General features: G+C 29.7%; 58 protein-coding genes, 1 tRNA gene and 1 riboswitch (1 of these 60 running past the window's edge). Of the genes, 4 read left to right on the top strand and 55 right to left on the bottom strand.

All coding sequences use genetic code 11. The annotated features are described in order from the left end of the window. Positions 1-31 precede the first annotated feature (31 nt). From KKC53_01565 to KKC53_01695, 27 genes are all read right to left on the bottom strand, one after another. Positions 32-110 (bottom strand) — tRNA-Pro (locus KKC53_01565). Positions 111-284: 174 nt separating this feature from the next. After that, positions 285-1,646, bottom strand: coding sequence for a ribosome biogenesis GTPase Der (gene der, locus KKC53_01570; GenBank protein MBU2597858.1), 1,362 nt, complete (start codon positions 1,644-1,646; stop codon positions 285-287). A 120-nt stretch (positions 1,647-1,766) separates the two neighbouring features. Then, positions 1,767-2,609: a 4-hydroxy-3-methylbut-2-enyl diphosphate reductase gene (ispH, locus tag KKC53_01575; GenBank protein ID MBU2597859.1), complete on the bottom strand. Its 843-nt coding sequence runs from the start codon at positions 2,607-2,609 to the stop codon at positions 1,767-1,769. A gap of 3 nt (positions 2,610-2,612) precedes the next feature. Beyond that, positions 2,613-3,236, bottom strand: coding sequence for a 1-acyl-sn-glycerol-3-phosphate acyltransferase (locus KKC53_01580; GenBank protein MBU2597860.1), 624 nt, complete (start codon positions 3,234-3,236; stop codon positions 2,613-2,615). A gap of 196 nt (positions 3,237-3,432) precedes the next feature. After that, positions 3,433-4,728 carry a (d)CMP kinase gene (gene cmk / locus KKC53_01585; protein MBU2597861.1) on the bottom strand — a complete coding sequence of 432 codons (1,296 nt, stop codon included), beginning with the start codon at positions 4,726-4,728 and terminating at the stop codon, positions 3,433-3,435. Between the two features lie 7 nt (positions 4,729-4,735). Beyond that, positions 4,736-5,470, bottom strand: coding sequence for a segregation/condensation protein A (locus KKC53_01590; GenBank protein ID MBU2597862.1), 735 nt, complete (start codon positions 5,468-5,470; stop codon positions 4,736-4,738). A gap of 61 nt (positions 5,471-5,531) precedes the next feature. Further along, the gene (trpS, locus tag KKC53_01595) at positions 5,532-6,518 is read right to left on the bottom strand and encodes a tryptophan--tRNA ligase (protein MBU2597863.1); all 987 of its coding nucleotides are present in this window, start codon (positions 6,516-6,518) and stop codon (positions 5,532-5,534) included. A 215-nt stretch (positions 6,519-6,733) separates the two neighbouring features. After that, complete coding sequence (locus tag KKC53_01600; protein MBU2597864.1) at positions 6,734-7,423, bottom strand: site-2 protease family protein; 690 nt, start codon at positions 7,421-7,423, stop codon at positions 6,734-6,736. 98 nt (positions 7,424-7,521) lie between these two features. Beyond that, a complete protein-coding gene (locus KKC53_01605) occupies positions 7,522-10,131 on the bottom strand; it encodes a CBS domain-containing protein (protein ID MBU2597865.1) in 2,610 nt (869 codons plus the stop codon). A 19-nt stretch (positions 10,132-10,150) separates the two neighbouring features. Continuing rightward, a complete protein-coding gene (locus KKC53_01610) occupies positions 10,151-11,455 on the bottom strand; it encodes a pyrimidine-nucleoside phosphorylase (protein ID MBU2597866.1) in 1,305 nt (434 codons plus the stop codon). A gap of 277 nt (positions 11,456-11,732) precedes the next feature. Beyond that, positions 11,733-12,593, bottom strand: coding sequence for a DMT family transporter (locus KKC53_01615; GenBank protein ID MBU2597867.1), 861 nt, complete (start codon positions 12,591-12,593; stop codon positions 11,733-11,735). Between the two features lie 109 nt (positions 12,594-12,702). Further along, positions 12,703-13,881 (bottom strand): phosphopentomutase, encoded by a 1,179-nt coding sequence (locus KKC53_01620; protein ID MBU2597868.1) that lies wholly within the window; start codon positions 13,879-13,881, stop codon positions 12,703-12,705. Positions 13,882-13,942: 61 nt separating this feature from the next. Then, a complete protein-coding gene (gene xerD / locus KKC53_01625; protein ID MBU2597869.1) occupies positions 13,943-14,860 on the bottom strand; it encodes a site-specific tyrosine recombinase XerD in 918 nt (305 codons plus the stop codon). 30 nt (positions 14,861-14,890) lie between these two features. Beyond that, positions 14,891-15,523: an NUDIX hydrolase gene (locus KKC53_01630; GenBank protein ID MBU2597870.1), complete on the bottom strand. Its 633-nt coding sequence runs from the start codon at positions 15,521-15,523 to the stop codon at positions 14,891-14,893. Positions 15,524-15,533: 10 nt separating this feature from the next. Further along, on the bottom strand, positions 15,534-17,141 hold the full coding sequence (locus tag KKC53_01635) for a CTP synthase (GenBank protein ID MBU2597871.1): 1,608 nt from the start codon (positions 17,139-17,141) through the stop codon (positions 15,534-15,536). A gap of 53 nt (positions 17,142-17,194) precedes the next feature. Further along, on the bottom strand, positions 17,195-18,040 hold the full coding sequence (locus tag KKC53_01640; protein ID MBU2597872.1) for an NAD(+)/NADH kinase: 846 nt from the start codon (positions 18,038-18,040) through the stop codon (positions 17,195-17,197). A gap of 182 nt (positions 18,041-18,222) precedes the next feature. Beyond that, entirely contained in the window at positions 18,223-19,059 is an 837-nt protein-coding gene (locus tag KKC53_01645; GenBank protein ID MBU2597873.1) for a TlyA family RNA methyltransferase, read from the bottom strand. A 28-nt stretch (positions 19,060-19,087) separates the two neighbouring features. After that, a complete protein-coding gene (locus tag KKC53_01650) occupies positions 19,088-19,963 on the bottom strand; it encodes a polyprenyl synthetase family protein (protein ID MBU2597874.1) in 876 nt (291 codons plus the stop codon). A gap of 14 nt (positions 19,964-19,977) precedes the next feature. Further along, positions 19,978-20,394: a transcription antitermination factor NusB gene (gene nusB, locus KKC53_01655; GenBank protein ID MBU2597875.1), complete on the bottom strand. Its 417-nt coding sequence runs from the start codon at positions 20,392-20,394 to the stop codon at positions 19,978-19,980. A gap of 85 nt (positions 20,395-20,479) precedes the next feature. After that, on the bottom strand, positions 20,480-20,839 hold the full coding sequence (locus KKC53_01660; GenBank protein MBU2597876.1) for an Asp23/Gls24 family envelope stress response protein: 360 nt from the start codon (positions 20,837-20,839) through the stop codon (positions 20,480-20,482). Between the two features lie 17 nt (positions 20,840-20,856). Further along, positions 20,857-21,417 (bottom strand): elongation factor P, encoded by a 561-nt coding sequence (gene efp / locus KKC53_01665; protein MBU2597877.1) that lies wholly within the window; start codon positions 21,415-21,417, stop codon positions 20,857-20,859. 21 nt (positions 21,418-21,438) lie between these two features. Further along, positions 21,439-22,518 carry an aminopeptidase P family protein gene (locus tag KKC53_01670; protein ID MBU2597878.1) on the bottom strand — a complete coding sequence of 360 codons (1,080 nt, stop codon included), beginning with the start codon at positions 22,516-22,518 and terminating at the stop codon, positions 21,439-21,441. Between the two features lie 75 nt (positions 22,519-22,593). Beyond that, positions 22,594-23,742, bottom strand: a complete 1,149-nt coding sequence (locus KKC53_01675) for a class II fructose-bisphosphate aldolase (protein ID MBU2597879.1) — start codon at positions 23,740-23,742, stop codon at positions 22,594-22,596. Positions 23,743-23,866: 124 nt separating this feature from the next. Then, positions 23,867-24,607 carry an A24 family peptidase gene (locus tag KKC53_01680; protein MBU2597880.1) on the bottom strand — a complete coding sequence of 247 codons (741 nt, stop codon included), beginning with the start codon at positions 24,605-24,607 and terminating at the stop codon, positions 23,867-23,869. 77 nt (positions 24,608-24,684) lie between these two features. Further along, positions 24,685-25,062 (bottom strand): type II secretion system protein GspG, encoded by a 378-nt coding sequence (locus KKC53_01685; protein MBU2597881.1) that lies wholly within the window; start codon positions 25,060-25,062, stop codon positions 24,685-24,687. A 165-nt stretch (positions 25,063-25,227) separates the two neighbouring features. Further along, entirely contained in the window at positions 25,228-26,439 is a 1,212-nt protein-coding gene (dprA, locus tag KKC53_01690; GenBank protein ID MBU2597882.1) for a DNA-processing protein DprA, read from the bottom strand. A gap of 62 nt (positions 26,440-26,501) precedes the next feature. Continuing rightward, a complete protein-coding gene (locus KKC53_01695) occupies positions 26,502-28,031 on the bottom strand; it encodes a YifB family Mg chelatase-like AAA ATPase (protein ID MBU2597883.1) in 1,530 nt (509 codons plus the stop codon). Between the two features lie 263 nt (positions 28,032-28,294). Between KKC53_01695 and KKC53_01700 the strand changes: the two genes are divergently transcribed. After that, complete coding sequence (locus KKC53_01700; GenBank protein MBU2597884.1) at positions 28,295-28,630, top strand: hypothetical protein; 336 nt, start codon at positions 28,295-28,297, stop codon at positions 28,628-28,630. A 131-nt stretch (positions 28,631-28,761) separates the two neighbouring features. On the opposite strand, the gene KKC53_01705 is transcribed toward KKC53_01700, so the two are convergent. Beyond that, positions 28,762-29,937, bottom strand: a complete 1,176-nt coding sequence (locus KKC53_01705) for a hypothetical protein (protein ID MBU2597885.1) — start codon at positions 29,935-29,937, stop codon at positions 28,762-28,764. Positions 29,938-30,179: 242 nt separating this feature from the next. Here KKC53_01705 and KKC53_01710 point away from each other — a divergent pair, with 242 nt between their 5' ends. Together KKC53_01710 and KKC53_01715 are read left to right on the top strand one after the other, a co-directional pair. Continuing rightward, positions 30,180-31,370, top strand: coding sequence for a glycosyltransferase (locus KKC53_01710; protein ID MBU2597886.1), 1,191 nt, complete (start codon positions 30,180-30,182; stop codon positions 31,368-31,370). 32 nt (positions 31,371-31,402) lie between these two features. Then, positions 31,403-31,678 (top strand): MoaD/ThiS family protein, encoded by a 276-nt coding sequence (locus KKC53_01715; GenBank protein MBU2597887.1) that lies wholly within the window; start codon positions 31,403-31,405, stop codon positions 31,676-31,678. A 151-nt stretch (positions 31,679-31,829) separates the two neighbouring features. Here the strand turns inward: KKC53_01715 and KKC53_01720 are convergent, their stop codons facing one another. The 21 genes from KKC53_01720 to KKC53_01820 form a co-directional block, all read right to left on the bottom strand. Beyond that, positions 31,830-33,641, bottom strand: a complete 1,812-nt coding sequence (locus KKC53_01720) for an aldehyde ferredoxin oxidoreductase family protein (GenBank protein ID MBU2597888.1) — start codon at positions 33,639-33,641, stop codon at positions 31,830-31,832. Between the two features lie 472 nt (positions 33,642-34,113). After that, a complete protein-coding gene (locus KKC53_01725; protein MBU2597889.1) occupies positions 34,114-34,464 on the bottom strand; it encodes a YraN family protein in 351 nt (116 codons plus the stop codon). A gap of 201 nt (positions 34,465-34,665) precedes the next feature. After that, complete coding sequence (gene lepB / locus KKC53_01730) at positions 34,666-35,193, bottom strand: signal peptidase I (protein MBU2597890.1); 528 nt, start codon at positions 35,191-35,193, stop codon at positions 34,666-34,668. Positions 35,194-35,289: 96 nt separating this feature from the next. Further along, positions 35,290-35,664 carry a 50S ribosomal protein L19 gene (rplS, locus tag KKC53_01735; GenBank protein ID MBU2597891.1) on the bottom strand — a complete coding sequence of 125 codons (375 nt, stop codon included), beginning with the start codon at positions 35,662-35,664 and terminating at the stop codon, positions 35,290-35,292. Positions 35,665-35,815: 151 nt separating this feature from the next. Continuing rightward, positions 35,816-36,502: a tRNA (guanosine(37)-N1)-methyltransferase TrmD gene (gene trmD, locus KKC53_01740; protein ID MBU2597892.1), complete on the bottom strand. Its 687-nt coding sequence runs from the start codon at positions 36,500-36,502 to the stop codon at positions 35,816-35,818. A 47-nt stretch (positions 36,503-36,549) separates the two neighbouring features. After that, positions 36,550-37,080, bottom strand: a complete 531-nt coding sequence (rimM, locus tag KKC53_01745; protein MBU2597893.1) for a ribosome maturation factor RimM — start codon at positions 37,078-37,080, stop codon at positions 36,550-36,552. Positions 37,081-37,130: 50 nt separating this feature from the next. Continuing rightward, the gene (locus KKC53_01750) at positions 37,131-37,361 is read right to left on the bottom strand and encodes a KH domain-containing protein (GenBank protein MBU2597894.1); all 231 of its coding nucleotides are present in this window, start codon (positions 37,359-37,361) and stop codon (positions 37,131-37,133) included. A gap of 24 nt (positions 37,362-37,385) precedes the next feature. Continuing rightward, positions 37,386-37,634 carry a 30S ribosomal protein S16 gene (gene rpsP / locus KKC53_01755; protein ID MBU2597895.1) on the bottom strand — a complete coding sequence of 83 codons (249 nt, stop codon included), beginning with the start codon at positions 37,632-37,634 and terminating at the stop codon, positions 37,386-37,388. A gap of 150 nt (positions 37,635-37,784) precedes the next feature. Further along, complete coding sequence (locus KKC53_01760) at positions 37,785-40,442, bottom strand: AAA family ATPase (GenBank protein ID MBU2597896.1); 2,658 nt, start codon at positions 40,440-40,442, stop codon at positions 37,785-37,787. Between the two features lie 24 nt (positions 40,443-40,466). Next, a complete protein-coding gene (gene rnc / locus KKC53_01765) occupies positions 40,467-41,165 on the bottom strand; it encodes a ribonuclease III (protein ID MBU2597897.1) in 699 nt (232 codons plus the stop codon). 187 nt (positions 41,166-41,352) lie between these two features. After that, positions 41,353-41,592: an acyl carrier protein gene (gene acpP / locus KKC53_01770; protein MBU2597898.1), complete on the bottom strand. Its 240-nt coding sequence runs from the start codon at positions 41,590-41,592 to the stop codon at positions 41,353-41,355. Positions 41,593-41,666: 74 nt separating this feature from the next. Continuing rightward, complete coding sequence (plsX, locus tag KKC53_01775; protein MBU2597899.1) at positions 41,667-42,695, bottom strand: phosphate acyltransferase PlsX; 1,029 nt, start codon at positions 42,693-42,695, stop codon at positions 41,667-41,669. A 204-nt stretch (positions 42,696-42,899) separates the two neighbouring features. Beyond that, on the bottom strand, positions 42,900-43,958 hold the full coding sequence (locus tag KKC53_01780; protein ID MBU2597900.1) for a phosphotransacetylase family protein: 1,059 nt from the start codon (positions 43,956-43,958) through the stop codon (positions 42,900-42,902). Positions 43,959-43,962: 4 nt separating this feature from the next. After that, positions 43,963-46,059, bottom strand: coding sequence for an acetate--CoA ligase family protein (locus KKC53_01785; protein ID MBU2597901.1), 2,097 nt, complete (start codon positions 46,057-46,059; stop codon positions 43,963-43,965). A 17-nt stretch (positions 46,060-46,076) separates the two neighbouring features. Next, a complete protein-coding gene (gene rpmF / locus KKC53_01790; protein ID MBU2597902.1) occupies positions 46,077-46,268 on the bottom strand; it encodes a 50S ribosomal protein L32 in 192 nt (63 codons plus the stop codon). 167 nt (positions 46,269-46,435) lie between these two features. Then, positions 46,436-46,897, bottom strand: coding sequence for an ATPase (locus tag KKC53_01795; protein ID MBU2597903.1), 462 nt, complete (start codon positions 46,895-46,897; stop codon positions 46,436-46,438). A gap of 126 nt (positions 46,898-47,023) precedes the next feature. Continuing rightward, positions 47,024-47,524, bottom strand: coding sequence for a pantetheine-phosphate adenylyltransferase (coaD, locus tag KKC53_01800; protein ID MBU2597904.1), 501 nt, complete (start codon positions 47,522-47,524; stop codon positions 47,024-47,026). 52 nt (positions 47,525-47,576) lie between these two features. Continuing rightward, positions 47,577-48,134: a 16S rRNA (guanine(966)-N(2))-methyltransferase RsmD gene (gene rsmD / locus KKC53_01805; protein ID MBU2597905.1), complete on the bottom strand. Its 558-nt coding sequence runs from the start codon at positions 48,132-48,134 to the stop codon at positions 47,577-47,579. A 25-nt stretch (positions 48,135-48,159) separates the two neighbouring features. Beyond that, complete coding sequence (recG, locus tag KKC53_01810; protein MBU2597906.1) at positions 48,160-50,352, bottom strand: ATP-dependent DNA helicase RecG; 2,193 nt, start codon at positions 50,350-50,352, stop codon at positions 48,160-48,162. A gap of 67 nt (positions 50,353-50,419) precedes the next feature. After that, positions 50,420-52,012, bottom strand: coding sequence for a DAK2 domain-containing protein (locus KKC53_01815; protein ID MBU2597907.1), 1,593 nt, complete (start codon positions 52,010-52,012; stop codon positions 50,420-50,422). Between the two features lie 44 nt (positions 52,013-52,056). Next, positions 52,057-52,407 (bottom strand): Asp23/Gls24 family envelope stress response protein, encoded by a 351-nt coding sequence (locus tag KKC53_01820; GenBank protein ID MBU2597908.1) that lies wholly within the window; start codon positions 52,405-52,407, stop codon positions 52,057-52,059. Positions 52,408-52,837: 430 nt separating this feature from the next. On the opposite strand from KKC53_01820, the gene rpmB reads away from it, so the two are divergent. After that, complete coding sequence (rpmB, locus tag KKC53_01825) at positions 52,838-53,032, top strand: 50S ribosomal protein L28 (GenBank protein ID MBU2597909.1); 195 nt, start codon at positions 52,838-52,840, stop codon at positions 53,030-53,032. Between the two features lie 55 nt (positions 53,033-53,087). On the opposite strand, the gene yfcE is transcribed toward rpmB, so the two are convergent. The 6 genes from yfcE to rpe all read right to left on the bottom strand — a co-directional run. Further along, positions 53,088-53,639: a phosphodiesterase gene (gene yfcE / locus KKC53_01830; protein MBU2597910.1), complete on the bottom strand. Its 552-nt coding sequence runs from the start codon at positions 53,637-53,639 to the stop codon at positions 53,088-53,090. 14 nt (positions 53,640-53,653) lie between these two features. Then, complete coding sequence (gene ribE / locus KKC53_01835) at positions 53,654-54,121, bottom strand: 6,7-dimethyl-8-ribityllumazine synthase (GenBank protein MBU2597911.1); 468 nt, start codon at positions 54,119-54,121, stop codon at positions 53,654-53,656. Between the two features lie 72 nt (positions 54,122-54,193). Next, positions 54,194-55,402, bottom strand: a complete 1,209-nt coding sequence (locus tag KKC53_01840; GenBank protein ID MBU2597912.1) for a bifunctional 3,4-dihydroxy-2-butanone-4-phosphate synthase/GTP cyclohydrolase II — start codon at positions 55,400-55,402, stop codon at positions 54,194-54,196. After that, positions 55,399-56,052, bottom strand: a complete 654-nt coding sequence (locus KKC53_01845; GenBank protein ID MBU2597913.1) for a riboflavin synthase — start codon at positions 56,050-56,052, stop codon at positions 55,399-55,401. Before KKC53_01845 ends, KKC53_01840 begins: the two co-directional genes overlap by 4 nt. 47 nt (positions 56,053-56,099) lie before the next feature. Further along, complete coding sequence (ribD, locus tag KKC53_01850) at positions 56,100-57,194, bottom strand: bifunctional diaminohydroxyphosphoribosylaminopyrimidine deaminase/5-amino-6-(5-phosphoribosylamino)uracil reductase RibD (protein ID MBU2597914.1); 1,095 nt, start codon at positions 57,192-57,194, stop codon at positions 56,100-56,102. 130 nt (positions 57,195-57,324) lie between these two features. Next, positions 57,325-57,438, bottom strand: a riboswitch (FMN riboswitch). A 179-nt stretch (positions 57,439-57,617) separates the two neighbouring features. Beyond that, positions 57,618-57,671 carry the end of a ribulose-phosphate 3-epimerase gene (gene rpe / locus KKC53_01855; protein MBU2597915.1) on the bottom strand. The gene runs 624 nt beyond the window's last position, so 54 of the gene's 678 nt are visible here — the last part of the coding sequence; its start codon lies beyond the right edge, outside the window — the gene reads right to left on this strand; its stop codon occupies positions 57,618-57,620.

Genomic DNA, 57,671 nt, shown 5'->3' on the forward strand with positions numbered 1-57,671 from the left:
GTTGGCTTTCCAAGTAACTATCATATATATTTGGTCGGGACGGGCGGATTCGAACCGCCGACCTCCAGTACCCCATACTGGCGCGCTAAACCAAACTGCGCCACGTCCCGACCTTTTAGTTTAACTTCATATATATAGTAATATTATATATAGTAATATATTATAACATTTAAGATCTGTGGCATAGTTTCGAAGACATTTTAAATTCCCCCTCTCCCTTTCCCTCTCCCACCAGGGGAGAGGGAAAATAGTCAAGAAACTATACCCAAATCTTACAGTGTTTTTTAAGTTTTTGTTCTAAATAATATCCTTATAGGTGTCCCTTCAAAACCAAACTCTTCTCTTATTTTTTTCTGCAAAAATCTTTTTAACCTTTCATGATCAAATCTTCTTACATTTAAGAAAATAATAAATTTTGGTGGTGAAACATCTATCTGAGTTATATATTTTATTTGTGGAACTTTTCCTTCTTTAGAAGGGGCTTCACTTTCCCTATTAATTTTTAAAGCGAATAAATTTAAGTTTGAAGTACTTATTTTTTTATTTCTTTCCTCAAATATTTTACTTATTGTCTTAAGTAAATTTGTAATTCCCCAACCTTCTTTAGCAGAAATCTGGAGAATTGGAATAGAGGGTAAAAATGGCAGTTTTTTATCAAGTTCGAAATAGATTTGATTTGATCTGTTCTCATCAACTATATCCCATTTATTTAATGCAATTATAAGTGAACAATTTCTTTTCCAAGCCTCTGTAGCAATCTTCACGTCCTGCTTTGAAAGTGACTCAGTTGGATCAATAACGAGGACCGATAAATTACTTTGTTCTAAGACTCTATATGTTCTTACAATAGAATATTGCTCTACTTTTTCAGCTTTTTTCCATTTTCTTCTTAATCCCGCTGTGTCTATAAATTTATAAGTATTGTCTTTCCATTTAAAATATGTATCAACTGCATCTCTTGTTGTCCCAGGCTCATGATGAACAATTGCTCTCTTCTCCCCTATTATTGAATTAAAAAGTGATGATTTTCCAACATTTGGTTTTCCTATAATAGCAATACTATTTTCTATCTCCTCAATTTCAGCCACTTTTATCTCTTTATGAATTACTTCTTTTTCCTTCTCCATTTCCATCTTTTTGAGAATCTTTTCTCTTAACATATCTAACAGTTCACCAATTCCTATACCATGTAATGCTGATATTGGATAAGGTTCTCCCATCGATAGTGCATAAAATGGCAGATGAGAAATGTTATCCTCTGGATCATCAACCTTATTTACAACCAAAATTACATCCTTATTAGACTTTCTTAGAAAAGATGAAAGTAGTTTGTCTAAGGTAGTAATACCAACATCTGTATCTACTACAAACAGAATAATTGTTGATTCATCAACTGCAATTTTAGCTTGTTTAAAAACCTGTTTTGCTATTAAGTCTTTAGATTTAAGATCTAAACCCCCAGTGTCAACAATATCAAAATTAATACCCCCCCATTCAGCTGAGATGTATTTTCTGTCCCTTGTGCTACCAGGTATTTTGTCAACCACAAGTCGCACACCAGGACATATTCTATTTATGAGTGTAGATTTACCTACATTAGGTGCACCAATGATAGCTATTATTGGAATTTTTCTTTCTTTTTGCATTTTTCTAATTTCTTTGATGAATTAATAATACTAACTAAATCTGATTGATATTTTTAGATTTGTGGCATGGTTTCGAAGACATTTCAGTCAAGAAACTATGCCCAAATCTTTTGATAATTTTTAATGAGAAGTTATTTTCTTTATTTTTTTAATAGCTTCATCAATTAGCCATTTAGGAGTAGATGCTCCACCAGAGATACCCACTTTTTTAACTCCTTTTAGCCACTTTTTTATTATTTCCTCAGAAGTTTCTATATGATAAGTATTTTCATTTATACTTTTACCTATCTCTGCTAATCTCTTGGTATTGGCACTGTTTTTTCCACCAACTACTAACATTAGGTCAACTTTATTAGCAATATTTCTTGCTGACTTTTGCCTTTCTATTGTTTCATCGCAAATTGTATTAAATATCTTTATTTCTTTATATTTTTCTAATAAATATGAGACAACCGAAATGAAGTTTTCCATACTTTGTGTTGTTTGAGTAATTACTCCCACTCTTTTTACATCTGGTAGTTTCTTATAATCACTCTTATTTTCAATTACCATAAATGGACCATTTGCATTTGCTAAAATTCCCAATATCTCAGGATGTTCTTTTTCACCAATGACCACAAGAAAATAACCCTCTTTTACAAGTTGAGTTGCTCTCTTTTGATTCTTTTTTACAAAAGGACAAGTAGCATCAATTACCTTAAGGCCCATTTTCCTTGCTCTTTCTAATTTTTTTGGATCAATTCCATGAGCTCTAATAATTAGTGTTCCAACATAATCATTTTCCAAATTTTCTATTATTTTTATACCGTTATCTTTGAGTTTTTTTACAACTTGCGGGTTATGAATGATAGGACCAAGAGTATAAATATTATTCTTTTCTGATTTTAGAGTCTCATATGTAATATTCATAGCCCTTTCAACCCCATAACAATATCCTATAGGCTTTGCTAAAATAATTTCCAAATTTTATCCCCTCTTATGCTCAATTTCGTTTAACATCGTTTTTAAAATATCCATTGTTTTGTAAGTTACATCTTTCGCTAAATTTTTCATAGATTTTTTATTATATACTCTTGGAGGCAAAATTAGATCCCCAACAGTTACTCTAATTTTTGAAAAACGTGGTAGATATTTTCCTTTTGGTGCAATTTTAGATGGTCCATGTATCGCAACTGGAAGTATTGGTGCACCACTTTTAATAGAAAAAAAGCCAACTCCATAAAACGGTTTTCCTAATGATTCAATATATCTAGTTCCTTCTGGAAATATTCCCAAAATATTTCCATTTTTTAAGATTTTTAAAGCCATAGATATAGAACTTTTACCAGGTTTTTCTCTATCTACAGGAAATGCTTTTAAAGTTCTGAAAAAAGAAGCTAAAATTTTATTTTTAAATAGTCCTTTTTTTGCCATAAAATGAATTGACCTTTTGCTCATCGCTCCTAATATAATGCCATCTAAATAACTGGAATGATTACCTGCAATAATCAAAGCTCCAGTTTCTGGAATCTTTTCAACTCCATTATATTCAATTCTAAACATAATCTTCAGTAATAAAAAACCTAAAATTTTTAATATTCTATAAAACATATATCCCCTTTTCTTAATAACTTTAGTAACTTTATTTAAAATGTCACATTTTTAATAATTCTTAATAATTTTATCTAAATTAATTATAGATTATAAGAATCTTATTCAAAAGCATTATTAAAAATTAAAAACATTGAATATCATGTAAGAAATAGTTATTTGAAATAATGATTTTTTAAGTGGAATCCTATTTGTCCTAAGTAGATTTAAATTCTTCTGACCTTTTTCTATAAATATCAATAATTTTTTCTGTTACTTTTTCAACAGTTAAATTTGTAGAATCTATATAAATACTATTCTCTGTTTTTATTAATGGTGCTATTTCCCTATTTTTGTCTCTTTCATCTCTTTCTTTAATCTGTTTTAGTAATTCATTAAACTTTGGAGGTTCTTGACCCATTTCAATGAGTTGTTTCACTCTTCTTTTTGCCCTTTCCTCAGGAGTTGCACCCAAAAATATCTTAACAATTGCATCTGGGCAAACAACTGTAGTAGCGTCTCTTCCTTCAACAACAATTTTCCCCTTCTCACATATTTCTCTTTGTTTCTCTGATAAAACCTTCCTTATTCCTTTATAAATAGCTATCTTTGAAGAAGCATCACTAACTTCATTGGTAAAAATTTTATTTGTAACATCTTCACCATCAATTTTTATAATACTGTTGCGCTCAGCATCATTTTCGATTTCAATAGGAGAATCTATTGTCAAATCAGTTAAGACTTTTTCGTCATATAAATTTACTTCTCTTTTTAAAGCAAGATAGGCTAATGCTCTATACATAGCTCCTGTATATAAATAAAAGAATTTAAGTTTACGAGAGAGTTCTTTTGATATAGTACTTTTCCCAGAACCTGCAGGACCATCAATTGCAATAACATTAAGATATCTATTCCCATCTTTAGTATTGATAATATTGAGATATCTATTTTCCTCTTTAGAATGAGTCTCATTCTTAATATCTTCTGAGAACTTTTCAATTGGTGGTAGGTCTTTTAATGAATTGAGTCCAAAACTTTCCAGAAATAAAGGTGTTGTTTTATAAAGGATAGGATGACCAGGACCAAATCCCTTGCTTGCTTTCTCAATTAATCTTTTACTTAATAGAGTTGAAATAACTGATTCAGATCTCACTCCCCTTATCTCATTTATTGTTATTCGAGAAACTGGTTGATTGTAAACAATAATTGCTAAAACCTCTAAGGCTGCTTGAGAAAAGTAACCCCGCATGGTAGACGTAAAAAAATTTTCAATATAATCTCTACAATCAGGATGAGTATAAAATCTATATCCACCAGACACTTTCTTTAGTTGAAATCCTCTATCTTCCTTTCTATACTCTTCTTGAAGTTCTTTTATAATTTTTTCAATTGTATCCGAACTTTTATTCAAAATCTTTTCTATAGCAGCTGTTTTTACAGGTTCATATGCAACAAGTAATATAGCTTCTATAATTCTTTTTAATTCTCTTTTTTCATTCCTAAATTTAAACATTTTCCTATTATGATAAATAATCTTTTCTAAATATTTCTATTGTTCCAAATGTTTCTCTTTGCAGTAAATCAATTTCACCCGATTTATAAAGCTCCAGAATTGCCAAGAATGAGACAATTATCTTTATTTTATCTTTAAAATGTGATGTTATCTCTCTAAATGATGTTTTTGGCGATTTTTTTAAAACATCCAAAATTCTACTAATTTCCTCTTCAATATTTATTCTAATCTTCCTAATAAATGATGTATTAACTTTTTCGGTTTCTATTTGTGCAGTACTGAATTCATTCCATGTTCTTACTAAATCATTTATATCTATTTCGCCAATAAATTCTGAAGTTATTGCATCTAATACTTCCTCAAGTTTTACACAAGAAGGATAGGTTCTGGACTCATTTTCCCAAATATTTTCTAAAAATTTTGAAATTTTTTTATATTTTCTATATTCTCTAAGCTTCCTTTCAAGCATTTCTTGAGTATCTTCAAAAGCCTCTTCCTTCTCTTCCTGAGGTAACAACGATAATGATTTTAGTTCAAGCAAAATTGATGCAGTAAGAATAAAATGGCTGGCTTTTTCTATATCAATATCTTTTATAAATCTTAATGATTGGATATATTTATTAGTGATTTCTGAAATTGATACATAATAAACGTCAACTTCCTGACTATTTATCAAATCAAGAAGCAGTTCAGTAGGATCCTCGTATTCTTTTAAAATTACCTGATTTTCAAAGACTATCATTTTTAATTTTTATCTTTTTATCAAAAATAGATTTTATTATCTTTTTCAACTATTTGTTGAATTAAAAACTAATTAATTTCATTCTATGACGAACTTGATTAATTGTTTCTTTTGTAATTTCTCTTACTGTATTTTTACCATTTTCCAAAACAGTATTTAAATAATCAGTGTCATTAAGAAAAGCAGCTCTTTTCTCCCTAAAATCAGACAAATAATTGGATATTTTTACTGTTAAATTTTCTTTACATTGAGTACAGCCTATTAAAGCATTCTTACATTCTTTCTCAATATCACCAATCTCTTCCTTACTAAAACTTTTATGTAAATAAAAAACATCACATATTTCAGGATGTCCTTTATCAGTTTTATATACCCTCTCAGGATCAGTTATCATCATTCTAACTTTCTTTCTTATGACATCAGGTTCATCACTTAGATAAATAGCATTTCCATAACTCTTGGACATCTTTCTTCCATCTATACCTGGAACTCTACTTGCTTTAGTAATCAATGCTTTTGGCACCTTGAAATATTTTCCATATAATTTATTAAATTTTCTTGCTAATTCTCTAGTTATTTCAATATGTGGAAGTTGATCTTCACCCACTGGGACAAAATCGGCGTGAACAATTATAATATCAGAAGCCATCAGTATGGGATATCCTAAAAATCCCATCATTTTTATATTCTTATTAGAAAGTTCTTTTAATTGTTCCTTGTATGTTGGATTTCTCTCCATCCTTGAAATTGGAGTAAGCATTGATAAATATAATGTGAGTTCAGCTATTTCGGGAATATCTGATTGAAGATAAAGAACACTTTTATCAGGGTTAATACCTAAAGCCAAAAATTCAGCAAGCTGTATCTTCACATTATTCATTATCTCTGATGTATCTTTATAATCTGTTGTTAGTGCATGCAAATTTGCGAAAAAGAAAAAACATTTATATTTCTCCTGTAAATCCAGCATATTCAACATATTTCCCAATAGATTTCCAAGATGTAACTTACCAGTTGTTCTATATCCTGTTACTACTATTTTTTTCATTTTTATCCTCTCAATCTATAAATATATATTTAATATTTATATTTTATTATAAATTTTTAAAACTATTAATTCTAACCAGTTCTGATATATGTAAAAAAAATATTTTAAACTTCAATATTATAATTTTAGTATTTTAACACGAAAATTAATAATAATTATCTTATATTTGTATTTTTTATTTCATGAAATTTTAGCAGGAAAATTATAAATTGTTTTTATAAGAATATGCGCCACCAGAGACAGATCTCTGTAAAAACCCGCTGCAGTGGATCTATAATTTTCCAGAGAAGCGAACCAGCAAAGTATATAAAAAGAAAAATTATATATATTCCATACTGTTCTAGTGCTAAAAACTTTTGCATATTTTGATAAGACATGAATGATGCCAACACCTTTGAACCATCCAGAGGTGGTATTGGAAGTAAGTTAAAAAAAGCTAAAAATATGTTTATATTTATAGCATAATTAATAATATTATTTATTCCAATAAATATTGAATTATACATCAAAGTAGGCATATAAGTTTTCGAAATGAATACTAAAATACCTAATAAATTTCCTGCAAGAAAAGCTATAATTAAATTTGATATTGGACCTGCTAATGAAACATATCTTATACCCCTTTTATAGTCCTTGAAGTTATTTGGATTTATGGGAACAGGTTTTGCCATTCCAAAAATGACATTTGAATTTAAAGCTATTAGCATAAGAGGTATAAGAAGTGAATAGATAGGGTCAAGATGAACCATCGGATCAAAGCTAAGTCTACCAGCTAATTTCGGAGTGGGATCACCAAATTTATATGCAATATATCCATGAGCTAACTCATGAACTATTACTCCAAGTAATAGACCTGGGGCAATTAATAGAATTTTTAATAATATATTTACTAACATTGAATTCATACTCCATAATTTATTTTTTAATGAGATTGCTTTGTCGCTTACGCTCCTCGCAATGACAACTTGAATCTAGCTCCTCGCAATGCCAAAATTATAAAATTTTAGGGTGTTTTATTCATCTTATTTTTTATAAATAAAATCTCGTCATTCTTATCTTTAATCAAACCATCAAGCTTTGCTTCAAGCAAAGAATCTAATACCTCTTTAAAAAATGGTGATGGTTTAAACCCTATATTTATTAAATCTTGACCTGTACAAGATATTTTAACATCCTTTAATTCATTTATGTATTTTTCAATCTTTTTTCTAATATTTGAAAATAAAGCATTAATTACAATTATAGATTCACTATTTAGCTCATTTAAAATCTTATATATTTCACTATTTTTAATTTTCCTTCTTCTTAAAGATTTTACCCTATCTTTTATTTCAGAAACTCCCTGTATAATTTTATCTGCGAATTTTTTCTTCATCTTCATCTTACTGCACCACTTCTCTACCTCATTTAGAGGAATATCATAGAATAATCCAATTATATTAACAATCCAATGCAAAGGTTTTGGAGAAAATTCATCACTCAATTTATAAAACGAAGATTGGATCTCTTTTAATCTTTTAATGACATAAGGTGTGGATTTTAATTGAGGATGAATTGTTCTTAATGCTTTTAGATTATCCAATCGCATAACTACTCTCCATGACTTTGATTCTGAAAATAATGCTACTAATTCTTCTCTTACTCTTGATGTTGTTAGTTCATCTACCAATTTCATTTCTATAGCATTTCTTGCCAAATTCTCAGTTTGGGAATCCATGCAAAAGCCATATCTTTGTTCAAATCTAACTGCACGAAAAATTCTTGTTGGATCCTCTATAAAACTGAGATTGTGCATAATTTTAATTCTTTTTTCTAAGATATCTCTTTGACCTCCAAAAAAATCTAATATCTGCCCAAAATTCTTTTTATTTAATGCAATAGCCATAGAGTTTATAGAGAAATCCCTTCTATATAAATCCTGATAAATTGAGCTTTTTTCAACTGAAGGAAGCGCAGCAGGATGTTCATAATATTCAGATCTTGCAGATGTAAAATCAATGTGAAAATCATTTGGTAGTACAACTACAGCAGTTCCAAATTTTTTATGTGGTCTAATCCTACCATCAAATTTTTTGACAACTTTTTTAGCAAATGCTATACCATCACCTTCCACAACTACATCAATATCAAGATTTGGATACTTTAAAAGCATATCCCTTGCAAATCCTCCTACTAAGTATGCTTTTACGTTTTGCTTATCTGCAAGTTCTCCTATATTATCAATTACTTTTATTAACCATTTGGGTAGAAGTTGAGTCATTCTTTTTCTTATCGTTTCCGGAGTAAAACTGTGAGAGCTGATTAACAAGTTATTTTCAGGCATATATTCATCACCATGTTGAGCTCTTAATATATCTTTTCTAGTAACTATTCCAACTAACTTTGATCCATCCAATATCGGAATTCTACCAATTGCATTTTCTATCATTGTTTTTTGTAAATATTTTGCAGTAGTATCCGGAGAAGCTGTTATAATCTTTTTTAACATAAATCCCTTTACCGGAGCATGACTTAATTTATGTCTAACAGCTTTATCGATATCCTTTCTTGAAATAATTCCTATTATTTTCCCTCTTTTAATAACTGGGAGCCCTGAATGACCATATAAAACCATTTTCTCTTCAGCTTCTTTTATGGTAGTTTTTTCAGATATAGTTTTTACCACAGTAGACATAATATCTTTTGCTGTTAATGGAGCTTCTATTTCATTTGAGATTTGTTCAATTAATTTTTTTTCAATATCGTGTAGGGTCATACCTTTTACAGAAGCGGATGCTGCTGTTGGATGTCCACCACCATTAAAATAAGAAATTATTTTACCTACATCTACATCATCTCTTTTACTTCTTGCAACTATATATATGCGATCCCTCATTTTTGCATATATAAAAGTTATATCTGCCTCCTCTAAATCTCCTAATTTATGAGCAAGAACTGAAAAACCATTAACAAATTCGGAAGTTTTAACATGAGACATTAATATATCAACATCTTTTATTCTTACTATCTTTGATTTTGAAATAAGTTCTTCTAATAATTTGTGCTGTTGTTTTGTTAATGTTAGGTTTAAGAATTTTCTGATAACTTTGATATTAGCTCTTTGAGCCATCAAAAAAGCTACTGCTTCAACATCGAGATAAGTTGTTGTGGGATAAGTTAGAGAGCCTGTATCCTCATGAATACCCATAGCAAAAACTGTAGCTTCAAATGGAGTGATCAGAATTCCTCTTTCTCTTATTAATGCAACAATAGATGTAGTTGTAGAACCTAATTGACGAGAAAAATCAATATCTATTTTCATATCTTCCTGTGATTGTGGATGATGGTCAAAAATTACTACTTCAACATTTGGGTTTAACGCCACTTTTTCAAAATCACCCAATCTTTTAGCTATTTTGGTATCTACAACAATTAATTTCTTTATACAAGACAAATCTACATCTTTAACATCAACAAATTTTAAAACATCTGAATGTAATGAAATAAAATCTCTAACATTCTGATTTTGGGACCCTGAAAGAACCATTAAAGCATCTGGGTATAGTTTCTTTGCAGCTAATATAGAGGAAAAGGCATCAAAATCTGCATTTTTATGACTAGTTATAACTTCCAAAAAGTATCATCTCCAATATTTAATCTATTATCTTTTTTATTAAAATTGGTACTCTCCCCTTTTTATCTGATATTTCAATAGATTTCTCCAATATTTTTTTAGCTTCTTCTATTTTAGAAAAATCATTTCCATAAATTGTACAAATTTTATCTTTTATTTTTACATTATCACCTAATCTCTTCTCCATTACTATTCCAACTGAAGGATCTATTATATCCTCTTTTTTCTCCCTACCAGCACCTAAAATTATGCTTGCTATACCTATTTGCTTGCAGTCTATCTTTGAAATAAATCCATTATATTTTGCCAATAATTCATCCTTATATCTGGCTTTTGTAAGTAATGAGATATCTTCAACAATATTTGAGTTTCCTCCCTGATGAGAGATAAATTGCTTAAACTTATCTAAACCTCTACCTGAGGTTAATATTTCTTCTGTTATTTCTATTCCTTCTTCTAAATCTTTAACTTTTTGTCCTAATAAAAGCATATTTGCTGCAATATTTATACAAACTTCTCTTAAATCCAAGCTTCCATTACCTTTCAAAATTTTTATTGCTTCTTCAACCTCTAAGGAATTCCCAATAGCATTGCCAAGAGGTTGAGACATATCAGTTATTATTGCTCTCGTCTTCTTTCCAAAGCCTTTACCTATATTAACCATAATTTTTGCTAATTTTTCTACTTTTTCCTCATCTTCAATAAAAGCTCCACTTCCAACTTTAACATCCAAAACTATAGCATCTGCTCCTCCAGCAATCTTCTTTGACATAATACTGCTTGCAATAAGAGGTAAACTATCAACAGTTGCAGTAACATCTCTGAGAGCATAAATCAGCTCATCAGCTGTAACAACATTACCTATCTTTCCTACTACTGCTATACCAATATCTTTTACCTGGTTTATAAAATCATTTTTAGAAATTTTAGTACTAAATCCAGGAATTGATTCCAATTTATCAATTGTTCCACCAGAATGACCCAAACCTTTACCTGACATTTTTGCAACGGGAATTCCTGCTTCAGCAACAATTGGAGCAACTATTAAAGTGGTTGTATCCCCTACTCCACCAGAACTATGTTTATCCACTTTAATACCTGGTATTGAACTTAAATCTATGATATCACCTGAATCTACGAAGGATTTAGTAAGATATAATGTCTCATCAGTATTCATCCCATTTATCGCAATTGCCATTAAGAAGGCGGACATTTGATAATTGGGTATAACACCTTTTACGAACCCTTTTACCATAAAATCAATTTCAGAGGAACTTAAGATCTTATTCCATCTTTTTTTAAAAATAATATCGTATGCTCTCAAATTGCCTCCTCAATCATATTTCCTCAATCATTTTAATTACAAATTTTAAATCAATAACTTCAATAGTAAATATAAAATACACAAAAAATAAAAATTTATTATTTCACTGTAAAATATTACAAATATATTAAATAATTTCTATAGAAACCAGCCTTTACCTTTATTTTTATAATTCCTTATAAATTATTTAATAATTCTATTTGAATCTAAAAACATTCAGTCCTTTTTCCTTCATCCATTTGAGTGGTTGAAGGATTAAACCATCAATAACACCTTATTACCCAAGCACTACTAGAAACGCTCCAAGTACCGCTAGAATAATGCCAAAAGTACGCTGTGGATTGATCGGTTCCTTCAGCAGCAGAGCAGCAAAGATAAAAATAAAGATGCTGCTGGTCTGATTTAGAGCGGCTGCAGTTGAGGCTTGAGTGAATTTCATCCCGGCCAACCACAAGATAATAGAAAGATAACCTCCGATGAACGAACCCCAGAATGTATAACCCCAGGATTGCACTGAGAATATCGAAGAGACAATTCTGCGCCTTGTCGGTAGAAATAAAAGTATTAATAAAAGTACTATCACACCACCAATAAGTCGAATTTCAGATGCCCATAATAGAGAAGATCTTTCCAATAATGGCTTGATCATTACAATGCTCACCGCTACTATCAACATAGAAAGAATTCCATAAATAACACCCAGGAGAAGATCGCGTCTACCAATAGCAGCTCCTCTTTTGTTCTTCTGAGTCGCAATCAGTAAGGCAGAGATGATCAGTATTGCGCCAATCACCTGCAGAACTGTAAGTCTTTCATTTAACCATATAATAGACAATCCGATGACAGAAAGGCTGTAGAAGCAATCAATAATAGCTGTCAAGCCTGCCCCCAGTTTGTTTAGACTCATGAAAAACAGAGTGTCCGATATTCCAAGGCCCAACGCTCCAGATAATAGTAATAGCCAGTAGTCTGTACGTGGAACTTGAGGTGTCAATGTACCACTAAATAGCCACGAGGTCGGAAGTAGAAGAACAGATGCCAAAAGAGCTTTAAAGAGGTTCAGCGCAATGGGATGAACTTTCTCTCCGCTCTTTTTGAACAGGATGACTGCAAATGCCCAAGTTAATGCCACAATCAAGGATAAAACTTCACCTAAGTAAGAAATGTTCGTTATCATAGAAGGAAGCAATTTAGCTTAAATTCTTTCACTTGTGATTCTATTTTTAAATTTTAAATGACAATTGTATTTACAATAATATCTGTTTTGCAAAGCTTTTACCTTTGATATCTACTTTTACCTTTAGAATTTCAGAAATTGTTTTGCCAACATCAGCGAAACTCTTTCTTTTACCTAAATTTATACCTGCTTTAATATCTTTACCGTAAACTAATAAAGGTACATATTCTCTGGAATGATCAGTACTTGGAGTGGTAGGATCACATCCATGATCAGCAGTTATAAAAAGTATATCATTATATTTCATAGAATCGATAATTTTAGGTATATTTTGATCAAATTCAACTAATGCTTTTGCATAACCTTCTGGATTATTTCTATGACCATACAACATATCAAAGTCTATTAAGTTAGAAATTATCAAGTCTCCTATATTCTTCTTTATTAAATTGATAATTTTATTGATGCCATCTATATTACTTTTTGTAGGAAATTTTTTTGTTATTCCCCTTCCTGCAAAAATATCATATATTTTTCCAACAGCTAAAACTTCTCCACCCTTTTCTTTTAAATAATCAAGTAAAGTCTTTTCTGTTGGTTCTAACGAGAAATCTTTTCTTCTTTTAGTTCTAATAAATTTTCCGCTTTTTCCAATAAAAGGTCTTGCTATTACTCTACCTACAGAATGTTCTCCAGTTAATATTTCTCTTGCTTTTCTACAAATCTCGTATAGTTCTTCTACTGAAATAACATCTTCATGAGCAGCAATTTGAAAAACTGAATCTGCAGATGTATAAACTATAGGTTTTTTTGTTTGAATGTGCTCATCGCCTAAAATCTTTATTATTTCTGTTCCAGATGCTGGATAATTTCCTAGTGTTTTAATACCAATTGCTTTGTGAAACTTTTCCATTATTTCTTCAGGAAAGCCATTGGGATAGGTTGGAAAAGGTTTAAGAAGATGTAAACCCATTATCTCCCAATGTCCTATTGTACTCTCCTTTCCTGCTGATACTTCAGCCATTTTTCCATAATTTGCTATTGGTGATATTTGTGGTTCAATCCCCAATATAGAAATTATGTTACCTAACCCCATTTTTTCTAAATTTGGTAGATTTAAACCACCCAATACTTTAGCCATATTACCTAATGTATTTGAACCCTCATCGTTATATTTATGTGCGTCTGGTAATTCACCAACTCCTACACTATCCAGAACAATCAAAATTATTCTCTTTTTTTTTCTCAACAACTTCTCCTTTAAAAATTAATAAATTCAATTATTATTTAAAATTTAAATTTTATAATAGTTATCTTTCTAAGTGAGCGCGGGGGTGTAATTCATAGTAGATCTTCTTAAGATAGGATTGACTTAGATGTGTATATATTTGGGTAGTTGAAATATCAGAATGACCTAGCATTTCCTGAACAGCTCTAATTTCAGCTCCATTTTCTATTAAATGAGTGGCAAAACTATGTCTAAGAACATGAGGTGTTACTTTTTTTTCAAGTCCAACTCGCTTAGCTCTCTCTCTTAATATCTTCCAAAAACCCTGTCTGGTAAGTCTTTTACCTCGGAAATTTAAAAAAAGTGCATATTCCCTGAAAGCTGGTTTAAGTTTCAATCTACCGTGTTTTAAATATTCTTTAACAGATGATATTGAATTTTCCCCAATAGGAACAATTCTCTCCTTGCTTCCCTTTCCCATGCATCTTAAAAATCCGTCTTCCAAGTCAACATCACCTACATTCAATGAAATAAGTTCAGAAACTCTGACACCACTTGCATACATCAGTTCTAACATAGCCTTATTTCTAAAATCTAATGGCGTTATTAAATCTTTGAAATCAAGTAAAAGATTCACTTCAGCAATACTTAAAATTTTTGGAAGAAATTTTTTAGTAGAAGGAATCTTTATATGAGAAGCTGGATTGTGAATACAATGTCCCTCTCTAAGTAAAAGTTTAGAAAAAGACCTGATCGATGTGACCATTCTTGCTACTGTAGTAGAAGAATATCTATTTTTTCTGAGTGAATTCAAAAAATTTGATATTACTTCCCTTTTTATATTATCAAGAGATTTTATTTCACTATCTTGTAGGTAATTTAAATATTTTATAATATCTCTTCTATATGAATCTATTGTATTTTGCGATAATCCTTTTTCTACAGTAATGTAATTAATAAAATCTCTTAAAACCTTCTCAAATATTTTCTCTTCTTTCATTTTTGGAAATTTTTAATATCCTAAAATATATTACTTTTTATGATGTTTTAAAGAAGCTAACATTATTCCTATAATAGTCTTTGCATCTATTATTTCACCACTAAAGATTTTATTTTTAGCTTCCTCTAATGGAATTATTACCCTATTAATAAATTCATCTTTCTCAGATTTTCTTACTTCTACTTGAGATTTTCTTATATTTTTAATATTATTCTGAACATCTTTAAAATTCTCTCCTTTATTACCTGCTTCAGTTAAATCTTCAAGTTCTTTTGCCAAAAAAATATGGATTTTCTCATTGCAATATCCAGGAGATGGGTAAACTGATATTAGCTTTTTCCATTTTTTTGCTCTCATTTTAACTTCCTCTTCAAATTCCCTTTTTGCACAAATAATAGGTTTTTCGCCCTCTTCTAATGTACCAGCTGGTAACTCTAAAGTATGTCTTTCTATTGCAAATCTGTATTGTCTTACCATAACAACTTCATTATGTGAAGTCATTGGAACAATAGCTACTGCTCCTGGATGAGAAACAACTTCTCTTTCTGTAACATTTTTGTCAGGAAGTTTTACCTCACTTACGGTTAATTTAAGAAGTTTTCCTCTAAAAACTTCTTTAGATTTTATTAATCTTTCTTTAAAATTAAATTCTTTATTTTCCATATTCTTAATTTTATTTCTTTCTTTTATATTCTAATGCAGCTTTTATGAATTCTCTAAAAAGTGGGTGTGTTCTATTAGGTCTTGACTTAAATTCGGGATGAAATTGCCCCGCTACAAACCAAGGATGATCTTTTAACTCAATTATTTCTACTAACTTCCCATCTGGTGATTTTCCACTGATTTTTAAACCTTTGTTGGTTAAATCATCTAAATAATCATTATTAAATTCATACCTATGTCTATGTCTTTCATATATTAATTCCTTATTATAAGCATTAAATGCTTTAGTTTTAGGCAATAATTTACACGGATATGCCCCCAGTCTCATGGTTCCACCTTTTTCTTCGATTTCCTTTTGTTCCGGAAGTAAATCGATAACTGGATTTGAGGTTTCAGGATTAAATTCTGAACTATTTGCATCAATAAATCCAGCAACATTTCTTGCGAATTCTATAACAGCACATTGCATCCCTAAACAGATTCCTAAAAATGGAACTTTATTAATCCTTGCATAATTTATGGCATTTATTTTTCCTTCAATTCCTCTTATACCAAATCCTCCAGGAACTAATATTCCATGATATTTATTTAAAACTTCATCTGCATCTTTATCTAAAAGATGTTCAGCATTTATCAAGGTTGTCTCAACTTTACAACTGTTAGCAAAACCAGCATGTTTTAAAGATTCATTTACACTTAAATATGCATCTTTTAATCTTGTGTATTTTCCAACTAAACCTATTTTTGTAATTTCTTTAGATTTAGTTGCTTTATCCAACATTTTTTTCCAGTCTTTCATATCTGATTCTTTGGGTTTTAAATTGAGCTTTTTTATAACAATTTCATCCAGACCCTCTTTTTGCAGATAGAGTGGAATTTTATATATCTCTTCTACATCTATATTATTGATAATTGCTTCTGGCTCTATATCACAAAATAAACTTAATTTATTTATAGCCCCCTTAGTTAATTGTCTATCTGATCTACAAATTATGATATCAGGTTGTATTCCTATACTTCTTAACTCCTTAACACTATGTTGAGTTGGTTTAGTTTTTAATTCTCCAATCTGTTTTATATATGGAATGAAGGTTACATGTATATAGAGGACATTCTCTTTCCCAAGGTCATTTTTTAATTGGCGTATAGCTTCTAAAAATGGAAGGCTTTCAATATCACCAACAGTACCCCCTACTTCTGTAATCACAATATCAAAATCTTCTCTTTTTACTAATGCTCTTATATGTTTTTTTATCTCATCTGTTATGTGTGGAATCATCTGAACTGTAGCTCCAAGATATTCCCCTTTTCTCTCCTTTGAAATTACTTTTCCATATATTCTTCCTGAAGTTATATTATTGTCTACTGTTAAGTTTTGATCTATAAATCTCTCATAATGTCCTAAATCAAGATCAGTTTCAGCTCCATCCTCAGTGACAAATACTTCACCATGCTGAAGCGGATTCATTGTTCCTGGATCAACATTTATATACGGATCAATCTTTTGAAGAGTTATTTTTAGACCTCTTGATTTAAGTAGTCTTCCTAAGGATGCAGAAGAAATACCCTTACCTAATGAAGACATTACACCACCTGTAACAAAAATGTATTTAGTCATAATAATTCACATTAGTCTAACTTATAGTAATTTATTTCTTTGATAATTAAGAATTATTTTATATGAAAAAGTCTTTTTTTAAATGAGTTATAAAAAGGAACATTACCAAATGTTAGTATCTTCAGGTATTTATCTGCTTTTCTTATATATATTTTATTTTTACAATCAAATATTATTCTATGTCTACCATCAGCATTTATTCCAACCTTACCACTTTCTGAATTAGCTTTAACCATTATCTCATCATCAGGTGAGAAAATTACACTTCTATTAAAAAGAGTGTGACTGCAAACTGGAGTCATTATAATAGCACTTATTCTTGGAGATACAAAAGGTCCACCTGCAGATAAGGAGTATGCAGTAGAACCTGTTGGCGTTGCAAATATTATACCATCTCCCTTATATGCATTATAAAAACTGTTATTTACATAAATTCTTGTTTCAATCACTTTTCCAAATGAACTCTTTGTAATAGCACAATCATTTAATGCTATTATTTGTTGATGTTTTTTATCCTCAGTTTTACAAGAAAGTAACATTCTTTGTTCTGTTCTGAAATCCTTAGCAAGTATTTTTTCTAATCCCCAATACAGTTTATCAACTTCAAGCTCTGTCAAGAAACCCAGCTTTCCCAATTTCACTCCTATAAGTGGAATATCTGTTCCATAGCAGTAATCAACAGCTTTTAAAAAAGTACCGTCTCCACCTAAAACTAAAATCACATCACATTCTTTTTTGAAATCTGATATTTTTTTAACTAAATCAGGTCTTTTCTTTGCCATTGTTTCGTTTTTAGAGATAATTACCCTTCCACCTTTTTTCCCAAGCCAACTTGTAATTTCTTCTATCAATTTTTGAGCTTCTTCTTTTTTTGGATGTGTAATAATTCCAAAATTCATAACTTTTTTTCCAGTTTAATTAACAAATTATTATTTTATTGAATAATTATATTTTATAAAATCATTATTTTATTAATATTTTTACAATAACCAAATGTTAAGAATAATAAATTTACATGAGATTGCACAGCCTGTTCCGAGTGTAGCGAGGAATCTCGGCTCCTTGCAATGACATCTGTATATTAACTATTTAATAATTCATGAGCTTTAGTAACAACTGATTCTATTTTATCATCAATATTTTTGAGAAATGAAGTTTCAATTATTTCTTTTTTAGTCAATCCTTTCGTAGCATAAATCCAAAACTCAATATTTCCATCTGCTCCTTTTATTGGTGAAAAGGTAATACCTTTAATATTTAATCCAATAATATGTTGAAAAAAAACTACCAAGTTAAGAAGAACACTCTTATGTAATTTTTTATCTTTTACAATACCTCCTTTTCCTACCATACCTTTATCCACTTCAAATTGAGGCTTTATCAATGTTAAATATTCAGCATTATCTTTAGAAAGCCTTAAAATGTTATTAATAACTTTTTTAACAGAGATAAAAGATAAATCTATTGTTGCCATATCAACTAAAAATGGTATTTCATTTGGATCTAAATATCTTATATTAGTTCTTTCAAAAATTATTACTTTTGAATTTTTTCTTAGTTTCCAAGAAAGTTGACCATATCCTACATCCACAGCAATTACTCTCTTAGCACCTTTTAATAACAAACAATCAGTAAATCCACCAGTCGATGCTCCAACATCAAGAATCTTTTTCCCTTTAACATTTATATTGAATTTTTCAAGAGCTTTCTCAAGTTTTATTCCACCTCTTGAAACATAATCGTGATTTTTTTTATAAATTTTAATATCTGAATTTTTTTTAATTAACGTTCCTGCTTTCTCTACCCTTTTACCATCAACATTAACTTTACCTTCAAGGATTAATGCCTTGGCCTTTTCTCTAGATTTTACTAATCCTCTTTCTACTAAAATTATATCTAATCTCTTCTTTAATATCATATTTTAATTAATTTTTATTAAATTAAGTTTAACTTTTTCTTTCTAAAACAAAATCTGCAATATTGATTAAATCTTGAATTGGTAAATTTAAATCAGTAATTGAATTTTTTGCAAGTTCTATTTCTTTTTTTGCAATTTCTTTTGACTTTTTTAACCCATAATAACTCGGGTAAGTTATTTTCTTTAATGCTTTGTCATTTCCTGTTCTTTTGCCAGTATTTTTTTCCTTACCAACTTCATCTAATAAATCATCTGTAATCTGAAAAACTAATCCTAAATGCTCTCCAAATTCAGTGAATTTCTTTAGTTGATAATTATCTGCATTTGATACTATAGCACCACATCTAACTGATGCTCTTATAAGTTTTCCAGTTTTATTGTTGTGAATAAAGTTTAAAGTTTCCTTTCCCACATTTTCACTATTTGAAATTATATCCATAACCTGACCTGCTATCATTCCAGATGTTCCAGTAGCTTTAGATAGTTCTTCTGCTAACTTTAATACAACCTCATCAGATGAGTACTTTTTTTGTTTTAGAACTAAATTAAGACTCTCGGAAAATAATGCATCTCCGGCTAAGATGGCTATATCCTCTCCAAATTTTATATGACACGTTGGTTTTCCTCTTCTCAACTTATCATTGTCTATTGCAGGAAGATCATCATGAATCAAAGAAAAAGTATGTATAAATTCAATAGCACATGCAATCGGCATAACTTTATCATGAGACACTTTAAAACTCTTCGCAACAAGAATAACAAGTATAGGTCTAAACCTCTTACCACCACTAAAGACAGAATATCTCATTGCATTAAATAATATCTTTGGTTCTCCCTCCATGGAAGAAAGATAATATTCTAATGATTTATTCACTTTTTTAACTAATTCTAATGGATAACTCATATATCCTTCCTACTCTATATTTTTTCTTTTTTATCTATTTTCATCTCTTCAACAACTTTTCCTAAAATGCCATTTACAAATTTACCAGATTCATTAGTACCATACTTTTTAGAAATTTCTATAGCTTCATTTATTGTAACCTTTAAAGGAATTTCTTGTTCAAACATAATTTCATAAAGAGCTATTCTTAACATATTCCTATCTAAAATGGACATTCTATCTATTTGCCAATTTGATGAATGTAAGTTAATTATTTCATTTAAATTCTCAAAATTGTTTTTAACTCCTTTTACCAATTTTAAGGTGAATTGATCAATATTTTTTTTATTTTTTAAATCCATTTTAATCAATTCATCAATATCTATATCTAATAAATCTGATTGATATAAATAAAAAAGAGCCTTCTCGCGAGCTTCTCTTCTCTTTAGCATTTATTACCTTTTCTTATAAAAGTATTATTTTAATCTTTGTCTATTAAAAAATATTTATTAATATTCATAAATGTATTTATTACTTTTATTTTACATTAGTTATACTAACTTCACTTATAGTAACATTAACATTCTTCACTTCTAAGTTTGTCATAGTTTTTATTGCTTTTTCTACTTCTTCTTGAACCTTCTTTGCTATTTCCATTAAGTTTTTTCCATAATTTACAGAAATATTAACGTCAACTATAGCTTTACTATTCTCAACTTTGACACTAATTCCTTTTGTTATAATTTTTTTACCAAGTTTATCCTTGATTGATGACACAAAACCTTTTTTTAATGGAGCAACTCCATCAACTTTATGAGTAGCAATACCAACAATAGTTTCAAGAACATCACTTGATATAATAACTTCTCCTATTTCAATTTGTTTGCTTATATTCACGTATAACCTCCCTTACACTATTTGATTCTTGTTACATATTCACCATTTCTGGTATCAATTTTAATTATATCTCCTTTGCTGATAAACATGGGTACCATAACAACTGCTCCTGTTTCAACAGTTGCGGGTTTGGATTGAGATGAAACTGTATCTCCTTTGAACCCCGGTGTTGTATTAACTACTTCTAACTCAACAAAATTTGGAACATCTAGAGATACCAATTTCCCGTTATGTAATATTATTTTAATACCCGAGCCTTCTTTAAGATAGATAATCTTTTCTCCAAGCTTTTTTTCATCAACACTTCTCTGTTCATAAGTTTCTTTATCCATCAATACTAAATTACTACCATCCTTATATAAATATTGCATTTTTTTTCTATCAAGTATTGCTAACTTAAATTTCTCATCTGCTCTGAAGGTTTTTTCTATTGTTTCTCCAGATTTTAATTTCCTTAGTTTTACTTTTACCATTGCTCCCCTTCTGGCAATCTTTGAATGTTGAAACCAAATAATCTCATAAAGTTCATTATCTATAACTATAGTCATTCCAGTCTTAAATTCAGTTGGTGATATCAAAAAATCAACTCCTTTAAAAAACTAAATTTCATAAAAGATTTTTTCAGTTTTACTTAGTATCTCATATCCATCATCAGTTACTAAAACTAAATCCTCAATTCTAACTCCACCAAAATCTGAAAAATATATTCCTGGTTCAATTGTTATAACCATGCCTTTTTTTAAAATATCCTCAGAATTTTTTGTTAAAGCTGGTGATTCATGTATATCCAATCCTACACCATGACCTAATCCATGTAAGAAATTTTCACCATAACCCTTTTCAGTAATAATATATCTCGCAATCTTATCTAAATTTTTACATTTTATACCCGCTCTTACTGCACTTAAAGCTTTAGTCTGAGCTTCTAAAACAATATTAAAAATATTTTTTTGTCTACTATTAGATTTTCCAATAACTACCATTCTGGTCATATCAGAATGGTAACCATCAATGATTGAACCAAAGTCTAATTTCACTAAATCGCCATCTTCCACAACTTTATTACTAGCAGTAGCATGAGGCATAGACGACATAATTCCTGATGCAATAATTGTATCAAAGGATTCCTTATCAGCTCCCAAATCTCTTAAAATAAAATCCAACCTGTTAGCAATATCTCTCTCTTTCATTCCAACTTCTATCTCATTAATTATTATACTGAATGCCTTATCAGATATATTTGCTGCTTTTGTTATTAAATCAATCTCTTCTTTTGATTTAACTGTTCGCATTTCTTCAACCCATCTGGATATGGGAATCAATTCTACTTTTGGAATTACCTTATTTATTTTAAGAAAAACTTGATAAGAGATATGATTTGATTCAAATCCAAGTTTTTTAAGTTTAATTTCATTTATTAAATTTGAAAAATGTTTAATGTATGGTCTTTCCCATATATATTTTTTATAATAAGGTGCCTGTTCATTAGCTTGTTCAGTAAATCTTGAGTCTGTAAGAAGATATTGTTGATTTTTAGTTAAAAGAATCCAGGAGCCAGAGCCTTTTCCAAAAAAACCACTCAAATACCTGATGTTATTCTCTCCAACTATTAAAAATCCATCCAATTTACTTTCTAAAAATTTTTCTCTGATGCTGTTTGTTCGAAATTCATGATCCATTTATATTCCTTTAATTTAAAAGTTTTTATTGAAGTATTATTTCATAAATAACTTTTGAAATATTTTGTTTTAAGGTTATTTTAGATTTTTTATATAATCCCTTACAATCTGTCCACTTCCTTTTCCGTTAAATGCTTCTATAAATTCACTTGAAGACTTTTTACTTGCATCAGCAATTTTCTGCTTATACTCATCATCAATATCTTCTATTTCCTGCTTGAAAACTTTTATAGCATACTTTATATTCTTTCCAATAATCTCTCTATCAGAAATATCTGGTTTCTTGGCTCTAACTTTCTCAGCATAATTTTTCATGGTCCAATCTGCCATTCTTTTAGCAAGTTCTGGTGGCATATTTTCAATTGCTATATCTTGAAAGTTTGTAGCAACATTTCCCTTAACAATTCCTGCATCAATTAATTTATGCATCATTTCAAGAGGTGTCCCTGTTATTCCATGTTGAGCAATTTTTACACCAAAGGGAGCAATAGAATTTGCAATTTCTCGAGTTCTTTCATCATCAATACCTAAAATAGGAATTATATTTCCTTCTTCATCATAAATATTTCCATGAACTGTTCCATTGTTAATGGCAATAAGATCAGGATAAACATCATTTTCATGCAGAGATTTTATAAATGTTACTGCTTCATCAACTGTTGTTAATTCCTGCTTACCTGTTTCTGGGTCAATCTTTCCTATTTCACCTACTTCAACTTCTAGTCCATAATCTTCTCTTGTCTTTCCTTTCTCTGCCATCAACCTTTTTATAAGTTTTGCAATTCTCGTAGTAATTTCAATATTATCAGCAAGTTGTTCTCTTGTTGTCTCTGCTTCTATATTAAAATTGTGAGAGGCATCAATTGCAAAAGATGTAAATCCAGCTTCAACCTCTTTTTTAACAATTTCCTCTGCTGATTTAATAGCTTCAGATGTATTTTCAGGAATCGTTATGTGATCACCATGAATGCAATAGGGTGTATTAAAATCAATTTTATGAGCTATCTCTTTCACATAATTTGCATATTCTTCAGGTGGTTGCGCAGTATATCCAGTCTCTGATTTCGCAATTTCAAATATTATCGCAGCATCTGCTTCTTTTGCAGCCTCCATTACACCATGTAAGCAATGTCTAATTCTTACATTTACTGCCATTGCAATTACATCTTTATCCCTTAATGCATTAAACATTAATTTTCCTGAAATAGGTTTATTGTAGTTCATTTTCTCTCCTTCCTATAAATTTTTAATATTACATAATAATTACTAAACATCAAGCTTCATTTACATATATTTTTAGATAATATTTAATTTTATTCTAAATACAATTATATTGCAGAAATACTTTTTAAAAAAAATATGCAAGAATTGCTCCAATTGCTAAGAATGGAGCAAAAGGTATTTCATCCTTTATCTTTTTTATTTTAAAAATTAATAAAAAAATGCTGAATAACCCACCAATTATAAATCCTATTGCAATAGCTACTACTACTTTTTTACCTAGTAGAATTCCTAAAAAAGTAGCAAGCTTTACATCACCCATTCCCATACCCTCAGGATAGATCAGTGAGATTATTAAAAAAAATAAACCTGCACAAACTGAAAATATTACCCACTGCATTGTTTTATCAGGAAAGAATAAAATCTGTAAAGCAAGTCCAATTATTATAGATGGAACAATTATCTTATTAGGTATTATTCTATGTTTGATATCTATAAATGAAATTAAAATTAAGATTGTTCCAAAAAATATTGCAGGTAATAACTTTAATGGTTGCTTTTTAAAGGTCACAAAATAGAAATAGCAAAAGGGGTAATAAATTGATGTTAATATTTCTAAAAATAGAGAGATTAGTGGAAAAGTGTGATCACATTTTAAGCATTTCCTTTTATTTAAAATGTAATCTAAAAAGGGTATAAAAAAATATCTGGTTCTTACCTTACAATGGGGACATAATGAAAAAAATCTTATATAAATATTATCCCCAATATTTTTATCTATTGCATTTTCATATAAAAAATTATTAAGGAATTTACCAATCAAAGAGCCAGAATATATAAATAAAATTATAAAAACAAAATCATTCATTACATATATTTGAACTATTTAAGAGATGTGTTTACAACCATACATTTAATACACCTGATAAATAAATTTTAATTTAACTAAGAGATAAATTTTCCATTTGAATATTTTATATTTGGTTCTTTACTAATACAGGTAAATATATAAACTGTCTCTTTCCCGGTATAAAGATAAGGTTTACCCCAGGGATCTTTTTCAGGAATAGATCCAATATATTCTTTATCAATTAATTCTTTCAAGCAAATATTCAATTCCCCATCTTTAACAGGATAAGTTTTATTAGTTTTAAAATATTGTTCAAGAGCAAATCCTATATTTTCAAAATCCTCTCTAACCTTCAATATCCTTTTTCTCTCCAAAATTTCAAAATAAAAAGGAACAAAAATAGATGCTAATATAGCCAGAATTAAAATAATCACAAAAAGTTCAATTAGACTTAGTCCAGATTCACCTTTCATCGGAAATCCTATTTCTTAAAACTTTTAAAAATATCAAGAGCTGTATACACATCTCTTAAATATTTCAGTTTGCTTTTAATGTTTATATAAAATTCTTTATATTTTTTATGTATTTTACTACAGGAAATTGATAAAGTGAATATAAATCGGATTATTAGCTACTAATCATTTAAATTTTATGGAGTATCTATTGCCAGGATGACGATTAATAATATCTTTTAATTCGAGTAATGTAAGAATATTCCCAGCCTTAGCAATACTAAAATCACATTTTTTAACAATTTCGTCTATATGTTGTGGAAAATCATCCAATATAAAATATACTTTTTTCTCCTCATTTTTCAGGTTTTTAATTAGAGAGTCTATATTTAATGATTTTTTATATCCAGTTTCTTTTTTGGTTTCCTTTCTTATTTCTTCTTTACTTTTTCTTCTTTTTCTTTCTTCGTAATCTTTGATATTTTTTATCTCAAGTCCAAATTCCTCAAGAATATCATCTACACTTGTAACCAATTTTGCTCCATCCTGGATTAATCGATTTACACCAATTGAATTCTCATTAAAAATCGCACCAGGAACAGCAAAAACTTCCCTTCCTTGATCAAGAGCAAAATTTGCTGTAATTAAAGCTCCACTCCTCTCCCCTGCTTCTACAATTACAACTCCATAACTTATTCCACTAATTAATCTATTTCTTCTCGGAAAATTTAATCTTTCAGGAGGAGTTCCAAGGGGAAATTCACTTACTATACTTCCTTTACCAATTAATTCTTTATATAAATCCTTATTTTCCTTTGGATAACAAATATCTAATCCATTTCCAAAAATAGCAATGGTTCCACCAATCTCATCTTTTGCTCCAATATGAGCAGCTGTATCAATTCCCCTGGCAAATCCACTTACAATCGTTATTCCTAATGATGAAAGTTGATTAGCCAATTGACATGCAGCACTTTTACCATACTTAGTAGCTCTTCTACTACCTACAATTGAAATTGCTTGCGAAAGATTAGTAAGTTTGTCACCCATGTAATAAAGAATTGGTGGAGGACTGTATAATTCTTTTAATAATGGAGGGTAATTCAAATCATCAAAAAGCATTATTTTTGCACTCATTTTCTTCAATCTTATTATCTGGCTTTTAACCCAGATATCTATATTATGCTCATCTGAGAAGGAATTTTTAGTGTTATGAATATTTTGTTCATTATTTTGATCATTTTTAAATTTAAATTCTAACTGATTATTCTTTCGAACAAAATTCCAAATTTTGTTTAATTCACCAAACTGTTCATATAATATATAAAACTTTCGAGGTGTCATACCTTTGACAGCCATTATCTTCATAACAAGTATTTCTTTTTCATATTTCTTCATTAGGTTATTGACTTCAACCTCTTCTGTATATTTAATTTAGAATGTTTGATAATATATTATTATTAGAAATATTTTTTATCTGAAACCCGATATTGAATAGCTTCTGAAATATGATTTATTTTTATATCCTCGCTTTTATCCAGGTCAGCAATAGTTCTGGATACTTTTAAAATTCTATAGTAGCCTCTTCCACTTATACCCATTTTCTCTATCGCCATCTCAAGAAGTCTTTTTGCATCTTCATTTAACTTACAATACTTAGAAACATGTTTTGTATTCATGTATGCATTACAACTTATCGCATCTTTTAAAAACCTCTTTCTTTGCACAGCTCTTGCCTTTTGTACTCTTTTTCTAATATCAGCAGAGCTTTCATTATCAGAATCTCCTGTTAAATCCTCTTTTGATAATCTTGGAACAAAAACATGTATATCAATTCTATCTAAAAGTGGTCCCGATAATCTTTTCTTATAGTTAGATATTTGATAATATGAACATCTACACTTATTAAAACTATCTCCTAAAAAACCACATGGACAGGGGTTTGCTGAAGCAATTAGCATAAATTTTGATGGATATGTAAAAGATGCTTTATTTCGAGAAATTATAACTTTTCCATCCTCCATTGGTTGTCTTAAAGATTCTAAAGCACTTCTACCAAATTGAGGTATCTCATCTAAGAACAAAACTCCATTATGAGCTAATGAAATTTCCCCAGGTTTTGGATAATTACCCCCACCTATTAATCCTATATCAGTTATTGTGTGATGAGGACTTCTAAAGGGCCTATTCTTCATTAAATGTGAATTGGAAGATAATAATCCTGATATAGAATATATTTTAGTTACTTCCATAATCTCATCAAAAGTCATTTCAGATATAATTGTTGGAATTCTTCTAGCTAACATGCTCTTACCAGCTCCAGGAGGACCTGTTAAAATAACGTTGTGACCTCCTGCTACTGCAATCTCCAATGCTCTTTTAACCTGAAATTGCCCTCTTACATCTCTAAAATCAATATCATCATTTGGGATTCTTTTTAAAAGACTTTTTCTATCAATATTTACTGATTTGATATCAATTTTATTTGATAAAAAATCCACAACCTGATTTAGATTTTCAACAGGAATCACTTTTATTTCAGAAATCATAGCTGCTTCTATAGCATTTTCTTTTGGAATTATTAGATATTCTTTCCCTTCATTTTTACAATTAATTGCCATTGATAAAGCACCTTTTAGTCTTTTTATATCACCATTGAGAGAAAGCTCACCAACAAACATATATTTTTCAAGATTGTCTATATTTAACTGTTTTGTTGCTAACAAAATACATAAAGCAATTGGTAAATCATATGCTGGTCCCTCCTTTTTTAAATCTGCTGGTGCTAAATTGACTGTAATTCTCTCTAGAGGAAAATGAAATTCAGAAGATGATATTCCAGCTCTTACTCTCTCTTTTGATTCATTTACTGCTTTATCAGGTAACCCAACAATGTGAAAACTTGGTAAAGATTTTGTGAGGAATACTTCTACTTCAACTTTAAATGCATCAAGTCCAAAAATACCACTAGAGTCTAACCTTGCTAACATATTCATTGTTTTAATTTTAAATATTATAGAAATGATTTAAATATTAGGTTTCTAAATTATTTTATCAAAAAATACATAATTATGCAAATATATATTAATATAAAAATGTATTATATTTTTATTGAATTAGCAAATCTTTAAAAAAAATAAATGTGATATAACTATTTTTAGTTTTGAATATATATTTAATAAAATGAATTAGTTCTAAGTTTTTTTTATCTGTAAATAATTTAAAAATTAAAAAAAAGAAGGGAGGTGAAAAGATGCTTCAGGTTATATGGCATTATAATGTAAAAGAAGGAAAATACAATGATTTTAAAAATTGGATTTTAGAAATCCAAGATAAATGGTCTCAAATACAGTCACCCGGTTGGAAATATTTAGGAACTTACTGTACTGTTCTTAATATGGGTATACTTGATTGGCAGGATAGATATGAAATAGAGAATATGGCAGCTTTTGATACTCTTAGAGAATATGAAAATGAAGAATATACTAAGATTATGAAAGAATTTTATAGTTTCGTTGATTATAATTATTATACGAAGATTGAAGTAATAAGAGATGTTGCAACCATAAAGATATTAGAAGGAACATAATAAGATTTTACTTATTTATAAATTCATTGAGTCCACCAGTATGAAGTATAAATTAATTACTGAAAAAATAGGTATCCAAAGGTTGAATTGACTAATATGATTAGGAAAAGGATTGCTTAAAATATTCTTAATTAATTTTGTTGTTTCATTAAATCATATATAATAAGAAATCCTTTGGAAATTTCTGGAATATAAAAAGTGAATATATTCTTTATAGTTGGTTTAATCTCAAATGCTTCTGTGTGTCCAATAATTTTTAAAATTACAAGATGGCAATTATCCTCACCTACTGCTTCAGCAAGTCTAATACTTTCTGTATGAGGAATTGAGATATCAGGATAACCATGAGCTATTAGTAGGTATGATTTTAAATTATCTATTTTATTGATAGGTGAAAGTTCCTCTATATATTTTTTTATTTTGGGATTTAATTTATCAATTAAAACTTTAACTTTTTTATAATCTTTATTGGTTAAAAGTTTATAAATATTTAATCCTCCCTCCCCTAATTTTTCTTTTAAAACATCTACATTAGCTCTGAGATTCTCTAATTTCAAATTAGAAATTTCATCTAAAATTTTTCTATCGTTTTTATTTTCAATTAAATCCAAATTAAATTTAATAAAAAGCCATTTACCATGTTCATAAGGTTTTAAACATCCACTTTCATCTTTATATTCATAATATCCAGTTGTCACATAAGCTATCACATTTTTTAGATCATAATACCCACCATAACAGAAAACAAACTTAACCAAGTCCCTTATTTGATCATCAGAAGCTGCTAATATTGCTGGTCCAACACCATAACTAAAACTCATAATTCCTATCTTATCTTGGTGAACATAGTTAGTTAAGCTATGCAAATATTTAAAACTATCTACAATTTCCTCAATATCAGAAACTCTGATTCTTTGTGATTTCATTCCTAAAAAATCAGGAACTAAAACCACAAATCCTGAGCGAACTAATGAATGTATCAGGGGAATTAAACGGGTATCATCTTTTCCTTCTGAAGCAAGACCATGAACAAAGATTAATGCAGCATGTTTCTTAATATCATCTGGTCGATAAAGATCTGCTGATATTACTCTTTTACTGCTTTTAATTTCTAATTCAGTTGATAAATGCTTTTCTTCAAATAAGTTTATAGGTTTTATTTTTTCTGGACCAAATAAATCTAATAGTAAAAGGATTGCTTTTAATGACCTATTAATTGGCTTGAAAAAAATTAATATAAGAATGGAAAAGAAAATAAAAATTGTTAATATTTTTATTAATACTTTTAAAAATCTCTTTTTAACCATTTTTTTATTATCCTATTATTTTATTAATCAATAATTAATATGTATTATTAACATTACAAATAATCCTTAATGTAGATAATTATAATTGAAATATGTAATAATAAAATTCTAATAATCTTATTTATAAATAGATTCTATTAATTAATTATTGTAATTTTTCTAAAATTCATAAAAAATTTTTGATTGTAAAATGATATCTAATAATTTTACTAAAGAATTTTATTCTAAGAATATTTAATATTATGAGAATATTACTTATAAATCATTTTCCATTAGAAGGTTCAGGGAGTGGTATTTATACTCAAAATGTGGCTGATGTGCTTTTAAAATTAGGTCATGAAGTAATGGTTATAGCACCTGACCACAAACAAGTAACAAATAAGGATTTTCTAGTGAGATCTATAATATTCTCAAATGGTGTTAATAAGAACTTTCATTTACCATTCAACTTTCCTTGTTTTACTACACATCCATTTAGTAATACTACTTTTTATGAACTAACAGATACTCAAATTTCAGATTACACTAATACTTTATTAGACTTTATTTATAAAGCTAAAGAAGATTTTAATCCTGACATCATACATGCACAACATCTCTGGATTTCCTCATATTGTGCTAAAAAAACAGGAATACCTTTTTGTACAACCTGCCATGGTACCGATTTAATTGGATTTAGAAAAGGTAAAAGGTATAGAAATATGACAATTGATGCTGTTAAATCAGCTTCATTTATTATTGCAATTTCCAATCAAGTTAAGAAAGATATACTAAATTTATTTGATATTAGTGATAAAAAGATAAAGGTAATATCTAATGGTTTTAACTCAGATATATTTAGAATAAAAGAGATAGATCGTCAAAAACTTTTAAATGAACTGGGATTACCTTTAGAAGTAGGAAAGGTTATTTGCTTTGTTGGAAAACTTACTCATTTTAAAGGTGTAGATGTTCTCATTAAGGCAGCATCAATCTATGAAAAAGTCTTAGATAATGTTATTACTTTGATTGTTGGTTATGGAGAGTTATACGATGAACTCGTAAATCTTGCTAATGAAATGGGATTAAAAAGGTTTTATTTTTTAGGTCATCATGATCAAAATGTGGTTTCAAAGATCTACAATTTAGCTGATTTAGCTGTTGTTCCATCCAGGGGAGAGGCTTTTGGTTTAGTTGCTATAGAAGCACTCGCTTGTGGGACTCCAGTTATAGGGACAATTAATGGTGGTCCACAAGATTTTTTAAATGAAGAAGTTGGAGCACTTGTAAAACAAGATTCACCAGAAGATTTAGCAAAAAAAATTATTAAAGAGATAAAATCAGATTCAAAGAGTAAAAAGGGTAAATTGGCTGCAAAATATGCCTTAGAAAATTTTTCCTGGAGAAAAAATGTAAAAGAATTAATAGATATTTATAAAAAAGTTATAAAATAACAAATTTAAATATTAGATAGGCTTGGTAAAATATGAAGGTGAAAATATTTGCTACACTGAGACAGTATGTGAACTCCAAGGAAGTAGAGGTGAATGCGAAAGCTGGTGATAAAGTGCGAGATGTACTTGAGAAACTTGTAGCCAACAACCCTGAACTAGGTAAACGGATATTTGATAAAGAAGGTAACCTCCAGCGATCAATAAGGGTTTTGGTCAAAGGTCGCAACATAGAATTCAAAGAGGGTTTAAATACAATCTTAAAAAAGAATGATTATCTTGCACTTTTTCCACCTGTGGGTGGTGGTTAATGATAACTAGCTAAATCCATATTACTTGAAGTTACTCATCTACTAACTTTCAGCTAGTTGCGACTTAGTGCTAAAAAGGCAGTTGGCAGTCGAACATCAACTGCCAACTGCCTTATATTTTGATCTCTCACTATCTCTGCGAAGAAATGGGCTACTCGATGATCTCTAACTCCTTAAGTTTACTTTCAGGCACAACACCATTCTCCCAGCCACGGAAAGTGTAGTACTCTTCTAGCATCTCATCCAGCTCACATACCGAACCCGCTGCTGCTCCTGTTCCCGGTTCTTCTAAGAAACGTTTCGGTAAATAGTCGGAACCTTCGCGGAATCCATTGAGGTTGTTGTAATATCGCTCCAGATTGTAGACTCGTTCCCCGATCTTCAGTAATCCATTGGCATCGAGTGGTACACCTGTAACCGCTGAGTATAGCCCAGCATACACATCTAGCGGAATAGCAAAAGTACCAAACTTGCAGACATTAAGGCTGTCTGTGAAACCGTATACATTCTGGAAGATCCCGACTAACTCGCCCTTACCCTTCCACTCCAGAGGGTCAACAGTGCTCGCTTCACCAAGAACGTAGCCAACGACCTCTGCTGCTGGGGTGTAACCACGCAGGTGACAAGCACCACGGTTTGATGTGGCGTAACCAATACCCATCCCTTTTAAGCCACGTGGATCATAAGCAGGAATGGACTGACCCTTGACAGTCATAGCAATACTGGGATCTCCCCATTTCTTCGAGCAAGGATCCATCCCTTCAGCTAAGTCATCGCCTAAACTTTTTCGGAAGGCAATATCCTTAATTAACTTCAACATAGCATTTGTATCTCCCCACTTGAGACCATCAACTAAACCTTTCTCAGTAGCTTCCATAGTCATAGCTAAAGCATCACCAGTCTCGATAGTATCCAAGCCATAATCATTGCAACGATCAATCATTGCAGCAATGGCATTAGGATCACTATTACCACACATTGCACCAAAAGCCCACACTGATTCATACTCCATGCTCTCCATATGAAGTCCCTTGTGCTTGCCTTTAGTAATTTCTACTTCCTTTTTGCAAGCCACAGGACACATATAACAAGTTGGACTCTTTACCCATATTGTCTCTGATACAGTTTCCCCACTAACATCCTCTATCTCTGGGAAATCAGTACGTTTAGCATTGTAGGTTGGGTAAGCCCCAATTTCGTTTACCATATTTGCTAAAACATTTGTTCCATAAGTATGTAGATCACCTGTCTTTGGTATGGTTGTGGGTACTTCCCTGATCTTATCTAAGGCTTTTTTATTAGCTGCTTCAAATATCTCTGCATCCACTGGCTTTGGCATATTCACTCTGTCTCCTTTAATGACGATGCATTTTAGATTTTTACTCCCCCCTACAGCACCAGTACCACCCCGTCCAGATGCTCGATTATTAGCATTTATCCAAGCAGCAAAGTTCACAAGGTTCTCCCCAGCAGGACCAATAGACATAATTCCTACATCTTCTCCATACTTCTGGCGCATTAATTTAACAGTATCATGAACACCCTTACCCCACATGTGTGAAGCGTCGTAGAGAGTGACCTTCCCATTCTCTACATAAGCATAGGTTGGCTTCTCAGCTTTTCCTTTAAAGACCAGACCATCGAAGCCAGCCCACTTAAGCTTCGCACCCGTCCAACCGCCCATATGGGAATCAGTACAGGTTCCTGTTAGTGGAGACTTAGTAACAACAGATAGCCTACCGCTAGCTCTAGTTGCTGTACCTGTCAATGGACCTACCATCACACATAAAATATTATCTGGAGAGAAAGCTTCGACCTCCGGTCCATTGTCGAAGAGAAACTTCACTCCCATGCCTCGTCCACCAACATACTTGCGTGCTATTTCCTCATCGATCTCCTCATACTTGATCTCACCATTGGTAAGGTCAATGCGAGCAATTCTATTAGCATAACCTCCTAACATATTCTTACCTCCTTTCAAGTCTTTTTAACTTTAAGTATCAAAAGGTTTGTTGTCTACGCTAACTGAAAAAACCTTATTTTATGTGAATTACCTCCTTATTTAAAAATAATATTTATAGATTTTTAAGATGAATTTTATGGATTAAATAGAGAGATTTATATTTTTTTAAGATATTTTTTAATTTAACATAAAAATAAAAAAAGGAGGTTATTTTATTTATAGCCTCCTTTGCGTAATGGCGGGTATGAGAATTGCTCCTCATACCTTATCGTTCATCAATCCCATTAGGACTGTATGAATCGGAGCTCACTTATTGTGATTTTAAAGATTATGGATTCTTTCAAATTAAATAATTTTTTTATATTTAAAAATCATGTGCTAATTTCTAATTTAATAGAATAAAATTATTATATCACACTATTGTGAACTATAGGATACCAATTTTTCATTAGAAACATAATGATGGAAAAGTTTAAAATGCATTAGGAATAAATCTTATTTTAGCTTGTTTAATTCCCTGTGGTAGATATATAGAAATAACATCAAAACGAGTATTCAAATTTTGATATTGGTTATTAAATATTAAAAAATGTTGTGCAATTTTCTTAATTCTATTCTGTTTAAAATAGTTTACTGACTCAAAAGGCTTTCCAAAAGTAAGTGAGTTCCTGGTCTTTACCTCAACAAAACATATCTTGTTGTCTTTTAAAGCTATAATATCTATTTCCCCTAACTTACATCTATAATTAACATCTATTATTTGATAACCCTTTTTTATTAAAAAATTTTTAGCTAAAATCTCTCCCTGTCTTCCAGTTATCATAATAATTTTCAAAATTTTAAATACTTATTGTTATTAAAAACAATATTTCACAAATTATAAATAATTAATACTTTCTACCAACTGATTTATAACACATTATTAAATAATATCAGAATATGACAATTTGTGCAAATATTTATTTATATATAAGTGTGAAATACTTGTATAAAAATTAAGTGGTCAGAAGTTTTGTAGGTATGACTATTTGATAGGGCCAAAACGATTTAATGGCCAGCGTCTAAAAATAGCTCTTCCAATTATCATATCTTCAGATATAGGACCAATCCAACGACTATCCTGGCTATTTCCCCTATTATCACCAAGTACAAAAACTGTACCTTCTTTGATATCAAAACTAAATGATTGACCAACATTTTGGTAGATTGCATAGTGCTCCTCATAAGCTTGACCATTCAAAATTACATGACCATCCTCAGTTATTTCAACATGATCACCTGGAACTCCTATTACTCTCTTAATCAGCTGTTTCTCTATCCCAGAAGGATTATTAAAAACCACTATCTCACCCACTTTTGGTGAACGAAATCTATAGGTAATTTTTTCTACCAATAAATTATCACCCATTAAAATTGTAGGTTCCATAGATGATGTGGGTATCATATAGGTATGGATAATAAATGTCCTTATCAAAATAGCAATTATTACAGCAATTGCTATTAAAAATATATATTCAAAAAAGGAGGGAAGTAAACTTTTCTTTTTTATCACTCTTTAACAGTCTCTTTTAATTAATTTAACCTTAATCTAATTAAAATTTTTATGTTGTTTTACATTTCTCATTATGCTCTTAGAGCAATCTTACCTTTAAACTGCATTTTTATTTTTTACATTTTTAGTAGTTTCTTTTCTTTTAACTTTAGCTTTTTTCCCAGTTCTTTCCCTCAGGTAATATAACTTAGCTCTTCGAGTCTTACCTTTACTAACTAATTCAATTTTCTCAATCACAGGTGAATTTATTGGAAAGATTTTTTCAACTCCAATCCCATATGAAATTTTTCTTACTGTGTACGTTCTATTTATGCCAGAACCTTTTATTCTAATCACAATTCCCTGAAAAACCTGTATCCTTGTACCTTTGCCTGTGCTTACATTTATGTGTATTTTTACAACATCACCAGGTTGAAATTCTGGAATTTCTTTTTTTAGATATTTTTTTTCAATATTTAATATTTCTATCAATTTATTCTCCCTATCATATTTGAACCATTATAGCACTAAAAAAACAAAAGTAAAGATTCTCTGAATAGCTTTGTGGTATATTTTCACAGGCATTTTTAACTAAGAAAATATACCACAAAGCTCTGCAAATTTATTTAATTATTTTTTTTTATTATTTTAATAAATCAGATCTTAATTTTTCTGTTTTTATTTTTGCTTGTTTTTTCCTCCACTCTGCAATTTTTTTATGATTTCCACTTAACAATATTTCTGGGACTTCAATTCCCTCAAAATTTGCTGGTCTCGTATATTGAGGATAATCAAGCAAATTACTAAAAAAAGATTCCTCATCAAGAGATTTAATATTTCCTAGTACTCCTGGAATTAGTCTTACTACACCATCCACTAAAACCATAGCTGCTACTTCACCTCCAGAAATGACATAATCTCCAATAGAAATCAATCTGTCAACCAATACTTTTTTTACTCTTTCATCAACACCCTCATATCTTCCAGATATAATGATTAGCTTTTTAAAAGAAGAAAGTGATTTCAATGTTGATTGATTAAGTCTCTTTCCATCAGGTGATAATAAAATTACACATATTTCTTCCCTTTTTAACCCAGAATCTTTTACAATTTCTCTTACTGCATTAAAAATCGGTTCTGGCATCATTATCATCCCAGGTCCACCACCATAAGGTTCATCATCAACTCTACCATGTTTTAAGGGTGAATAATCCCTTAAGTTGTGTATTTTTAAAGAAAAAATATTTTTTCTGAGTGCTCTTGTAATAACTCCATATTTAAAAACGGATTCAAACATATCCGGGAATATAGTTAATATATCAATCTGCATTTTAGTCTTTTAAAATATTAAATTTTTAATTTTCATACAGTCTAAAATTAGATATCTTCCATTCCTGCCATCATCTTAATTACCATTTTTTTGCTATTTAGGTCTATTTTTTTCACAATATCTTTAATAGCTGGAATTAGATACTCCTTCTTTTTACAGGTGTCCCCCTCTTTCCTAACTATATAAATATCATTAACTTTTGTTCTCATTATTTCTTCAATTTTGCCTAAATGCCTATCATTTTCATCATACACGTCCAAACCTATGATCTGATAGATCCAATAGCTATTAGCAGGAAGTTTTGGAGATTTACAGGATGGTATAAATAGAGAAGATCCCTTTAATTCTTGAGCTTTTTCTCTTGTGTTAACCTCATAGAACTTTATAGTTGCGATGCCGCCATCACAGACTATCTTCTCTATCAATAGTCTACTTTTTTCAAATAGATCTTCTTGTAAATAGAGAACAGTATTTCTTTTTAAATTTTTGGGGTAATCAGTAAAAAGTTTAATTAAAACTTCTCCTTTAATCCCCTTTGGTTTTATTATTTTTCCAATCTGATGGGATTTCAGGTTCAACTTCCTATTTACAGTTAAAAATCAGACTCAAACAATTCTATAATTAAAAATTAGTCGATTATTTGAACTATGGCGACCTTTCCATTCTTTGTAGCTACAGCTTTAATAATTACTCTTAATGCATTGGCTATTCTTCCCTTTTTGCCAATAACTTTTCCTACATCAGTTTCTGAAACTTTTAGCTGTAAGATAATCGATCTTCCCTCTCCTACTTCATTGACTTCAACCTTATCTGGTTCGTCAACTAAAGCTTTTGCAATATACTCTAATAGTTCTTTCATTTTTCACCTCTACTTTTAAAAAACCTATTTGGTTTCAATTCCGGCAATGCTTAGTAATTTCTCCACAGTTCTTGTGGGAATTGCACCTCGCTTTAGCCATTTCTCTACCTTCTTTTTCTCAATTTTAACTTCGGATGGCTCAGAAAGTGGATTATATGTACCAACAATTTCAATAAATCTGCCATCTCTTGGCATCTTTGCATCTGCAACAACTACTCTATAAAAAGGTTTCTTCCTTGCCCCCCTTCTTGTTAGTCTGATTTTAACTGCCAATAACACCTCCTAATTTATTTTTATTTATAGATTAAGGGAATTATAACACTTTTTTGAAATTTATCAACTATTTAAACTTTTCTTACTCATCTTAAATAATAAAAAATTATTAATAATCACTTAAGTTAAATGTTAAAAATAATTACTAAATTATGCAATTCTTTCTGAAACAATCTTTGAAGTGCCATCTGGATTCATTGATACACCATATAATACATCAGCCATTTCTATAGTTCTTCTTTGATGAGTAATTATTATGAGTTGGTGTTGTTTTTTAAATTTCTTTACTAAATTTATAAATCTTTTTAAATTTACTTCATCAAGAGCTGCATCTACTTCATCTAAAATATAGAAAGGACTTGGCATAAGCTTAAATAATGCAAAAATAAAAGCAATAGAAGCTAACGCTTTCTCACCACCTGAAAGAAGGGAAATTGCTCTATTTTTGATTCCACCAACATTTACCTTTATATCAACTCCATTTTCTTCTTTATTTTCTGTCTTGATCAATTCCAGATGTGCATCTCCTTTTGGGAAAAGTGTTTTAAAAAGCTCTCTAAAATATATGTCCACTTTTTCAAAAGATTCTAAGAAAAGATTTTCCATCTGTTTGCCCATTTCTGATAATAATTTCAATAAGTCTCTTTTTGCATTCGTTAAATCTTTTATCTGTTCATTTAAAAATTTTCTTCTATCATCAAGCTTCTGATAATCTTCTAATGCAATCGGATTTATTGGACCTATTTCATATAATTCTGCTTTAAAATTATTTATCCCCTTCTGTATTTTTTCTATGTCTAATACCTTAATAGACTCCTTAACTGCTTTATCTATAGATTCATAACCCAATCTTCTTAATTCATTAGTTTTAGACTGTATATTTATTTTTAATTGAGCTTTATCTAAATTTAAAATTTGGTATTCTTCTCTCAGTTTCTCTATCTTTTCTTTTTTATATCTTACTCTTTTACTAATTTCTTCTCGCTTGATCTCATAATTTTCAAGTTTGCTTCTATCTCCTCTATTAATCTCTTTCAACATTTTAGCAATATTTCTTGAAATATTTTCCATCCTGATAAATATATCTTCTAAATAATTTGCCTTTTTTCTGACATTTTCCACTTCATCAAGAGCTTTTTTTCTATATGCTTTGTCACTTTTTATAATAATATCTTTTTTTCTCAAACTATTAAGCTTAACTTCAAGGTTACTCTTTCTTTCCTCAAGCACAGATATTGAGACTTCTATAGAATTTAATTCACTTAAAATATCTTTTTCATCATTTATTAATTTATTTATCTGTTGTGGAATATCTTTAATGTCTGAAAATCCTTTCTCTAACAAACTCAAAATAGATTCATATTTTTTAGAGATTTCCTGGTTATTTTTTAGCTCTGATTTAATATTTATTAACTTTGACTCACTATAATTTATAATCTCCTCAATTTTTTTGTTTTTAAAAGAAATATTTGATGTAGTATCCCTATTCTTATTTAATATATCTATGGGTTCAGAAAAGATTGATTTATATTCACGAATTTTTAAAATCATCTCATCAATATTCTCTTTTAACAGATTTAGATTTCTGGATAATAATGGTAGACTATCAGAAGTTTTAGTTGATAACTTTAAAAGCAAAGATTGTAATTCCTCTTCTTGTTGATCATAAATTATGTTTTTCTGAGCTATTTTTTCCCTTATTTCATATAGGTGAGTATTTTTTTCTCTTTGTTTCTCTTTTTTAGATTTTATCTTATTTTCTATATCTTCCAATTTTGATTTAAATACATTTATATCTAATTCATCTGTAACTTTACCCCGACTCAGAACTATACTTAAATCCTGCCACCCTTTAATCATTGATTTTAAATATTTGCTTTTCTCTGATACCAAAGATTTCCAACCTTTTATAGTAACTGTATTTTTTTCTATTTTATATAGATAATCAAAATCATTTTGAAGTTTATCTGAGAGATCTCTTATTTTTTCCGCAATTTCATTTTTAGTAGATTCTAATTTATTTAAGTCTGTTCTTAAATTATCAATTTCTGCTCTTGTTATTTCCTCTTTTTCTATAATACCTTCTTCTCTATTTTTAAGATCACACAGAATTGTGACGGTTAATGATAATTCCTTCTCCCTTAATTGTTTTTCTAATTCTGAAAATCTTTGAGCAACTTCAGCCTGCTTTTTTAAAGGCTTTAGTTGTCTATTTACCTCAGATACTATATCTTTCAATCTAAAAATATTGACATCAGTCTTTTTTAGTTTTCTAAAAGCTTTTTTCTTCCTTATTTCGTATTTTGTTACACCACAAGCATCCTCAATGAGATGCTTTTTTTCCTTAGGATGACTAGTTAAAACATTATCAAGTTCACCCTGATTTATAATTGATTTAAATTGTTTGCCCAATCCAGCACTGGCAATAAGAGACTTTATGTCAATAAGTCTACAAGGTACATCATTCAATAAATACAAATTGCTTTCATCTTTAGAAGCTTGACGTTGGATTGAGACCTCTTGAAAATCTAAAGGTAGAGTATTATCTTCATTATTTAGAACTAATCTAACAGTGGCAATATTAAGAGGAGACCTTACAAGACTTCCCAAATAGATAACATCTTCCATGCTTATACCTCTGAGTGATTTGGGGCTTTGTTCTCCTAATACCCAGGAAATTGAATCAACAATATTGCTTTTCCCGGCTCCATTTGGACCAACTATTGCTGTAATTCCTGGATTAAAGACAATTTTAGTTTTTTCAGCAAATGATTTAAATCCGTATAGTGTAACTTCTTTTATAAACATGCTACAAATTTTAGAATAAATTATTTATATATTTTTAGAAATTTTCATTAATGCTAATTTTGCTGCTTCTTGTTCAGCATCTTTCTTGCTACTACCCCATCCCTCACCAATCACTATTTTATCTAAAAAGGTTTTTGCTAAAAACATTTTAGCGTGGTCAGGTCCTTCTTCTTTTAAAATTTTATAACTTAACTTACCAACCTTCTTCTGGGATAGAATCTCCTGCAGTCTTGTTTTATAATCATCTAAAAAGGGTTTTTTTACCTCATCATCTATTTTTTTAGAGTATAGATTGATAACCCACTTTTTTGTCTTTTTAATACCTAAATCTAAATAAATAGCTCCTATTAATGCTTCTAAGGCATCGGCCAGTATGGAATCCTTCTTCCTCCCACCTGATCCATCCTCATTTTCTCCTAAAATAATTACTTTTCCTAAGTCTATATCTTTAGCTAATTGAGATAATGTATCACCACTCACTAAATTTGACTTTATTTTTGCAAGTTCTCCTTCATTTTTTGTTGGAAATTTCTGATATAAATAAGAAATGATTATTAATGAAAGAACTGAATCTCCTAAAAACTCCAATCTTTCATTTGTTTCTGTATTTTCATCAATATCATGTAAATAGGAGCGATGAGTTAATGCTTTAATTAAAATTTCTTTTTTTTTAAATACCAGTTTTTGATCTTTAGCCCAGTTTATTATTTGCTCTGTATTCATATATTCTATACTTTTAAAAATTAAAAAAAATTATCTAATCAGTTAGTTTATCACAAACAAGTTCGGTTGTTAAAGATAATCAAATGCATTTCAAGATTTTCTCTCATTTTCTTTTAATAAAATAAAAGCCTTTAGTAATAAATAATTGCTAAAGGCTTTTAGTTGACAAAGTTAAAAAATTTAGAGATTAAACTGCAGACTGAATATAATTTATTACATCATTTACACTTAAAACTTTTTCTACATCCTCATCTGGTATTTCTATATTAAATTCCTCCTCTATAGCCATAACTATTTCCACTATATCTAACGAATCTGCACCGAAATCCTCTAAAAATTTTGATTCAAATGATATTTTTTCCTCTTCAATATCTAAAACATCAGTAATTAATTTTTTTAATTTTTCAAAAATTTCATCCCTTTCCATATTACCTCCAAATATTTTTTTAATTCTTTTGACGAGAAATATCCTTTTTAGTTTCAAATAAATATAGTTATTTCCTATCTATCCTCTTTCAAATACTTACTTATTTCACTTTTTAAATTGATTATCATTTCACTATTTATCACTTGTTTAGCAACTCTAATAGAATTTTTTATTGCTTTAGATTTTGATCTACCATGAGCTTTTATACAAATACCATCTATTCCCACAAGTTGAAGACCACCATATTCTCTGTAATCAAATTTTTTCTTTAAACTTTTCAGTGAGGGCTTTAATAGATATGCACATATCTTACTTACTGTATTAGTGAGAAATGTATCTTTTAATTGATTAAATAGCATTTCTGCAGTTCCCTCCATAGATTTTATAACAATATTTCCTATAAAACCATCACATACTATAACATGGGCTTTTCCATCTAATATTTTGTGACCTTCAATGTTTCCAACAAAATCTTTAATTGATTTAGAAATTAACTCATATGACTCTTGGACTAAGTGATTTCCTTTTGTTCTTTCTTCCCCTATACTCAGTAAACCAACCTTAGGTTTAACATCCACTAACAAATTTTTATATAAAATCTTCCCCATAATAGCAAATTGTAATAAATATATTGGTTTACAATCAACATTTGCACCTATGTCAATCAATAGTATTGGATTTTTAACAGTGGGTATAAATGCAGCCAATGCGGGTCTTTTTACACCTTTTATTCTCCCAATATTTAGAATAGCTGAGGCCATAACTGCTCCTGTTGGACCTGCAGAAATCATTCCATCTGCCACTTTATCTCTTACTAGTTTCGAACAAATATTTATAGAACTCTGTTTTTTTCTTCTTACAACTATTGCAGGACTTTCATCTTGCTCTATCTTTTGAGTAGCATTTAGAACTGATACCCTCTTCTTATCAAATATTTGCTTTGATAATAAACTATTTATCTTTTCTTCTTCACCAACAAGAATAATACTGAAATCTTCTTCTTCTAAAGATAGAATTGCTCCCTCAACTATCTCTTCGGGAGCATAATCACCTCCCATGGCATCTATTGCAATTGTAATTTTTTTTATTTCTTTTTTATTCAACCTTTAATTTTCCTTGCTAGTTACATGTGACATCCTCTCTCCAATTAATTCCATAAAAGAATTATTGAAGAATTTGAATATAGTTTCTCCCTTTATATTTCACTCAATTCCCCTCCCTTTATGGGAGGGGGTAGGGGGAGGGTAAAATGTCTTCGAAACCATGTCACAAATCTCAAAAAGTACAAATTTTATAAAAAGATATATTTAAATATCAAGTGCTTTCTTTAAACTATCAATTGAAACCTGCTCAGTAAGTATTTCTCTTAACCTATCTACCTTCTGAGGTTCATGTATTCTAAGATGTCCCACAATCTTCTCTGTTTTTTCAACTGTTGTAAGTGTGTCATAAGGTACTAATACCATAGGAACTCCTAATTCCTCCGCTCTTCCCAAAACGATAGCACTTGGTTGAAAACCGCCAGTTAAAATAAGGCACTTTGTTGAGGTTTCTAATGCTGCTAATTGAACATCAGCTCTATCTCCTCCTGTAATAACTGCTTTATTTGCTACTCTTCTAAAAAATCTCAATGCCTGTTCTTGACCCATAGCTCCAACCATAAATGCTTCAACAAGTTCATCTACAAAATCATGAGCACATAATACTTCTCCATTAAGATTCGTTGATAAATCTTTAACACTAATTGAGGAAAGCAGTTTATTTTCGATTACTGTACCAAAGACTGGGATGTCATTTTTATTTAAATAGGGAATTATATTCTCATCTATATATTCTATTTCGTCTCTTGGAATTATATTTATAATTACACCCAAGAAATGTTCTTTAAGTTGTTTTTTTATGAATAGTATCTCATCAACCATTCCCCATTTATATTTTGTTACTAAAATTACTTTTGAGGGAATCTCCTTGCATATTTGGGGAACTGAAACTCCTAATGCCAAACCATCATTTAGACTTCGGGCTCCTTCCATCAAAATTAAATCTACATCTTTAGACACCATTTTATGTGCTTCAACTATTTTATTCATTAAATTAGGTATTTCACCTCGTAAACCCTCAGTATATAATTCAGGAGTCAATATAATTGGTGAGTGATGAGATAAAATTTCACAAGTTCCCAAAACCTCACACATAAATTCAGCATCACCATCCATTATTGTATCCTTAACTTTTTTAGGATGTGTTCCAACAGGTTTAATAAAATTTAAATTATATCCCTGATTTTTCAAAATTAATCCTAATCCAGCACAAATTGTGCTTTTACCCGAAAATTCCTCATTTGAGACTATATAACATGTAACCATTTAATCACCCTCCTAAAGAAATTCTTACATCTGTAGCTACAGACCTTTTTCCTTTATCATAAACCATTAAAGGATTTATATCCATTTCTAAAATATTGGGAAAATCAGTTACTAACTGTGATAGCCTAAGTAATGAGTCTACTATTGAATCAATATCTGCTGATTTCTCTCCCCTTATTCCACGAAGAAGTGGAAAAGATTTTATCTCAGATATCATCTCCCAAGCCTCACTCTCAGTTATAGGAGCAACCCTAAATGAAACATCCTTTAATGCTTCTACATATATTCCTCCTAATCCAAACATAAGTAATGGACCAAATTGAGGATCTTTGTTCATCCCCAATATGACCTCCCTTTTAGCACTAATAAATTCTTGTAATATCACCCCCAATATTTTTGCATTTGGCATATATCTCTTTGCTTCCCATATTATATCATCAAAAGAATCTCTTAATTCCTGCTTATTCTTTATTCCAATCTTAACACCACCGACATCAGTCTTATGTAATATATCTGGAGAAGCAACTTTTAAAACAAGTGGATAACCAATTCTTTCTGCTATCTCAGTAGCCTGATTAATGTCCTTGGCTAATTCTGTTTTTGGTATTCTTATACCATACGCTTTTACAACCTCTCTTGCTTCTTCATCACTTAAAAATCTTTTGTCCTCAGAAATAGCGGTTGCAAAGATTTTTTGAACTTTTTCCCTATCAACATCAAATTTCTGATAAATCTTCTCTGGACTAACTACATATTTATGATATCTATTCATTGCAGCTAAAGATGCGATGGCTCTTTCTGGAAAGTGATAATTTGGTATTGAATTATCAATTAATATCTCTACACCTGCTTTTACATGATCTTTCCCCATAAAGCAAGCTATAATAGTTTTTTCTGTTCTCTTTGAAAGTTCAGCTAAACCTATTGCAGTTTCTTTTATCTGAGTTGGGGCTGCTGGAACCAAAATTGCTATCAGTGAATCAACATTTTCATCATTGATCAGCAAATTCGCTGCTCTTAAATACCTTTCTGCTAATGAATCCCCTAAAACATCCACTGGATTATAAACATTAGCTGCACTTGGTAGAAAACTTCTCAATCTATCAATTGTTTCTGAAGAAAATTGTGAAAGTATGATCCCATTTCTTTCACAAGCATCACTTGCCATTACTCCAGCTCCTCCAGCATTTGTAACTATTGCAGCTCTTCTTCCCAATGGTAATGGTTGATAAGCAAGTGCAACAGAATAATCAAATAAATCCTGAACTGATTGAGCGTGAATTACACCACTTTGTTTAAAAGCAGCATCATATGCAGCTTGCGAACCAGCTAAGGTTCCAGTATGTGATGAAACAGCTTTTGCACCTGAATCTGTACCACCAGATTTTACAAGAATTACCGGCTTCTTTTTTGAGACTTCAGAGGTAACTTTTATAAATTTCTCCCCTTCAGTTACTCCCTCTAAGTAACCAGTAATGGCCTTTGTTTTTGGGTCTTTTAAAAAATCCTCAAGAAAATCAACCTCGGTTAGATCAGCTTTATTTCCTAAACTTACAAATTTATGAAAACCTATTTTCTCCCCTATTGACCAATCCAAAATTGCAGCACACAATGCACCAGACTGAGAAAAGAATGAGATATTGCCTTTTTTTGGAGTATGAGTAGTGAAAGAAGCATTATATGGACTATCGGTATTTATTATTCCCAAACAATTCGGACCTACGATTCTAATTCCATTTGATTTTGCTATACTTGCTACTTCTTTTTCTAACTTTGAACCTTCAATTCCAGCTTCCTTAAAACCAGCAGAAATTATTACTGTAGCTTTCACCCCTTTTTTACCACATTCTTCCATAACTTTTGGAACAAATTTAGCAGGAACAACTATAACTGCCATCTCAACATCTACTGGAATATCTAATATTGAAGGATAACATTTAATAGCATGAATCTCATCAGCTTTTGGATTAACTGGAAAAAAGGGTCCCTTAAATCCTGAATTTCTAATGTTATCGAATATTAAATGTCCTACTTTATGTTCTTCTCTCGATACACCAATAACTGCTATAGAACTTGGGTAAAAAAGAGATTTAAGGCTCAAGTATCAACCTCCAACTTCTATTTTTTCTTTTTCTTTTCAACCTTTATTACTTCCATTTTATTATAATAACCACAATTAGGACATATTCTATGCGGAACTTTAGGTTCATGACATTGAGGACACTCAACTAAAGTTGGTAAGTTTAATTTATGATGTGCTCTTCTCTTATTTCTTCTCGATTTTGAAGTTTTTCTCTTAGGAACAGCCAATTATATACCTCCAAACCATTCTATTTTTTTTACTGTTCACTTAAGCTATATTTTCCCATACAAAATACTTATGAAAATATATCATAAAGTCTATAAAATCAACTAAATTATATAAAATGTTAAATAAAATCTATAAATTGTAATTTAACTCAGTAATTAAAAAACTTTTACTTCTCTTCTTCTATAGTTTTTCCCGATAGTTTATCTCTTCCCTTTTCAATTGATAAAAGAAGTTTTTGAAGAGTTGCTTCTAAGTTAGCTAACTTTGAATCTATGTAATCTTCAGCTTCTAATCTTATCCCTCTTGCTTTTGTCTCAGCTTGTTTGATAATTACCTCTGACTCTCTATGCGCTTTCTTTATTATTTCAGTTTCTGAAACCAACTTATTTGCATTTTCTTGTGCTTCTTTAACAATTCTATCTGCTTCTTTTCTTGAATCATTTAGTACTTGATCCCTCTCTTTTACAATCCACCTTGCCTGTTTGAATTCCTCTGGAAAAGATGCTTTTAATCTATCCAGGAATTCATAGATCTTTCCCTCATTTATAATAATATTTGAGGTTAGAGGAAGTCTTTTACTTTTTGAAATCAAATCTTCGAATTCTTCGATTACTTTTAATGCATCCAAAATAACTCCTTTCTAAAAATCCTAATAGATTTTTAGATATAATAAATCATTTTAATAAAAATTTAAAGAAATATACGAATAAATTAAGTTAAATTAATCCTTATTTTCTCCCAAAGTCATAATAATTTAATCTCTATTTTTTTTATATTGATTATAATATCTAATTAAATCATTATTTATCTCTGGTGGTATCAAATTTTCAATACATCCGTTAAATCTTAAAACTTCTTTTACAGCACTTGAACTTAGAAATGCGTAATCAGTTTTGGTTACCAAAAATACAGTCTCAATTTCTGGAGCTAATTTATGATTCACTTGTGCCATTTGAAACTCATATTCGAAATCTGATGATGCTCTTAATCCCTTAACTATAACTAATGCTTTTTCCTTCTTTGCTAAATCAACTAATAATTCATCAAAGTGACAAACGTCAATATTCGGATAAGGTTCGATCACTTTTTTTAATAGCATAACCCTCACATCTACTGGAAAAAAGGGGGTCTTTCTTGGATTCTTAGCAACTGCTACAATAACCTTATCATATAATTTCGATGCTCGTATGAATATATCTTTATGACCTGATGTAACTGGATCATAACTTCCTGGACAAATTGCTACTTCTTTCATAACCCACTCCTAAAAATATTTATTTATTTAAAATTTCTAAGACTTTAGCTTTTTATATATATCTATAAAAAGACACTACTGACTCTCCAACCTTTGTGTCTTTTATGAGTTTCAACTTTTTAAAAATTTCAGAAAAGGAGATCCTTTTAGAATGATGATAAATTAGTTCCCCACCCATAGTTAAAAGCTCGCTTTTAACTATCTTTTCTAAAATATTTTTTATCCTAACTTCATTTATTTTATATGGTGGATCACAAAATATGATATTAAATTTTAATTTTTTGTTGGCTAAAATATTTATAGATTTAGCTACATCCATAATAAATACATCAGACACATCTTTAAATGATGTATTTATTATATTCTGCTTTAAAAAATTTGCAACAGTATAATCCTTTTCTATAAAAACAGCTCTTTTTCCCCCTCTGCTTAACGCTTCAATTCCCAATGAACCTGAGCCAGCATATAAATCTAATATATATGCATCAACTACCTTATTTGAGAGAGTATCAAAAACCATTTTCTTAATTCTATTTGTCATAGGTCTTGTAGATAAACCTTTTTTACATTTTAATTTTCTTCCTTTAGCTTTCCCTGCAATAACTCTCATAAAAAATTAAAAAAATAATTTTTAGTTAAATTTGCCAGAATTTATTTTCTGGATATTCAAAATTTAAAAAATTTATCAAAACTTTTGTGATTGGTGAACTGAGCGAAATATCATTTTTTATAATGGAAAATGCGTCCTTTCTTGATTTCTCTAATATTTCCTTGTCTCTCACAATACTTGATATTTTTAAATCTGGAATACCCCATTGTCTTTCACCAAAAATTTCACCTTCTCCTCTTATCTCTAAATCCTTATTTGCTAACTCAAACCCATCCTCTGTTTTTAAAAATGAATTTATTCTCTTGAATGCTTCATCAGTCTTTAAATCTGCAAATAAAATACAATACGATTTATGTTCCCCTCTTCTAATTCTCCCTCTTAATTGGTGTAATTGAGATAATCCAAAGCGATCAGCATTTTCTATCAACATTACTGTTGCATTTTTCACATCTATTCCAACTTCCACAACGGTAGTTGAGATAAGAACATCAAGCTCCTTGTTTTCAAATCTCTGCATTATCTCCTCTCTTTTTTTAGAAGATAATTGTCCATGAAGTATTTCAACATTATATTCTTTAAAAACTACCTGCTTTAACTCTTCAGCTTCTTTTATTACTGATTTAACTTTAAGTAAATCTGAATCCTCAATTAGTGGGCAAATAACAAATGCTTGTCTACCCTCATTTAATTCACTTTTTATTAAGTTATAAGCTTCTTCTCTCTCACCTGGATGGAAAAGTCTTGTTTCAACACTTCCTCTACCTGGTGGCATCTCATCAATAATTGAAACATCTAAATCGCCATACATTGTTTGAGTAATAGTTCTTGGAATTGGTGTTGCAGACATGATTAAAACATGTGGGTATTTACCTTTACTTTTTAACTGTTTTCTCTGAGCAACCCCAAATCTATGTTGTTCATCTACAATAACTAATCCTAAATTTGAAAATATCACTCTTTCCTGAATTAATGCATGAGTTCCAATAACTATTTGATTTCCATCTTCCTTAATTTGCTTTAAAATTTTTAACTTTTCATTGGGTAAAGTTGAACTGCTTAGAAGAAGTACTTCAAAAGGATATTTTTTTAGCATTTTCTTAAAGTTCTTAAAATGTTGCCATGCTAAAACCTCGGTAGGGACCATTATTGCAGATTGATAACCATTCAATGATGAAATTATCATAGAAATCAATGCAACTACTGTCTTTCCGGAACCAACATCTCCCTGAAGTAATCTATTCATAGGGATTGGTTTTGAAATATCTTCTTTTATTTCATTAATAACTTTTTTCTGAGCTGCTGTGAGGTTAAAGGAAAGGCTTTTTATAAATTTTTCAATCTTCGGTTTATCTACATCCATCACTACCGATTTTAAATCTATAGTCTGGGACTTCTTTCTGAGAGCTAAGCCCAATTGTAGAAAAAAGAGTTCATTATAAATCAGTCTATCTTTTGAGATTTTCAATGAACTAAAAGAGCTTGGAAAATGGATTTGATTTATGCAATTTGATAAAGATGTAAGAAAATCCTGTCTTATCTTGATTTTATTTGGTAAAGGTTCTGGTAAAACTCCATACTTTGAAAGAATTTTGCTAAAAATCCTTCTTAAATTTTTAGTACTAATTCCAGCAGTTGACGGGTGTTTAGGTATTATTCTGCCAGTATGAATTTGATTTCTTTCACTCTTTATATCTAAAATGTCATAAAGAGGATTCATTATCTGAAGCTCATTAAATTTGTATTTTACTACACCACTATAAGCTACAAAAGTTCCCTTTTTTAATATATCAGCAATATAGTTTTGGTTAAACCAAATGCCTGTTATGTATCCAGTTTTATCCCATATATATATTTTTAACAAATCCTTTCTACTTCTTGTTCTGCTCTTATCTACTCTTTTTACCACCCCTATAATTGTTATTTCTTCTCCCTCCTTAACATCACAGATCTTTTTTACTTTGGAAAGATCCAGGTATGTCCGTGGAAAATGATAAAGTAGGTCTTTTGTTGAAAAAAGATTTAATTTACCTAATTTATTAATTGTGGCATTACCGATTCCTACTCCCCTTATTTTTGATAAAGGTTTATAAAGAAACAGTTGGTTCTTTATGTTGTTCTCCTTGGGAAGAATTGATTCGAATTCACGTTCATAATGAAAATTTGGTGTTGATGTTATTCCTCCAAAATGGTTGTATTTGTCTTTAATATTTTCAAACATTTTAAAAAGTTATTTATAAGTAAATAAAATAAACTGATATGACAAATAAAAAGAATATCTTAATAAATTACTCAATGGATATTAAAAATGGATATAATGGCTGACCACCATTATGAATCTCTATTTCCTTATCTAAAAATTTTCCTTTAAGCTTATTTTCAATTTCCTTTTTTTCCTTATCAGCCACATCTTCTCCACAATACAGAGTTATTACCTCACTTTCCTCATCTAACATTTTTTCAATCAAAGAAATTGTATTTTCTATTAAGTCATCTCCTATAACTACAAGTTCATTATTATAAAATCCTATCACATCTCCCTTTTTAATATCACCAACAGAGGATTTCGTTTCTCTAACCGCAAAAGTTATTTCACCAGTTTTAATATAACTTAAGCTTTCCTCCATTGATTTAACATTGACATCCATTTCTAAATCTTTATTGAAGGAGAGCATAGTAGAAAATCCCTGTGGAATTGATCTACTATTTATTACAGCAATATTTTTTTCTGTTAATTCTTTAACCTGAATAGCTGCAGGAATTATATTTTTATTATTTGGAAGTATGATTACATTTCTATTGGGGAGACTATTTACAGCTTTTGCAATATTAGCTGTACTTGGGTTCATACTTTGACCACCATCTACTATTATATTTACACCTAAACTTTCGAAAATAGCTTTACTACCATCACCAATGCAAACTGATACTACTGCTATCTTATCTAACACTTTTTCGTCAATTTTTTGAGCTTCAGCTTGATCTTTCATATTATCTATCTTTATATTATGAATTTCACCTTCTTTTAAGACCCTTCTTATTACTAAATTGGGTTCATTAGTATGAACATGGACATGGACATTTTTACTATTACCTACAACTAGAACTGAATTTCCTCTTTTCTCAATATATTTTTTTAACTTGTTAATATCAATATTTTCACCTTCTAATAGAAACTCAGTACAATATGTATAAGTTAATTCTTCTTTTTGTTGTCCCAAGCCCATAAATTCAACTCCTTTTGTAACTACTGTGGGTTTTAATTCCTCTCCTTTTAATATACTTAACATTCCTAAAAAGATTATATATAATCCTTGCCCACCAGCATCTACAACATCAGCTTCTTTTAATACATCTAAAAGCAAGGGTGTTCTCTCTACCGATTTTTTAGCTTCTTCTACAATTTTTTCAAAAAAATCTTTTATTGTTTTACTTTTTTTTGATACATCTTTTGCAGAATTAGCAATATCTTTAATAACAGTTAACATTGTTCCTTCAACTGGCTTCATTACACCTTCATATGCTACTTTTTTACCAAGTTCCAAAGCTTTTGTAAGATCTTTTATATCTACTTCTTTCTTCTTTCCAATATAATTAAATATTCCACGAAAAATCTGCGAAAGTATTACACCAGAGTTACCTCTCGCTCCTAAGAGAGAGCCTTGAATTACAGCATTAGTAAGATTTTCCATAGTTAATTCATTTATGGATGATAATTCTTGAAATACAGATTGCATTGTTAGAACCATATTTGTACCAGTATCACCATCAGGAACTGGAAAAACATTTAGTTCATTTATTTCTTCCTCATTCTTTTGCAAGTAAGCAAATCCGGATTCCAATAAATTATAAAAATCATTTGAAGATAGTACTTTGGCCAAACTAATTACATCCTTTTTGAACTTCTTGTTTATTATTTAAAAAATTATTTTATATTTACCTTCTGTATATTAATATCTACTTTTCCAATTGGTAAAGATGTTAATTTTTCAAGATTAAACCTAATTGAATCTCTTAAACTATCAGCAACCTGCTTGAGATTCGTACCATATTGGACTATAACATGAATTTCAATATTAACTTTATCTTTATCTCTACTTACAATTACACCTTTACTTTGATGTTCTCTATGTAGAAGTTTTATTATACCTTTCTTTAAGGATGGGTTTACAAATCCTATAACACCATAACATTTACTTGAGACATTACTTACAATTTCAGCAATAGCAGTGTCAGATATTCGTATTTGACCACGAGATTCCTTGTTAAATTCCAATATATTACCCCCAAATCATAATATTTATTTAATAGTAATATTTATTTTTAAAGTATTAAGAGTTGTAAACACATCTCTTAAATAGTTCAATTAATTTTTAAATTAATATCACTTCTATAATCAATATTTGACGATTAATAATATTTTATTGTTTCCTTAAGTAAAAGAGAATGACGCTTGTTGCAAAAAATATTTCATTTTCGCTAAACCTCTCTAGTAAATTTTAACAAAATTTATAAAACTATAAAAATTTAACATTTTATTATTGTAACAACAAAAATGTAAATATATTTGATTTTTTTAAATAATAGTCATATAATTTCAAACTTACAAAGTAAAAATATATATTTGATATTGAAAAATAATTTATAATTAGGTTATATAATAATTTTTTTATAAACACTTATAAAAATACATAAAGAGAAATATTATGGCAAGAATTTGTGAAATTTGTAAAAAAGGACCAGTATCAGGACATCAAATTAGCCATTCTCACAGGAAAACTAAGAGAAAATGGCTACCAAATCTCCATACAGTAAAAGTAAAAAAGGATAACCAAGTAGTTAAAATCAAGATATGTACTAAGTGTCTTAAAGCTGGAAAAGTAGAAAAAATAGTGAAGTAATATACAATTACTATTTGTTTTATCCATTTTTTATTTTCTATTTATATTTTAATAATTACCTCAATATAAATTTTTCTGTTACCTCACCTGTTTTGATATTAAAGAAAGTTAATTCATTATCATGTAAGATTGCTCCAGATGCAGGTTTTTCATCTAACGAAATGCTTGCACTACCAGGATTTATGAAATAAGCATCCTCTATTTTTTCAAATGATTTACGATGAGTGTGACCTGTTGCGATAATATTATACTTATCTTTTTTTGCAAGTTTAAGAAAATCTTCCCTGCTCATATTATGCCCATGATTTATAAGAATTCTAAAAGGTTGAGAAACAATATAGGCAATTGGACTTTGAATGGGTCTTTCTATTGCTATTTGGTCTACCTCACTATCGCAATTACCTTTACAGAAAATTATAGGTTTTTTCGATTCATTTAATAGCTGTGCTGCTTTCTTTGGATTATAGGATTTCTTAATTGGATTGAAAACACCATGATTTAATATATCACCACAATGCAGAATAAAATCACAATCCTTAAAAATCTCGAGACTTTTTCTAATGGCTATATAATCGCCATGAGTATCGCTAAATATTCCAATTTTCATAATTAAAATTTAATTTATTTTATTTCTTTTAACAAATTTGACATTTCAATAGCTGATATAGCTGCTTGATATCCTTTATTACCCATTTTTGTTCCTGCTCTTTCTATAGCTTGCTCAATAGTGTCTGCAATTATAATTCCAAATGATACTGGTATCTCTAAATCTAAACTGACTCTTTCAATTCCTCTTGTTACTTGAGAAGCTACATATTCAAAGTGAGGAGTATCCCCTCGTATAACTGCTCCCAAACATATGATAGCATCATATTTTTTTGTAAGTCCTAACTTTTTTGCAATAAGAGGTATTTCAAGACTTCCCGGAACATAAGCTATCTTAATGTTTTCCTCTAAACATTTATGTCTTTTTAAAGCATCTAATGCCCCTTCTAAAAGACGATTGGTTATAAAATCATTAAATCTGCTTACCACTATTGAAAACTTTAAATCTTCTGCTATTAAATGACCTTCAAATTTCTTTTCCATTTATTCTCCTTTCTAAAAAATTATAATTTTTTACTATTTCAATTTTAATTTAATTCTTTTAGAGATTTGTGACTATTTTTCGATACAATCAATTAAATGAGAAAGTTTATCTCTCTTTGTTTGTAAATATTTGATATTTTCTTTATGTGGTTTTACTACTATTGGAACTCTTTCTGTTATTTTTAACCCGTATCCCTCAAGCCCCACAATTTTTCTTGGGTTATTTGTCAATAATCTTATTGTTGATAATCCTAAATCAACCAATATCTGGGCTCCAATTCCATAATTTCTAAGATCTGCTGAAAAACCTAGTTCTTTGTTTGCTTCAACAGTATCTAAACCTTTGTCTTGCAGTCTATATGCTTTCAATTTATTTGAAAGTCCAATTCCCCTTCCCTCTTGCTCCATATATAGTAAAACACCTCTTTCTTCATCTTTTATCATCTTAAGAGCTTTAGACAACTGTTGACCACAATCACATCTTAGAGACTTAAAGACATCTCCAGTAAGGCATTGAGAATGTACTCTAACTAAAACATTTTGTTTATTTGTCACCTTACCTTTTTTCAAGACTACATGAACTTTCTCATCCAAAATTGATTGATATACAATAATATCAAATTTACCATATTCTGTTGGAAGTCTTGCTGTTGATATCTTTCTAATTAATCTTTCTCTTTTTCTCCTATATTCAATGATAGATTCTACTGTAACAATGGGCATATTAAACTCTTTTGCTATTTTTTCCAACTGATTTAATCTAGCCATTGTTCCATCATCATTCATTATCTCGCATAAAACACCAGCAGGGAAAAGACCTGCTAATCGAGCTAAATCAATAGCAGCCTCTGTATGTCCCGCCCTCTTAAGCACGCCACCATCCTTCGCTCTTAAAGGGAAAACATGCCCGGGCATACTTATATCTTCTGTTTTTGTTTTAGGATCAATTATTGTTAAAATTGTTGCAGCACGGTCAAATGCAGATATTCCAGTTGATATTTTATGTTTCGCACCAACAGAAACTGTAAACGCAGTTCCATGTTTCGATGTGTTCTCAGTTACCATATCAGGTATCTGTAGTTCATTTAATCTAGAACTGATACAAGGCATACAAATTAAACCTCTACCAAACTTTGACATGAAATTTATATCCTCAGGAGTAACCTTCTCAGCAGCCATTATGAAATCACCTTCATTTTCTCTGTCTTCATCATCAACCACTATTACCATTTTGCCTTTTTTAATTTCTTCTATTGCCTTTTCAATTGTGACTATGCTCATATTATTTCTTTCCTGTAAAATTTTTTCTTTAAATTGTTATTAGTAATCTCTTTATTTTTATATCTATCTGAAATAAATTTATAGCAATATTTCGCAAGAACATCTGCTTCTAAATTTACATTATCATTGATACTTTTATTACCTAAAGTAGTATTTTTCAGGGTGTAAGGAATTAAATTAATTGAGAATTTTCTAATAAAAACATCCATTATGGTCAAACTAATACCATCTACAGCTATCGATCCCTTTTTCACTATATATTTCGCCAATTCTGGTGAGTGAGAAATCTCAAATATATTAGAACCTCTTTCCCTTTTTATTTTTATTATTTTTCCAACTTCATCAACATGTCCTAAAACAATATGACCTCCTAATAAGGTTCCAAGAGTAATAGATCTTTCTAGATTTACCTTTCTTCCCACCTTAAGATATTTTAATGTGGTTTTTTCATATGTTTCAGGTAAGATATCAACACCAAACAAACCATGTCCAATCTCTGAAATTGTAAGACATACTCCATCTACACTTATGGAATCACCCAATTTAAGGTCTTCATAAATTTTTTTGCAAAAAATTCTTATAAAACTTTTTTCTGGAGATAGTCTTACTTTTTTAACTATTCCAATTTCTTCAATTATTCCAGAAAACATTTTTCCTTTTTCTAATCCGCTTAAGAAATTTTACTAATTAATTTTTATTAAATAGGATAAGCTTCAATTAACACATCATCCCCTATTCTTTCTACCTTTGAGAAATTAAGTTTTTTAGTATCTACTATTCTTACAATTTCTAAGTCACCGATAGTTTGAAAAGCATTATATCCGCCAATTATCATAGGAGCGATAAAAATATGAAATTTATCAACCAAATCTTGTTTAATAAATGATGTAGAAAGTGTTGGACCGGCCTCTATTAGGACAGATGTTATCTCTTTCTCACCCAATATTTTTAGTAATTCATTTAAATTTACTCTGTTTTTTAGCTCAATATTCTCATTCTTGTTTTCATTAACTATTAGAATCTCTGCTCCAAGTTCATTTATTTCTTTAGCTTTTTTCTTGTCATAATGCTTGGTTGTTGCAATAATTAATTTTGCTTCATTAGCAGTCTTTAATAATTTTGAATCCAATGGAAATTTAAGTTCTGAATCTACCACAATTCTTATAGGATTTTTTTTATTCTTGCCATATCTCACTGTAAGTAAGGGGTCATCTGCTAATACTGTCCCTACTCCAGTTAATATACTATCAAATTGACTTCTTATTCCATGTACATATTTTCTTGAAATATCTGAGGTAATCCATTTAGAATCTTTTGTTTTAGTGCACATCTTACCATCTAGACTTATTGCCATTTTCAATGCAATAAAAGGTATCTTTTTTGTAATATGTTTTATGTAAATCTCATTTTGTTTTGATATTTCATCTTGTAAAAATCCAACTTCTACCTCAACTCCTCCTTCTTTTAGCTCTCTTATTCCCTTACCATTTACATTTGGATTAGGATCAATCATTCCAACTATTACTTTTGTTATTCCACTTTTTAAAATTGTCTGAGTGCATGGTGGTGTATGACCATAAAAACAACAAGGTTCAAGAGTCACATACATAGTGGCTCCTTTCAGAGAAACATTGCAAGAATGTAGGGCTTCTACTTCTGCATGATTAAATCCTCTTTTTTTATGATATCCTTTTCCGATTATCTCATCGTTTTTAACTAAAACAGTTCCAACCAGTGGATTGGGGCTTGTATTTCCCCTTGCTTTCTCTGCTAATTTGAGTGCAATATTCATATATTTTTTATGTACTTCTCTTTTAATATTTTTCACCTATTGAACTTACTTTTATATAGATTTTTCTACTTATCAAAATATTTTCCTTAAATAAAATAAGCGCCAAGGAGAAAATTCCTCGACGCATATATAGAATCTTCTCCCATCCAGACTATACTGTCGGCTCTGGAATAACCAGATCTGCCAAAAAGGCTCGCGGGCTTTTACCGCCGGTAGGGAATTACACCCTGCCCTGAAGATTTTTATCTTTAAAAAATGTAATGATATTATATACTATAAAAGCTATTATTTTTCAATATTTTACCAAAAAATATGTTCTATATTTAAATAATTTTAATTAGTTTTTTTAAAGCAATCCTATTTTTTCTTAAATAATTTAATTAGCTACCAATTCCTTCTTTAATTTATTCAATTCTCTAAAACCTATAATTCAATTGAAGAGAAATTTTTTATAGCTTCTTCTGTATCACTGGATTT

The sequence above is a fragment of the Actinomycetota bacterium genome (assembly GCA_018830725.1).
GTDB lineage: Bacteria > Actinomycetota > Humimicrobiia > JAHJRV01 > JAHJRV01 > JAHJRV01.

Excerpts from the sequence above, each read along its gene's own strand:
- rnc (MBU2597897.1), bottom strand. The coding sequence starts at position 41,165 with ATGAATACAGAGCAAATAATAAACTGGGCTAAAGATCAAAAACTGGTA.
- KKC53_01675 (MBU2597879.1), bottom strand. The coding sequence starts at position 23,742 with ATGAACTACAATAAACCTATTTCAGGAAAATTAATGTTTAATGCATTA.
- dprA (MBU2597882.1), bottom strand. The coding sequence starts at position 26,439 with ATGAAGAAATATGAAAAAGAAATACTTGTTATGAAGATAATGGCTGTC.
- KKC53_01695 (MBU2597883.1), bottom strand. The coding sequence starts at position 28,031 with ATGTTAGCAAGGTTAGACTCTAGTGGTATTTTTGGACTTGATGCATTT.
- KKC53_01700 (MBU2597884.1), top strand. The coding sequence starts at position 28,295 with ATGCTTCAGGTTATATGGCATTATAATGTAAAAGAAGGAAAATACAAT.
- KKC53_01630 (MBU2597870.1), bottom strand. The coding sequence starts at position 15,523 with ATGGAAAATAAAGAATTTAATTTTAAAGAAAGATTAATAAAATCTAAA.
- KKC53_01635 (MBU2597871.1), bottom strand. The coding sequence starts at position 17,141 with ATGACTAAATACATTTTTGTTACAGGTGGTGTAATGTCTTCATTAGGT.
- der (MBU2597858.1), bottom strand. The coding sequence starts at position 1,646 with ATGCAAAAAGAAAGAAAAATTCCAATAATAGCTATCATTGGTGCACCT.
- recG (MBU2597906.1), bottom strand. The coding sequence starts at position 50,352 with ATGTTTGAAAATATTAAAGACAAATACAACCATTTTGGAGGAATAACA.
- KKC53_01580 (MBU2597860.1), bottom strand. The coding sequence starts at position 3,236 with ATGTTTTATAGAATATTAAAAATTTTAGGTTTTTTATTACTGAAGATT.
- KKC53_01600 (MBU2597864.1), bottom strand. The coding sequence starts at position 7,423 with ATGAATTCAATGTTAGTAAATATATTATTAAAAATTCTATTAATTGCC.
- KKC53_01715 (MBU2597887.1), top strand. The coding sequence starts at position 31,403 with ATGAAGGTGAAAATATTTGCTACACTGAGACAGTATGTGAACTCCAAG.
- KKC53_01640 (MBU2597872.1), bottom strand. The coding sequence starts at position 18,040 with ATGAATTTTGGAATTATTACACATCCAAAAAAAGAAGAAGCTCAAAAA.
- ribD (MBU2597914.1), bottom strand. The coding sequence starts at position 57,194 with ATGAATATTGCACTCAAATTAGCAGAGAAAGCAAGGGGAAATACAAGC.
- KKC53_01720 (MBU2597888.1), bottom strand. The coding sequence starts at position 33,641 with ATGTTAGGAGGTTATGCTAATAGAATTGCTCGCATTGACCTTACCAAT.
- KKC53_01645 (MBU2597873.1), bottom strand. The coding sequence starts at position 19,059 with ATGATATTAAAGAAGAGATTAGATATAATTTTAGTAGAAAGAGGATTA.
- rpmB (MBU2597909.1), top strand. The coding sequence starts at position 52,838 with ATGGCAAGAATTTGTGAAATTTGTAAAAAAGGACCAGTATCAGGACAT.
- KKC53_01680 (MBU2597880.1), bottom strand. The coding sequence starts at position 24,607 with ATGAATGATTTTGTTTTTATAATTTTATTTATATATTCTGGCTCTTTG.
- rsmD (MBU2597905.1), bottom strand. The coding sequence starts at position 48,134 with ATGAGAGTTATTGCAGGGAAAGCTAAAGGAAGAAAATTAAAATGTAAA.
- acpP (MBU2597898.1), bottom strand. The coding sequence starts at position 41,592 with ATGGAAAGGGATGAAATTTTTGAAAAATTAAAAAAATTAATTACTGAT.
- KKC53_01590 (MBU2597862.1), bottom strand. The coding sequence starts at position 5,470 with ATGATAGTCTTTGAAAATCAGGTAATTTTAAAAGAATACGAGGATCCT.
- KKC53_01685 (MBU2597881.1), bottom strand. The coding sequence starts at position 25,062 with ATGAAAGGTGAATCTGGACTAAGTCTAATTGAACTTTTTGTGATTATT.
- cmk (MBU2597861.1), bottom strand. The coding sequence starts at position 4,728 with ATGTTTAAATTTAGGAATGAAAAAAGAGAATTAAAAAGAATTATAGAA.
- KKC53_01780 (MBU2597900.1), bottom strand. The coding sequence starts at position 43,958 with ATGGTTACATGTTATATAGTCTCAAATGAGGAATTTTCGGGTAAAAGC.
- KKC53_01710 (MBU2597886.1), top strand. The coding sequence starts at position 30,180 with ATGAGAATATTACTTATAAATCATTTTCCATTAGAAGGTTCAGGGAGT.
- KKC53_01845 (MBU2597913.1), bottom strand. The coding sequence starts at position 56,052 with ATGTTTTCTGGAATAATTGAAGAAATTGGAATAGTTAAAAAAGTAAGA.
- KKC53_01650 (MBU2597874.1), bottom strand. The coding sequence starts at position 19,963 with ATGAGTTATCCATTAGAATTAGTTAAAAAAGTGAATAAATCATTAGAA.
- trmD (MBU2597892.1), bottom strand. The coding sequence starts at position 36,502 with ATGCAGATTGATATATTAACTATATTCCCGGATATGTTTGAATCCGTT.
- xerD (MBU2597869.1), bottom strand. The coding sequence starts at position 14,860 with ATGAAAGAAGAGAAAATATTTGAGAAGGTTTTAAGAGATTTTATTAAT.
- nusB (MBU2597875.1), bottom strand. The coding sequence starts at position 20,394 with ATGCTAAAGAGAAGAGAAGCTCGCGAGAAGGCTCTTTTTTATTTATAT.
- ribE (MBU2597911.1), bottom strand. The coding sequence starts at position 54,121 with ATGGAAAAGAAATTTGAAGGTCATTTAATAGCAGAAGATTTAAAGTTT.
- KKC53_01840 (MBU2597912.1), bottom strand. The coding sequence starts at position 55,402 with ATGAGCATAGTCACAATTGAAAAGGCAATAGAAGAAATTAAAAAAGGC.
- KKC53_01760 (MBU2597896.1), bottom strand. The coding sequence starts at position 40,442 with ATGTTTATAAAAGAAGTTACACTATACGGATTTAAATCATTTGCTGAA.
- KKC53_01725 (MBU2597889.1), bottom strand. The coding sequence starts at position 34,464 with ATGATAACTGGAAGACAGGGAGAGATTTTAGCTAAAAATTTTTTAATA.
- yfcE (MBU2597910.1), bottom strand. The coding sequence starts at position 53,639 with ATGAAAATTGGAATATTTAGCGATACTCATGGCGATTATATAGCCATT.
- KKC53_01750 (MBU2597894.1), bottom strand. The coding sequence starts at position 37,361 with ATGAAAGAACTATTAGAGTATATTGCAAAAGCTTTAGTTGACGAACCA.
- KKC53_01670 (MBU2597878.1), bottom strand. The coding sequence starts at position 22,518 with ATGGATCATGAATTTCGAACAAACAGCATCAGAGAAAAATTTTTAGAA.
- coaD (MBU2597904.1), bottom strand. The coding sequence starts at position 47,524 with ATGAAAGAAGTAGCAATTTGTCCAGGAAGTTATGATCCAGTTACATCA.
- KKC53_01705 (MBU2597885.1), bottom strand. The coding sequence starts at position 29,937 with ATGGTTAAAAAGAGATTTTTAAAAGTATTAATAAAAATATTAACAATT.
- trpS (MBU2597863.1), bottom strand. The coding sequence starts at position 6,518 with ATGAAAAAAATAGTAGTAACAGGATATAGAACAACTGGTAAGTTACAT.